The following is a 56,728-nucleotide window of genomic DNA, read 5'->3' as shown; positions in this document are numbered from 1 at the left end:
CCCGTCGACCGTCCGTCGACCCGTCCCTCGACGCGCCCCCGTCCCCGGTGCCCACGCCCCGGGAGCGGGGGCGCGCGCGTGTCGAGGGTTCGTGCCCGGCCCCGTGCGGGCGGCATACTCGGGGGCGATCATGACGACTGAATCCCTCCCCGCCTCCCTCCCCGCCCGCGACGACGCCGACGCCCCGGCCGACGGCGAGCTGCTCTCGGTCGCCATGGTGACCCTGGGCTGCGCCCGCAACGAGGTCGACTCCGAGGAGCTGGCCGGCCGGTTGGAGGCCGGCGGCTTCCGCCTCGTCGAGGACCCCGCCGCCGCCGACACGGTGGTCGTCAACACCTGCGGTTTCGTGGAGGCCGCGAAGAAGGACTCCGTCGACACCCTGCTCCAGGCCGCCGACCTCAAGGCGTCGGCCGGCACGGGCGGCCGGGCCCAGGCCGTCGTCGCCGTCGGCTGCCTGGCCGAGCGCTACGGCAAGGACCTGGCCGAGTCGCTGCCCGAGGCCGACGCGGTGCTGGGCTTCGACGACTACCCCGACATCGCCGCCCGGCTGCGCTCCATCGTCGCCGGCGAGGTGCACCACCCGCACACCCCCCAGGACCGGCGCCTGCTGCTGCCGATCTCGCCGGTCGACCGCGCCGCCTCCACCACCCCGGTGCCCGGCCACGGTGACCAGGTGCCGCCGGCGGCCCCCGTCGCGGGCTCGGCGGCCGACCCGGCCACGGTCGGTGCCGGCGGCCCGGCGACCGGTCCCCGCGCCGTACGCCGCCGCCTCGACTCGGGCCCGATGGCGGCGCTCAAGCTGGCCAGCGGCTGCGACCGGCGCTGCTCCTTCTGCGCGATCCCGGCCTTCCGCGGCTCGTTCGTGAGCCGCCGGCCCTCCGACGTGCTGGCCGAGGCCCGCTGGCTGGCCGAGCAGGGCGCGCGCGAGCTCTTCCTGGTGAGTGAGAACTCCACCTCCTACGGCAAGGACCTCGGCGACCTGCGCCTGCTCGAGACCCTGCTGCCCGAGCTGGCCGCGGTCGACGGCGTCGAGCGGGTCCGGGTGTCCTACCTCCAGCCGGCCGAGACCCGCCCGGGCCTGGTGCAGGCCATCGGCGACACCCCCGGCGTGGTGCCGTACTTCGACCTGTCCTTCCAGCACGCCAGCGCCACGGTGCTGCGCCGGATGCGCCGCTTCGGCGACCCCGAGTCGTTCCTCGGCCTGCTCGAGCAGGTGCGCGCCGCGGCCCCGCTGGCCGGGGTGCGCTCCAACGTGATCGTCGGCTTCCCCGGCGAGACCGAGGACGACCTGCAGACCCTGTGCGACTTCCTCGTCGCCGCCCGCATGGACGTCACGGGCGTGTTCGGCTACTCCGACGAGGACGGCACCGAGGCCGCCTCGTACGACGGCAAGCTCGACGACGACGAGGTCCGCGCCCGCGCCGAGCACGTCAGCGCCCTGGTCGAGGAGCTCAACGCCCAGCGGGCCGAGGAGCGCATCGGCGAGCACGTCGAGGTGCTCGTGGAGTCGCTCGGCGAGGACGGCACCGCCGAGGGCCGCGCCGCCCACCAGGGCCCCGAGGTCGACGGCACCACGACGCTCGAGGCCCCGCGCGAGGGCGCCCACGCCGTGGGCCGTCTGGTCGCGGCAACCGTCGTCGCGACCGATGGCGTCGACCTGCTCGCCGAGCCCACCGGAGGAGTCCGATGACCCAGCCCGAGGTCGAGCCCGTCTCGCCCAAGCCGAGCAACCTGAACCTGCCGAACGTGCTCACCACGCTGCGCATCGTGCTGGTGCCGTTCTTCGGCGCCGCGCTGCTCGTCGACGGCGGCGACTCCGGCACGTGGCGCACCGTGGCCTGGGTGATCTTCTTCGTGGCCATGGCCACCGACAAGATCGACGGCGACATCGCCCGCGCGCGCAACCTGGTCACCGACTTCGGCAAGATCGCCGACCCCATCGCCGACAAGGCGATCACCGGCATGGCCTTCATCGGGCTCTCGATCGTGGGGGAGGTGTGGTGGTGGGTCACGATCCTGGTGCTGCTGCGCGAGTGGAGCGTCACGCTGCTGCGCCTCTCGGTGCTCAAGCGCGTGGTGATCGCGGCCGCCGACCTCGGCAAGCTCAAGACGACCGTGCAGGGCCTGGCCCTCGGCCTGCTCGTGCTGCCCCTGCTCGACCCCGACCTGCCGTCCTGGCTCGAGACGCCCGGCGAGGTGCTGTTCTACCTCGCCCAGGTGCTGCTGGCCGTGGCCGTGGCCCTGACGCTGTGGTCGGGCGCCGAGTTCTACCGCGGCGTGTGGCGCCAGCGCCACGAGCTGCGCGGGAGCGGCAAGTCGTAACCCAGTTGTCACCTGAGGACCCGGTCGCCGAGCGTTGATCCGGGGTTAGGGTCCGGAGGTCAATCGCCCATTGGTGTGAAGGATCTCCCACTCGTGCTATCTCGCTCCTGGTCCGGACGGGCCACCCGTCCGCTCGCCGCGTCGCTGGGCCTCGGCCTCGCCGCCGCCGCCCTCTCGGTCACCACCTCCGCTCCCGCCCAGGCCGTTCCGTCGGCCCCGGCTCCGCGCGCGGACAAGGTCGTCGACCTCACCCTGCTCAACATCAACGACTTCCACGGTCGCATCGACGCCAACACCACGAAGTTCGCCACCACGATCGAGGGGCTCAAGGCCGCCAACGGTCCCAAGCGCACGCTCTTCCTCGGCGCCGGCGACAACATCGGTGCCTCGCTCTTCGCCTCCAGCCAGTTCAAGGACCGCCCGACGCTGAAGGTGCTCGACGCGCTGGGCCTCAAGACGTCGTCGGTGGGCAACCACGAGTTCGACCGCGGCTTCGACGACCTCGACGGCCGCGTGGACGACGTCGCCGACTTCTCCTACCTCGGGGCCAACGTCTACGCCGAGGGCACCCGCACGCCGGTCCTGCCGGCCTACGACACCTTCAGGCGCGCCGGGGTCACCGTCGGCGTCATCGGCGCCGTGACCGAGGAGACCGCGAGCCTGGTCAGCCCCGCCGGCATCGAGGGCATCGAGTTCGGCGACCCGGTCGTCGCGGTCAACCGCGTCGCGCGCCAGCTCTCCGACGGCAGGCCGGGCAACGGCGAGGCCGACGTGCTCGTGGCGGAGTTCCACGAGGGCGCCGGCGAGGGGGCCCCCGCGGGCGCCACGCTGGAGGAGGAGGTCGCCGCGGGCGGCGCCTTCGCCCGCATCGTCACGAGGACCACGCCGAAGGTCGACGCCATCTTCACCGGTCACACCCACAAGCAGTACGCCTGGGACGCCCCCGTGCCCGGCACCGAGCGCACCCGCCCGGTCCTGCAGACCGGGTCCTACGGCGAGAACATCGGCCGGATCACGCTGAGCGTCAACCAGCGCACCGGCCGGGTGAAGGCCTACACGCAGGAGAACGTCGCCCGCGTCGCCGAGGCCGACCTGTCCTACCCCGCGGTGGTCAAGGTGCAGCAGATCACCAACCGCGCGCTGCGGCTGGCCGCCGAGATCGGCAACCAGCCGGTCGCGGAGATCACCGACGACATCACCACCGCCTTCGCCGGCGGCAGCTACGGCCCCGACGGCTACACCGGCGGCACGCGTGACGCCCGTGCGGAGGAGTCGGCCCTGGGCGACCTCGTCGCCAACGCCCTGCGCGACGGTGTGCAGGACTTCGCCGAGCCCGACCTGGGGCTGACCAACCCCGGCGGCCTGCGCGCCGAGCTGCTCTTCGCCGGCGACACGACCAGCAACCCGGCCAACACCGACGGCGTGGTCACCTTCGCCGAGGCCAACGCCGTGCTGCCCTTCAACAACACCGTCGCGATCGTCAGGCTCGCCGGTGCCGACCTGAAGCAGGTGCTGGAGCAGCAGTACCAGACCAACGCCGACGGCTCCGTGCCCTCGCGCCCCTACCTGCAGCTCGGGATGTCCGACAACGTCCAGGTCACCACCGACCCGACGGCCCCCGCCGGCTCGCGCATCACCTCGGTGCTCATCGACGGCGAGCCGCTCGACCCGGCGCGCACCTACACGATCTCGACGCTGTCGTTCCTGGCCACGGGCGGCGACAACTTCCGCGCCTTCACCAACGGCACCTTCACCGACACCGGCCTGCTCGACGCCGAGCTCTGGCGCGACTACCTGGCCGGCAACGACCCGGTCTCGCCCGACTTCGCGCGCCAGCAGGTCACCGAGTCGGGCCTGCCCGACGCGCTCGTCGCCGGCGAGGAGGCGAGCTTCACCCTCTCGAAGCTCAACCTCACCTCGCTGGGCAGCCCGGCCAACACCGAGCTGACCGCGACCTACGTCGACGGCGCGACCACGAGCCCGCTCGGCACCTTCCCGATCACCACCGTCGACGGCGGCAGCGCCACCGTCACGCTCACCGTGCCCGCCGGGTCCTCCGGCGGCGTGGTCGAGCTGGTGGCCGCACCGAGCGGCACCACCGTCACGGTGCCGGTCTCGGGCACCCGCTGATCCCCAGCAGCACACCGTCCTGACCGGGGCCGCCGACGCACGTCGGCGGCCCCGCTCACGGGCGGCCCCCGGGTCGCCCGTCGGGCGCACCCACGAGCACGTCCCGCACGCACCCCTCCCTCGGAAGGTCCGTCATGCCCCTGTCCCCTCGAGCCACCCGCCGGGTGGCTCTGCCCGTCGCCGGCGCGTTCAGCCTCGCGGCGGTCGTCACCGGTCTCGCCGGCGCCCCCGCCCTGGCCGCGCCCGACGGCTCCGGTCTGGTCATCAGCGAGGTCTACGGCGGCGGTGGCAACACCGGCGCCGCCTTCACCCACGACTTCATCGAGCTCTACAACCCCACCGCGGGCGCCATCAGCGTCACCGGGATGTCGGTGCAGTACCGCAGCGCCACCGGCACCAGCGCCCAGGTCACGCCCCTCTCGGGCTCCGTGCCCGCGGGCGGGCACTACCTGGTGCAGCAGGCCGCCGGCACCACGCCGGCCGCCGCCCTGCCGACGCCCGACGCGACCGGCACCATCGCCATGTCCGGCAGCAACGGCGTCGTCCTGCTGGCCTCCTCCGAGACCCCCGTGAGCACCACCGGAGAGCTCGCCGGCGCGGCCGGTGTCCTCGACGCCGTCGGCTACGGCACGACGCCCACCTCCTTCGAGGAGCGCAACACCGGCGTCGCCCTGACCAACAGCACCTCGGCTGCGCGCACCGCCACGGGCACCGACTCCGACGACAACGCCGACGACTTCGTCGAGGGCACCCCGGTGCCGCAGAGCTCCGGCGGCGCCGGCGAGCCCGAGCCCGAGCCCGACCCGGTCGAGGCCACCATCCCCGAGATCCAGGGCTCCGGCACGGCCTCGCCGCTCGACGGCGACCCCGTGACCACCTCGGGTGTCGTGACGGCGGCCCCGCGCTTCCTCTACGGGTTCTACCTGCAGACCCCCGGCACGGGCGGGTCGGTCGACCCGACCACGCGCACGTCCTCCGACGGCGTCTTCGTCTACTACCCCAACGGTGCCGGCAGCGTGGGCGTGGAGCCCGGCGACCACGTCGAGGTCACCGGCGACGTCGACGAGTACGCCGGTCAGACCCAGGTCGTCTCCTCGGCGGCCGAGACCACGGTGCTCGACACCCCGGCCGCGCCCGTCACGGCGACCACCACCACGGCGTGGCCCGCCACGGCGGCGGAGAAGGAGGCGCTGGAGGGGATGCTCTACGACCCCACCGACGACTTCACCGTCACCAACACCTTCTCCACCCACCAGTTCGGCGAGGTCGGCCTGGCCCTGGGCGACAAGCCCCTCATCCAGCCCACCGAGGTCGCCGACGCCCAGGACACCGCGGCGATCCGCGCGGTCGAGGCCGACAACGCCGCTCGGGCCATCGTGCTCGACGACGCCTCCGGCACGACCTACGCCCCGGGCACCAACGGCAAGACGCTGACCCCGCCCTACCTCTCCAACACCGCCCCCGTGCGGGTCGGGGCGGCGGCGACGTTCACCGACGACGTCATCCTCACCCAGGGCGGCTCGCCGAGCGCCCCGACGTACCGCTTCCAGCCGCTGCAGACCGTCAGCGGCCCGGACTACACCGCGACGTCGCCGGCGACCTTCGAGAACACCCGGACCGACGCGCCCGACGAGGCACGCATCGAGGCCGACGGCGAGAGCGACCTCAAGGTCGCCTCCTTCAACGTCCTCAACTACTTCACCACCCTCGGCGACGCCGACGACGACAACGTCGGCGACGGCGGCTGCACGACGTTCCCCGACAAGGACGGCGACGGCAACTCCGTCGGCGGCGGCTGCGAGCAGCGCGGCGCCTGGGACCCCCAGGACCTCGCGCGTCAGCAGGCCAAGATCGTCTCGGCCATCAACGCCCTCGACGCCGACGTCGTGGGCCTCATGGAGATCGAGAACTCGCTGGTCGTCGACGGCGACGCCGACGAGGCCACCGAGACGCTGGTGGCGGCCCTCAACGCCGACGCCGGCGCCGGCACGTGGGCGGCCAACCCGTCGTCGACCGAGCTGCCCCCGGCGGCGGAGATGGACGTCATCAGCAACGCCATCATCTACAAGCCGGCCGCCGTCGAGCGCACCGGCGAGGCCCGTGCCCTCGGCGCGCTGAGCGGCTCGGGCGGGGCCTTCGACAACGCCCGCGAGCCCATCGCCCAGGCCTTCACGCCGAAGGGCGGCGACCAGCCGTTCCTCTTCGTGGTCAACCACTTCAAGTCCAAGGGCTCCGGCGCCGACGACGGCACCGGACAGGGCAACGCCAACCCCGACCGCGTGGCCCAGGCCACCGCGCTGCGCGACTGGGTGCCCGGTGTGCAGCAGGAGAGCGGCGCCGAGGGCGTCCTGCTCGTCGGCGACTTCAACTCCTACTCCCAGGAGGACCCGCTCCAGGTCCTCTACCAGGCCGGCTACACCAACATCGAGGACGGCGAGGGCGCCGACGCGGAGTACTCCTACTCCTTCAGCGGCCTCTCCGGCTCCCTCGACCACGTGCTCGCCAACGACGCCGCGCTCGAGGCGATGACCGGCCACGACATCTGGAACATCAACTCCGGTGAGTCGATCTACATGGAGTACAGCCGCTACAACTACAGCCCGACCGACTTCCACACCGACGGCCCGTTCCGCTCCTCCGACCACGACCCGGTGGTCATGGGTCTCGACCTGGTCGAGGACGTCGTGGAGCCCCCGGCCGCGGAGCTGGCGCTCACGGTCAGCAGCACCCCCAAGAAGGTCAAGGCCGACAAGACCAAGGTGACCCTGCGGGTGAAGGTCACCGCCGACGGCGATCCGGCCCGCGGCGGCACCGTCACCGTGCGGCTGCCCGGCGGCGAGACCCGCACCGCCACGACCAACCGCCAGGGCGTCGCGACGATCCGCCTGGCGCCCTTCGACCGGGTCGGCACCAAGACCCTCCAGGTCGAGTGGAGCAAGAACGGCACGACCGTCGGCGGGACCTCCACGATCAGGGTCGTGAAGTGACCGACTGACCCGCACGACCCGCACCACCCGCACCGACGGGGCCCTGCCGACCGGCAGGGCCCCGTCCTGCGTGGGACCTTCGCAGCGCGAGAGGCCGTCAGCGCCGCTCGGCCGCGGCGAGGTGGAACGCCGCCTGCACGAGGGCCAGGTGGCTGAAGGCCTGGGGGAAGTTGCCGACCATGCGCTCGGCCCCCGGGTCGTACTCCTCGGCGAGGAGGCCGACGTCGGTGGACAGCCCGACCAGCCGCCCGAGCAGGGCCCGCGCGTCGTCGAGGCGGCCGACCACGGCGTAGGCCGAGGCCAGCCAGAACGAGCACGCCAGGAAGGGGTGCTCGTCGCCGGAGAGCCCGTCGACCCCGCTGGCGGTGCGGTAGCGCAGCACGAGCCCGTCACGCAGCAGGTCCTCCTCGACGGCACGGATGGTGCCGGCCAGGCGCGGGTCGTCGCCGGGCAGCAGCCCGATCGTGGCCAGCACCAGCAGCGAGGCGTCGACCTCGCGGGTGCCGGGGTGCTGCACGAAGGTGCCCCGCTCGGGGTCCCACCCCTCACCGAGCACCAGGTCGCGGGCGGCGTCGCGCTCGTGGCGCCACCGGTCGACGTCGCCGGGCAGCCCCCGCTCCTCGACCGCCCGCACGGCGCGGTCGAAGGCGACCCAGACCATGGCCCGCGAGTGGGTGAAGTGGCGCGGCTCGCCTCGGATCTCCCAGATGCCGTGGTCGGGCTCGCGCCAGCGGGTGACCAGGTCGTCGACCAGGGCCCGCTGCAGCGCCCAGGCGTTGGGGTCGTCGTCGCCGAGGTGCTCGCGCACCAGCGCGAGGGCGTCCATCACCTCGCCCAGCACGTCGTGCTGGCGCTGCCCGACGGCGCCGTTGCCGATCCTCACGGGGCGGGAGCCGGCGTAGCCCGGCAGGTGGTCGAGCTCCGACTCGGGCAGCCGGCGGGAGCCGTCCACGGCGTACATCACCTGCAGGTCCTCGGGGTCGCCGGCCACCGCGCGCAGCAGCCAGTCGCGCCACGCCGCGGCCTCGTCGGTGTAGCCGGCCTGCAGCAGCGAGGCGAGCGTGAGCGCGGCGTCGCGCAGCCAGCAGAAGCGGTAGTCCCAGTTGCGCTCGCCGCCGAACTCCTCGGGCAGCGAGGTCGTGGGCGCCGCGACGATGCCCCCCGTCACCTCGTGGGTCATCAGCCGCAGCGTGAGCAGCGAGCGGCGCACGGCCTCGGGGTGGGGGAGGTCCTGGCGGCAGACCTGCGCCCACGCCTCGTCCTCGGCCACCGTCTCGGCCACCCGCGCGTCGAGGTCGCCCAGGTGACCGGGCTCGACGTGCGAGGGCAGCCACACCATCGCGAAGGACAGCTCCTCCCCGGCGGCGAGGCTGAACTCGTCGGCGTGGGTGTGGTCGATCGCCACCGGGAGCCGGGGCCCGCGCAGCACGAGCTTGTCGGGGCCGGCCACCGCGGTGATGACGTCCTCGCCGCCGAGGCACTCGCGACGCACCCACGGCCGGATCCGGCCGTAGTCGGGGCGCAGCCGCCACTCGTGGCGCATCGGCACCGTGCCACTCACGCAGGCCAGGCGGCGCACCAGGTCGGCCCGCTCGTCGCCGCGGGGCATCACGTCGGTCAGGGTCACCACGCCCGCGGCCGTGGTGAAGGTCGTCTCCAGCATCGCCGAGGAGCCGAGGTAGCGCCGCTCGGTGGCGTAGGGCACCGTCGGCACCAGCTGCCAGTGGCCGTGCTCCGGCGTGCCGAGCAGGGCGGCCAGGCAGGCGGGGGAGTCGAAGCGGGGCAGGCAGAGCCAGTCGACCGAGCCGTCGGTCCCGACCAGCGCCGCGGTGCGCCGGTCGCCGATCAGGGCGTAGTCCTCGATGGGCAGCGGCATGCCGGGGAGCCTACGGGCGGTGCCCTCGCCCGGCCCTCGCCCGACCGGCACGACGCCGCACCCGCTGTGGCAGGGTCGGGGCATGCTGCGACGCCCCGCCTCCGACGACCTCACCGCGGTCGCCACCCGTCTGGTCGACCGGCTGCGCGCCGAGGGAGCGACCGTCGCCACCGCCGAGTCGCTCACCGGCGGCCGGCTGGCGGCGGCGCTCACCGCCGTGCCGGGTGCGTCGGCGGTCTACCGCGGCGGGGTGGTCACCTACGCCACCGACCTCAAGGTCTCGCTGCTGGGCGTGCCCCAGGAGCTGGTCGACGAGCACGGCGTCGTCTCGGCCGACTGCGCCGCCGCGATGGCCGGGGGCGCCCGCCGGGTCGCAGGCGCGACGTACGCCCTGGCCACGACGGGGGTGGCGGGGCCCGACCCGCAGGAGGGGCGCCCGGTGGGCACGGTCTTCGTCGGCGTGGCCGGCCCCGAGGTCACCTCGGTGCTGTCGCTGGAGCTCGCGGGCACGCGCGCGCAGATCCAGGAGAGCACGTGTCGCGAGGCGCTGCTCGGCCTGCTGGTGCACCTCGACCAGGAGGCCGGCGGCCCCGGGGAGCCCCACGACGACACCGACCCCGGGGACCTCCGGGTGGAACAGAACCCTCTCCGGTAGCGTTGGCATCCTTGATCGACCCGGAGATCGACCCGGACAACCCACGGAGGCTCGCATGGTGCTCTTCCGCCGCCTGCTCGGCGACGTGCTCCGCGCGCAGCGGATGCAACGGGGCATGACCCTGCGCGAGGTCTCCGAGCAGGCCAGGGTCAGCCTGGGCTACATCTCCGAGATCGAGCGCGGCCAGAAGGAAGCCTCCTCCGAGCTGCTGTTCTCGCTGTGCCAGGCCCTCGACGTGCCGCTCTCGCTGGTGCTCCGCTCGGTCTCCGACGCCGTCGCCCTGGAGGAGGCCGCCACCGCGGCCACACCGCTCCCGGTGCCGCGCGCCGCCGGCCCCGTCGTCGCCTCCGCCGCCTGACCCGACGCGGCCTCGTAGCGCGTCGGGCCGTCGCTCAGGGCCGGCCGGGTCCCGCGGGCTCGGGCTGGCACGACGGGCAGAAGTAGATCGCGCGCTCGCGGCCGGCCGGGCCCTGCACGTCGACCTCCACCCTCGTGCCGCAGCGCCGGCACGGCGCGTGGTCCTGCCGGTAGACCCACGTGCGCCGGCGCTCGCGCAGGTCGCCGGTGGTGGACTGGACCGCCCGCTCCTTGTTGAGGTCGAGCATCTGGCGCCCACGGCGCACCATGCGCGGCAGGTCGCGCACCTCGCCGACCGGCACGCGGGGGTGCACGCCGGAGACGAAGCACAGCTCGGCGACGTACATGTTGCCCAGGCCCGCCAGCCTGGTCTGGTCGCGCAGCGCGTCGCCGACCTCGCGGGCGTCGTCCTCGTGCAGGCGGCGCAGCGCCTCGTCCTCGTCCCAGTCGGGGCCGAGCAGGTCGGGTCCGAGGTGGCCCACGACGGAGTCCTCGTCAGCGGTGGGGAGCAGCTCCACGATCCCCAGGGAGAAGCCGACCGCGTGACGCGGACCCACGTCGAGCACGACGCGTGCCTGGTGGGCCGGGCGGGGCCAGCGCGCCCCGGAGTCTAGCACCCGCCAGGCGCCCTCCATCTTGAGGTGGGTGTGGAGGGTCCAGCGGCCGGTCGGGTGCTCGATGCGCGTGAGCAGGTGCTTGCCGCGCGAGACCGTCGCCCGCACGCTGCCCCCGGACAGGTCGGTGGTGGCGTGCTGCGGCACCCGGAAGTCGGTGCGCACGAGCACCCGGCCCGAGAGCGAGCGGTCGAGCAGCCGGGCGGCGCGGAAGACGGTGTCGCCCTCAGGCACCCCGGCTCCTCAGCTGCAGCCCGCGCGGGGTGGCCAGGAAGCCGGCCGACTGCAGCGCCTCGCGCAGCGGGGTCGTGCCGCCGCCCAGCAGCGGGGCACCGTCGGCCTTTTCCACCGTCATCCGGCCCAGAGCCCCGGCCCGGGCGGCGTCGGCGAGCGACTGGGCGCCGAGGGTGAGCCGGTCGACGTCGTCGGTCCAGGTGAGCAGGGTGCGGCCGCCGCGCTCGACGTAGAGGGTGAGCTCCCCGTCGACGAGCACCACCAGGCCGCCGGCCTTGCGGCCGGGGCGGTGGCCCTTCTCGCCCTCGGCGGCCTCGCTGGTCGAGGGTCGCGCGGGCCAGGGCAGGGCCGCGCCGTAGGGGTTGGCGGGATCGGTGGCGGCGAGGGCGACCGCGAGGGGCTTGGCGTCGCCGGATCCCTCGGCGGCCTCGGAGAAGGTCCGCAGCCGGTCGATGGAGCCCGCGGTGCCGAACTGCGCTGCGCCCAGGCCGCTGACGAAGTAGCCCCGCCGGCAGCGACCGGAGTCCTCGAAGGCCGAGAGCACCTTGTAGACCGCGGCGAAGCCGCCGGCGACGCGCTCGCTCATCACGGCACCGCGGATCACCACGCCGTGACGCTCCAGCAGGTGCTCGGCGCTGGCGTGGGCGCGGCGGGTCGGGTCGGCGTCGACGTCGGGCAGCAGCGCCCAGCGGCCGGCGGTCTCGGGAGGGCCGGTGCGGGGCGCGGGTCGGGCGCCGCCGCGCCCGCCGGTGGTCGACGACATCCGCAGCCGCGGCGGCGGGCGCTTGCTGCGGTGGGCCGAGGAGCCACCGCGGGTCAGCGCGCGCAGCGGGGTGAGGGTGTCGTTGCTGACCCGCCCCGACCAGACCAGGTCCCACAGCGCCGCCGAGACGGCCTGGTCGGTGGCGCTCTGGCCGGTGGCCTGCACCTGCTGCACGAGCTGGCGGAAGAACCACGCGCCGCCGCCCTCGAGGGAGTCGAGGAGGGCCTGGTGCAGCTCGCTGTGGTCGAAGGGCTCGTGGGCGGGCAGCGTCAGCGGGGCCTGGTCGGCGAGGTGGAGCGACACCCAGCCGTCGGAGCCCGGCAGCGCGCCATGACCCGACCAGACGACCTCCCCGGAGGCGGTGAGCTCGTCGAGGTAGGAGGGCTCGTAGTCGCGCACCCGCGCCGAGAGCACCAGCGGCTCCAGCGCCGAGGCGGGCACGGCACAGCCGGCGAGCTGGTCGACGGCGGCCAGCACCCCGTCGACGCCGCGCAGGCCGCCGCGACCGCTGGTGGAGGCGGCCCACACGTGCTGCCAGGCCGGCAGGAAGCGGCCCAGCGCCTCGGGGTCGACGGGCTCGACCTCCTTGCGCAGCCGGGCCAGCGAGCGGCGGCGCAGGCGGCGCAGCACCTCGGCCTCGCACCACTCGCTGCCCGAGCCGTGCGGTCGGAACTCGCCCTCCAGCACCCGGCCCGAGGCGGCGAGGCGCTGCAGGGTGTGGCGCACGACCGCCGTGCCGAGGCCCAGGCGCGCGGCGACGTCGTCGGTGGTGAAGGGTCCGTGGGTGCGCGCGAAGCGTGCGACCAGGTCGCCCAGCGGGTCGTCGACGGGGTCGGTGAAGGCCTCGGGCGTGCCCGGGGGCACGGGGGTGCCCAGACCGTCGCGCAGGCGGCCGACGTCCTCGATCGCCGACCAGCGCTCGTCGCCGGCCATCCGCAGCTCGACCACGCGACGGCTCTGCGCGAGCGCGGCAAGCCACCCGGTGACGTCGGCGTCGGGCACGCTGCGCGCGGTGATCTCGTCGGTGCTCAGCGGCCCGAGGAGGCGCAGCAGGTCGGCCACGCCCTCGGCGTCGCGGGCCCGTCGCTCCTCGGTCAGCCGCTGGAGCTCGGCGGCGACCTCCTCGAGCACCTCGGGGTCGAGCAGCTCGCGCAGCTCGGCGCGGCCCAGCAGCTCGGCGAGCAGGCCCTGGTCGAGCGAGAGGGCTGCGGCGCGGCGCTCGGCGATGGGGGAGTCGCCCTCGTAGACGAACTGCGCGACGTAGCCGAAGAGGAGGCTGCGGGCGAAGGGCGAGGGTGACGGGGTGGCGACGTCGACCACCTGCACCTCGCGCTGCTCCACCCGTCGCATGAGGCCGATCAGGGACGGGAGGTCGTAGACGTCCTGGAGGCACTCGCGCACGGCCTCGAGCACGATCGGGAACGACGGGTACTTGGAGGCGACCTCCAGCAGCGCCGCCGAGCGCTGCCGCTGCTGCCACAGCGGGGAGCGGCGACCGGGGTCGCGCCGGGGCAGCAGCAGGGCCCGGGCGGCGCACTCGCGGAAGCGGGAGGCGAAGAGCGCCGAGCCGCCGACCTCCTGGGTGACCAGGTCGTCGACCTCGTCGGGCTCGAAGACCACCAGCTCCGCGCCGGGCGGCTCGGCGTCGGTGTCGGGGATGCGGATGACGATGCCGTCGTCGGAGGCCACGGCCTGGCCGTCGACGCCGTAGCGCTCGCGCAGGCGTGCGTTGAGCGCGAGGGCCCACGGGGCGTGCACGGGGGTGCCGTAGGGCGAGTGGAGCACCAGGCGCCAGTCACCGAGCTCGTCGCGGAAGCGCTCGACCAGCAGGGTGCGGTCGCTGGGCAGGGTGTTGGTGGCCTCCAGCTGCTCCTGGAGGTAGGAGACGAGGTTGCCCGCGGCCCACTCGTCGAGCCCCTCCTCGCGCACCTTGGCCTCGGCCGCGGGGCGGGGCAGGGCGGCCAGCTCCCGGGTGAAGGCACCGATGGCCTGGCCCAGCTCGGCGGGGCGGCCCAGGCTGTCGCCCTTCCAGAAGGGCAGCCGGCCCGGGATGCCGGGAGCCGGGGTGACGAGGACCCGGTCGTGGGTGATGTCCTCGATGCGCCAGCTGGTGGCGCCGAGGGCGAAGACGTCGCCGACGCGCGACTCGTAGACCATCTCCTCGTCGAGCTCGCCGACGCGCCGCCCCGGGCCCTCGCCGCCCACCAGGAAGACCCCGAAGAGGCCGCGGTCGGGGATGGTGCCGCCGCTGGTCACCGCGAGGCGTTGCGCGCCGGGCCGGCCGGTGAGCTCTCCGGTGACGCGGTCCCAGACGATGCGCGGGCGCAGCTCGGCGAACTCGTCGGAGGGGTAGCGGCCGCTGAGCAGGTCGAGGGTGGCGTCGTAGGCCGAGCGGGGCAGGGCGGTGAACGGCGCCGAGCGGCGCACCAGGGCGAAGAGCTCGTCGGCGTCCCATGCCTCGAGCGCGGTGATGGCCACGACCTGCTGGGCCAGCACGTCGAGGGGGTTGGTCGGCACCCGCAGCGACTCGATGGCGCCGGCGCGCATGCGCTGCACGGCCACAGCGGTCTGGGCGAGGTCGCCACGGTGCTTGGGGAAGAGCACCCCCCGCGACACCTCGCCGACCTGGTGGCCCGCACGGCCCACGCGCTGCAGGGCGCTGGCGACCGAGGGAGGCGACTCGATCTGCACGACCAGATCGACCGCCCCCATGTCGATGCCGAGCTCGAGGCTGCTGGTGGCGACCACGGCGGGCAGGCGGCCGCGCTTCAGGTCGTCCTCGATCAGCGCGCGCTGCTCCTTCGAGACCGACCCGTGGTGGGCCTTGGCGATGACGACCGCGCCCTCGGGGCTGCCGCCGGAGGACCCGGACTGGGCCATGACCTGGGCCGGCGGGCGCGACGGGACGGCCCGTCCGCTGTCGGGCAGGTCGTCGGGCTGGTCGTCGGCCAGGTCGTCGGGCTGGTCGTCCCCGTGACCGGCGCCGTCACCCAGGGGGTCGCCGTCGTGGTCGTGGGCGCCGGCGGGCACGGGCACGAGGTCCCCGGCCTCGGGCTCGACGCCGGCGCGCTCGTTGGCGATCTCGTTGAGCCGCGAGGTGAGGCGCTCGGAGAGCCGCCGGGAGTTGGCGAAGACGATGGTCGAGCGGTGCGACTCGATGAGGTCGACGACGCGCTCCTCGACATGGGGCCAGATCGAGGCCGCCCGGGTGGCCGAGCCCTCGCCGTCGGCGTCCTCCTCGTCGTAGCCACCCGGGGCGGTCATGTCCTCCACGGGCACGACGACGCTCAGCTCCCACTGCTTGCGCGAGGGCGGCGCCACGATCTCGACGGGGGCGGAGCCGCCGAGGTAGCGCGCGACCTCCTCCAGCGGCCGCACGGTGGCCGACAGCCCGACCCGCTGGGCCGGCCGCTCCAGCAGGGCGTCGAGGCGCTCGAGGGTGAGGGCGAGGTGGGCGCCGCGCTTGCCGCCGGCCACGGCGTGGACCTCGTCGACGATGACCGTCTCCACGCCGCGCAGCGACTCGCGGGCCTGGGAGGTGAGCATCAGGAAGAGCGACTCGGGCGTCGTGATCATGATGTCGGGCGGAGCGGTGGTGAGCTTGCGGCGGTCGGCCGCGCTCGTGTCGCCGGAGCGCACGCCGACCCGCACGTCGGCCACCTCGGCCCCGAGCCGGTCGGCGGTGTGTCGGATGCCCGTGAGCGGGGAGCGCAGGTTGCGCTCGACGTCCACGGCCAGCGCCTTCAGCGGGGAGACGTAGAGCACCCGGCAGCGGCGCTGCCTGTCCTCCGGCGGAGGGGTCGACAGCAGCCGGTCGAGCGACCACAGGAAGGCCGACAGGGTCTTGCCCGACCCGGTGGGCGCCACCACCAGGGCGTGCCGGCCCGCGCCGATCGCCTCCCACGCGCCGGCCTGCGCCGGGGTGGGCTCCGCGAACGCCGCGGCGAACCACGTGCGCGTCGGCTCGCTGAAGCGCGCCAGCGCGTCGGCGGGCGGCGGCGCGGCAGCGGGGGTGGGAGGGGTCACCGGGCCAGTGTCGCCGACGCCGCCGACAGCCGGGCTCCCCCCGACGGCTGGGCCCGCTCGGGCCACTCGCTGCGCGCCGCGGAGATGTCCGGCACGGCCCCTCCGGCGCGGCGGCGGGTGGGGCGGGAAAGCGGAGGCGTGCTGTCGGCGGTCGGGCCTAGGGTGCTCGGGTGACGGCGACCGACTCGATGATCTGGGCCCAGGGCCTGCGCAAGGGGTTCGGCGACGTCGAGGCCGTGCGCGGCATCGACGTCGACGTGCGCCGGGGTGAGGCCTTCGGCTTCCTGGGGCCCAACGGCGCCGGCAAGTCCTCGACCATGCGCATGGTGGCCGCCGTGTCGCCCATCAGCGGCGGTGAGCTGCGCATCCTCGGTCTCGACCCGGCCGTCGACGGTCCTGAGATCCGCGCCCGCATCGGTGTCTGCCCGCAGGAGGACACCCTCGACACCGAGCTGACGGTGCGGGAGAACCTCTTCGTCTACGGCCGCTACTTCGGCCTGCCGCGCAAGGACGTCCGTGCCCGCGTCGACGAGCTGCTGGAGTTCGTGCAGCTGACCGAGAAGGCCGGCTCGATGGTCGAGGACCTCTCCGGGGGCATGAAGCGACGCCTGACCATCGCCCGCTCGCTGATCAACCGGCCCGAGGTCCTGCTGCTCGACGAGCCGACCACCGGCCTGGACCCCCAGGCCCGCCACGTCGTGTGGGACCGGCTGTTCCGCCTCAAGCAGCAGGGGGTCACCCTGGTCCTCACCACCCACTACATGGACGAGGCCGAGCAGCTGACCGACCGGCTCGTGGTGATGGACAAGGGGCTCATCGTCGCCGAGGGCTCCCCGCTCGACCTGATCGCCGAGCACTCGACCCGCGAGGTGGCCGAGCTCCGCTTCGGCGTGGCCCAGGAGGGCGACACCCACGAGGTCGTCGCCCGCCAGGTCGAGGACCTCGCCGACCGGGTCGAGGTGCTGCCCGACCGGCTCCTGCTCTACTCCCACGACGGCGAGGAGACCGTGGCCAAGGTGCACGAGCGCGGGCTGGTGCCGGTCGCCACGCTGGTGCGCCGCTCCACGCTGGAGGACGTCTTCCTCCGCCTCACCGGCCGGACCCTGGTCGACTGATGGCCGCCACCTCCTCCGGGGCCCCCGACCCGACCCGGGCCACCGCGCCCGCCAGCACCCTGGCCGGCGCGCTGCGGCTGCTCGACTACTGGCTGACGGTCTACCGCCGCACCTGGAAGGGCACGATCGTCTCCTCCTTCGTCACCCCGCTGCTCTACGTCGTGGCCATGGGCGTGCTGCTCGGCGGCTTCATCGAGGGCGACCCCGCCGAGCTCGAGGGCGCCACCAGCTATCTCGCCTTCGTGGCGCCCGGCCTGGTGGCGGCCCAGGCGATGACCACGGTGATCGGGGAGACCACCTACCCCGTCATGGACATGGTCAAGTGGCACAAGGTCTACTTCGGCATGATCGCGGCGCCGCTGCGCGTGGGCGACATCATGCTGGCGCACCTGGCCTTCGTGCTCTTCCGCGTGGCGCTCACCTCCGCGGTGTTCCTCGCGGTGATGGCGCCCTTCGGGGTCTTCAGCAGCGTCGGGGGAGTGCTGCTGGCCTTCCTGGTGCAGCTGCTGGTGGGCCTGGCCTTCGCCACCCCGGTCTACGCCTACGCCGCGGGCGCCAAGGACGAGAGCGCCTTCAACCTCATCTTCCGCCTCGGCATGATCCCGCTCTTCCTGTTCTCCGGGGCCTTCTTCCCGGTGGCCAACCTCGACGCGCCGCTCGAGCTGCTGGCCACCATCACCCCCTTGTGGCACGGCGTCGACCTGACGCGGATGCTCACGCTGGGCCGGGTCGACGTCTCCGCCGCGCTGGTCCACGTCGCCTACCTGGTGGTCCTGGCCGCGCTCGGCTGGCGCTGGGCCGCCCGGCGCCTGCAGCGGAGGCTGATCTCCTGATGAGCGCCGTCACCGCCGCCGTCGCGCGCCAGGCCGCCTCGCCCCTCGGGGCCCGCGAGGCCACCGCCCTGCTGCTCTACCGCAACTTCCTCGCCTACCGCCGCGCCTGGTACATCTTCCTCACCGGGTTCCTGGAGCCGGTCTTCTACCTGTTCTCGATCGGCGTGGGCGTCGGCCAGCTCGTCACGGGCTTCGAGGTCGACGGCCGCACGATCGAGTACGCCGCCTTCGTCGCCCCCGGCATGCTCGCGGCCTCGGCCATGAACGGCACGATCCTCGACGCCACCTTCAACTTCTTCTTCAAGCTCAAGTACAACAAGCTCTTCGACCAGATGCTCGCCACGCCGCTGACCACCATGGACATCGCCCGCGGCGAGCTGAGCTGGTCGCTGCTGCGCGGCGGCATCTACTCCGCGGGCTTCCTGGTCGTCATGCTGCTGATGGGCCTGGTGTCGTCGTGGTGGGCGGTGCTCGTCGTGCCCGCCGCGCTGCTCATCGGGCTGGCCTTCGGCGGGGTGTGCATGGCGCTGACCACCTTCATGCGCTCCTGGCAGGACTTCGAGCTGGTCACCCTGGCGACGCTGCCGATGTTCCTGTTCTCCGCGACCTTCTTCCCGGTCACGGCCTTCCCCACCTGGCTGCGCTGGGTCGTGGAGTGCACCCCGCTCTACCGCGGCGTCGTCCTGTGCCGCGAGCTGACCACGGGCACGGTCTCCTGGGCCTCGGCGGTCTCGGTGGTCTACCTCGTGGTCATGGGGGTCGCCGGACTCCTCGTCGTGCGCCGCCGCCTCGACCGGCTGCTCCTCACCTGACCGCGGGGGCTCGTCCTCGGGCCACCCTCGGTCGGGCGCCGTCGGCGGCGCGAGGCATCATGGGCGCCATGCGGCACACCGAGTTCTGGGAGCGCCTCGACCACGCCCTGGGCACGGCGTCGTCGCGGTCGTGGGCGAGCTTCTTCGTCATGAGCGAGCTGGGCGACCGGACGGCCCAGGAGGCCCTCGACGCCGGGGTGCCGCCCAAGCAGGTCTGGGCCGCGGTGTGGAGCGCGCTGGCCCTGCCGGCCTCCGAGCGCTGACCCGGGCACCGACACAGAGCAGCGACCCCGAGCAGCGACCCCGAGCAGCGACCCCGAGCAGCGACCCCGAGCAGCGAGCTCGAGCACGTCGACCAGCACCCCCGGCGAGGGCCGGGGTGAGGGCTGGCACAGTTGCGGCCATGAACGCGACCGCAGACGTCGCCGTGATCGGCGGCACCGGCTTCTACTCCTTCCTCGACGACCCCGAGCAGGTCAGCGTCGAGACCCCCTACGGCCTGCCCTCGGCGACCATCTCGGTCGGCACCGTGGCCGGGCGCCGGGTGGCCTTCCTGCCGCGCCACGGCGACCACCACGACTACCCGCCCCACGCCATCCCCTACCGCGCCAACCTCTGGGCGCTGCGCTCGCTGGGCGTGCGCCAGGTGCTCGCGCCCTGCGCCGTCGGTGGGCTGCGCGAGGAGGTCGCGCCCGGCGACATCGTCGTGCCCGACCAGCTGGTCGACCGCACCTATCGCCGCATCCCGTCCTACGTCGAGAGCGGGGCGGTCCACCTGCCCTACGCCGACCCCTACTGCGAGCGCCTCGGCGCGGCCGTGGCCGGTGCCGACCCGGAGATCAAGGCCGGCGGTACGATGGTGGTCATCGAGGGTCCCCGCTTCTCCACCCGCGCCGAGTCGCAGCACTACGCCGCCCAGGGCTGGTCGCTCATCAACATGACCGGCCACCCCGAGGCGCCGCTGGCCCGTGAGATGCAGCAGTGCTACACCGCCATCGCGCTGGTCACCGACATGGACGCCGGCGTCGAGGCCGGCCAGGGCGTCGGCCAGGAGGAGGTCTTCGCGCTCTTCCAGGCCAACCTCGAGCGGCTCAAGGGCGTGCTCACCCGCACCATCGAGAGCCTCCCCGACCCCGACGGGTGCACCTGCTCCACCTGGGCCGAGGGCATGGAGCTGTCCTACGGCATCCCGACCCCCGCCGGCGCGGGCGAGCAGGGCGAGGAGGCGGGCGCGTGAAGGTCCTGCTGACCGGCTCGGCCGGCTTCATCGGCGCCGCGGTGGCCGAGGCCCTGGAGGCCGACGGCGACGAGGTCGTGCGCGTCGACTGGATGCTCGACATGGCCCACGGCGAGGCCCGCCCGCCCGCGGGCACCCACCACGTCGACGTGCGCGACGCCGACGCGGTGAGCGCGCTGCTCGACGGCGTCGACGCGGTCTGCCACCAGGCGGCCGTCGTGGGGGCCGGGGTGAAGGTGGCCGACCTGCCGGCCTACGCCTCGCACAACGACTACGGCACGGCCGTCCTGCTCGCGGCCATGCACGAGGCGCGCGTCGACCGGATGGTGCTCGCCTCGAGCATGGTCGTCTACGGCGAGGGCCGCTACACCTGCCCCGAGCACGGCGACCAGGCCCCGGGGCCGCGCACCGTCGCGGCGCTGGAGTCCGGCGACTTCGACAACCACTGCCCCGTGTGCGGCGTACCGCTGGGCTGGGCCCTGGTCGACGAGGACGCCCGCCTCGACCCGCGCTCCAGCTACGCCGCCAGCAAGCTGGCCCAGGAGCACTACACCTCGGCGTGGGTGCGCCAGGCCGACGCCGCCGCGGTGGCGCTGCGCTACCACAACGTCTACGGCCCGGGCATGCCGCGCGACACGCCGTACTCGGGGGTGGCGGCGATGTTCCGGTCCTCCCTCGAGCGCGGGGAGGCACCGAAGGTCTACGAGGACGGCGCGCAGATGCGCGACTTCGTGCACGTCAGCGACGTCGCGCAGGCCAACGTCGCCGCGCTGCGCGCCGTCGTGGCCGCCCCGACGGGTCACTACGCCGCCTACAACGTCGCCTCCGGGCGACCGGTGGGCATCAAGCAGGTCGCCGAGCTCGTCGCCACCGGCACGGGCGCCGACGGCGGCGCGGAGATCGCCCCCGAGGTCACCGGCGGGTTCCGCCTCGGCGACGTGCGCCACATCGTCGCCTCGCCCGAGCGCGCCCGCGCCGAGCTCGGCTTCGCCGCGGCCATCGCCCCCGAGGAGGGCCTGCCCGCCTTCGCCACCGCGCCGCTGCGCGCCTGAGGCACGGGTCGGGGCGGCCGGGTGCCGGCCGCCCCGACCGGGCTGGGCTACCAGCTGGTGTACATGAGGTGCTGCAGCAACAGCGCCGCGACCAGCTGCAGACCCAGCCCCCAGCGCCGCCAGCGCTCGGGGAGGAAGGCCGCGCCGATCATCATCCACGGCACGAACGGCACCCAGATCCGCTCGACCTCGGCCTTGCTCATCCGTGAGGCGTCGGCGACGGCCACGGCCAGGGCGGCGCTGAGCACGAGCAGCAGCGGCGAGGCGAGCACGTCGCGCCCCAGCCGGCGCGCCCTGAGGCCGGCCACGGCCAGCGCCGAGCCGAGCAGGGGGCCCGCGCTGAGCACGAGGGCCGCGAGGTTGCCCCACAGCCAGTACGACGCCGGCCGGTCGGCGGCGATGCCCTCCCAGTAGCGGTCGTGGAGCACGGGGTAGGCCTCCCACCACGCGAAGCCGCCCGCGGCGAAGCCGAGCACCACCACGAGCGCGGCGCCCGCGGCGACCGGCAGCGGCAGCCAGGAGCGGGCCAGGGCCAGCACCGCCAGCGCGGTGAGGCCGAGCAGCGGCAGGCCGTAGGAGGTCATCACCATGGCGCCGAGCAGCAGGCCCGCCAGGGTCGACCACGCCAGCAGTCCGCGGCGCGAGGCGTGGCTGGCCCCGAGCGCCAGGCACGCCAGGCCCCAGGCCCCCAGGGCGCCGAAGAGGGCGTCGGCGGAGACGGCCATGAAGACCGCCGCCGGGGCGAGCACGAGGAAGGGAGCGGCCCGCCGGGCGAGGGCCTCGTGACCCAGCGCGCGCAGCGTGGTCATCACCGCCAGCGCCGTGGTCGCGGCGAGCACGGTCACCACGATCCCGGCCGCCAGGTCGCCGCCCAGACCGACCCGCACCAGCCCGACGAAGAACAGCAGCGCCAGCGGCGGGTGGCCGGCGACGTGGGTGGGCCAGTTGTCGGGGGAGGAGTAGGAGATGCGTCCGACGTACTCCTGGAGCAGGGTGCCGATCCCGTCGACCTCCCGGGCGGTGGGGAGGTACTCCACGTCGCTGCCCAGCACCCGGGAGAGACCCGAGCTGCCGTCGACCACGGCCAGCGAGACCATCCAGGCCAGCGCCACGACGTACGACACGAGCAGCAGCCGCCGCCACGGGAGGGTCTCCGCCCACCCGGCGAACCAGCGCCATCCCACGAGCGCGACCAGCAGCGCCGGCACCGTGCCGGGGCCGAGCAGCTTGGGGTCCCAGAACCCGTGCAGCGGTGGCACCGCGAGGTCGGTGTAGGAGCGCGGCGCGCGCGTCCAGGTCTCCCAGTCGAGGACGCGGGGCACGACGATCGCGAGCGCCACCAGCACGACGGCGACGCCGAGGCCCCAGGCGGCGGCGCGGGCGCCGGAGCGGTCCTCGACCGGCGCCGCTCCCGCCGGGGCCGGGGGCGGGTCGGTCAGAGGGGGGCTGGTCGCCATGCCCAGACCCTAGCCAGCCCACCGGTGGCGCCCGACAGCGACGACCCGGGCCCGCGCGGTGCCGCAGCCACGCGCGCGCTCGCGCACGACACGCGGCGCACGCTGCGGGAACGCCGGGGGAACGACACGCGAACGTCTGGCCTCCCGGGTGAACACCCCCGAGCACCCCGTGCGGTTCGATGGGGCGGCCGGACCGACCGGCGTCACCTCTTCGTAAGGGTTCACCGCCACGATGCCACCTACCGTTGACGACGTGCCCGTCTGCGACCTCGTCCTCCCCTGCAAGGACGAGGCGCCTGCCCTGGGCGACCTGATCCCGCGGGTGCCCGCCCGCTTCTCGGTGATCGTCGTCGACAACGGATCGGTCGACGGCACGGCCGCGGTCGCCGAGCGGCTCGGCGCCCGGGTCGTGCGCGAGAGCGTGCCCGGCTACGGCTCGGCCGTGCACGCCGGGCTCCTCGCCGCCACCCACGACTACGTCGCCTTCATGGACGGCGACGGCTCCTTCGACCCCGCCGAGCTGCTGCCGCTGCTCGACGACGTCGCCTCGGGCCGCGCCGACTTCGCCGTGGGCCGGCGCCGCCCCGTGCAGCGCGGTGTGTGGCCGTGGCACGCCCGCGCCGGCAACGCGCTGATCGTGGCCTGGCTGCGCCGGCGGATCGCGATGCAGGCCCACGACATCGCCCCGATGCGGGTCTCGCGGCGCCAGGACCTGCTCGACCTCGGTGTCGAGGACCGCCGCTTCGGCTACCCCGTCGAGCTGCTGCAGAAGGTCACCGTCGCCGGGTGGCGGGTCTCCGAGCGCGACGTCGGCTACCACCCCCGCGCCGCCGGCACCCGCTCGAAGGTCTCGGGGTCGGTCAAGGGCACCGTCCGCACGGCGCGCGACTTCTGGAAGGCCCTCGCATGAGCACCCCCACCCCCCGCCCCACCCCCGCCCCGTACGCCGCGGGCGCCGGCCCGGCCGCGGCGCCGCGGATGCTGGTCGTGGCCAAGGCACCGGTCGCGGGGCGGGTCAAGACCCGCCTCGGCGCCGACATCGGCATGGACCTGGCCGCGGAGATCGCCGCCGCCTCCCTCCTCGACACCCTGGTGGCCTGCACCGACGCGGTGGGCCCCGACCGCTGCCACCTCTCCCTCGACGGCGAGCTGCTCGACGCCGTGCACGGTGAGCGCATCCGCCGCCACCTGCACGGCTGGCAGGTCACCCCGCAGGTCGGCGACGGCTTCGACGAGCGGCTCGTGCGCGCCCACGCCGACGTGGCCGCCACGGGCCCCGGCCCGGTCGTGCAGGTCGGCATGGACACCCCGCAGGTGACCCCGGACCTGCTGCTCGCGGCGGCTGCGCCCCTGGCCGACCACGACGGCGTGCTCGGCCCGGCCGAGGACGGTGGCTGGTGGGTGCTCGCCCTGCGCGACCCCCTCGCCGCCGCGGCCCTGCGCGGCGTGCCGATGTCGACGCCCACCACCCACGACGACACCCGCGCGGCGCTCGTGGCGGCCGGCCTGAGCATCGCCACGACCGCGGTGCTGCGCGACATCGACACCGTGGCCGACGCCGACGCGGTCGTCGCCCTCGTGCCCGGTGGCCGCTTCGCCGCGGCCTGGAGCCCGGAGGTGGCCTCGTGAGCGTGCGCGACGAGTCCTTCTCCGCCGTCTTCACCCACGCCCTGCGGGGCATGCCGTGCCGCGTGGTGGGCCTGGGCCCCGAGCCCTCGCCGCTCCCGGTGGCGGACTGGACCCGCGAGGCCGACGAGGCCGACCACGCGCTGCTCGCGTGGTGCGTGGGCCCCACCATCGACATCGGCTGCGGACCGGGCCGGCTCTCCGCGGGCCTGGCCGCGCGCGGCCACGTCGTGCTCGGCATCGACGTGGTCCACGAGGCCGTCGAGCAGACCCGCCAGCGCGGCGCCTCGGCGATCCTGCGCGACGTCTTCGAGTCGATCCCCGGCGAGGGGCGCTGGGAGTCGGCGCTGCTCGCCGACGGCAACGTCGGCATCGGGGGAGACCCCGTGCGGCTGCTGCGGCGCGTGCGCGAGGTGCTCGACCCGCGCGGTCGGGTCGTGGTCGAGCTGGCGCCGCCGGGGGTCCCGATGACGACCACGTGGGCCAGCATCGAGGGCGACGACGTGCGCAGCCGGCCCTTCCGCTGGTCGGTGCTCGGCGTCGACGACATCGCCCACGTGGCCGAGGCCGCGGGCTGGGGCGTCAGCGCGTGCGAGCCCTTCGCCGGGCGCTGGTGCGCCGTGCTCGAGGAGCAGCTCGCCCCCGTCGCGGCGCTCCCCGTCGCACCCGCGGGTGCGGCACGCCACCTGCAGGACGTCTCTCGGGACCCCCACCACCCCGAGGAGCCGACGACCTGATGACGAGCCCCAGCGCAGGACCCCCCGCCCGCACCCGGACGGGGACGTGACGAGGTGGCGGTGATGAGCCGGCTGGCCGAGCGCCTGCCGAGCGAGGACAGCTTCCGCTCCGAGCTGCGCAGTCCCACCGTCGCCGCCCGCGTCGGCCTGTGGCTGGGCGTCTGCTTCACCGTCTGCTTCCTCACCGGGCTGGTCAGCCACTACGCGCAGAACGTCGACCACCCGGTGCCGTTCCCGGCCTCGCCCTCCTGGGGCTACCGCGTCACCCAGGGCCTCCACGTCGTCACCGGCACCGCCGCCGTGCCGCTGTTGCTGGTGAAGCTGTGGACTGTCTTCCCGCGGCTCTTCGCCCGGCCGGGCCGCGGGGTGCGCGCGCTGGCCGTCACCGCCCTCGAGCGGGCCTCGATCCTCGCGCTCGTCGGCTCGGCGGTCTTCCTGCTCGTCACCGGCCTCATGAACTCCGCCCAGTGGTACCCCTGGGCCTTCTCCTTCCGCTCCACCCACTACGCCGTGGCGTGGGTCGCGATCGGCTCGCTGGTCGTGCACGTCGCGGTCAAGCTGCCGGTCATCCGTGCCGCGCTGGGCGCCGACGTCGACGACACCACCCTCGACCGGTCCCGCACCGACCGGCCCCGCACCGACGGGCCGGGGACCGACCGGCCGACCGAGCGCGGCGGCGGGCTCTCCCGGCGCGGCCTGCTGCGCACGACCTGGGCGGCGGCCGGCCTGGCCGTGCTCGCCACCGCGGGCAGCACGGTGCCGCTGCTGCGCACGGTCTCCGTGCTCGCCGTGCGCACCGGTGACGGCCCGCAGGGGCTGCCGGTCAACCGCTCCGCCGCGGCCGCGCAGGTCACCACCGACGACGTCGGCGACTCCTTCCGCCTCACGGTGGCCCACGGCTCGCGCACCGTCGAGCTCACCCGCGAGGACCTGCTGGCGATGACCCAGCACACCGTCGACCTCCCGATCGCCTGCGTCGAGGGCTGGTCGGCCGACGCCACCTGGACCGGGGTGCGGGTCGCCGACCTGCTCGCCGTGGTCGAGGCCCCCGCCGACAGCGACCTGCGGGTGACCTCGCTGCAGCGGGCCGGCGCCTTCGGCACCACCGCGCTCCAGGCCTCCTTCGCCGAGGACGACCGCACGCTGCTGGCCCTGCAGGTCAACGGCGAGACGCTGAGCCTCGACCACGGCTTCCCCTGCCGGATCATCGCCCCCAACCGCCCCGGCGTGCTCCAGACCAAGTGGGTCACGTCGCTGGAGGTGCTCGCGTGAGCGCCCCGACCGGGGGAGCACCGACCCCGCTCGGCCTGCGCCTGGCGCTCGGCGCCGTCGGCGTGGCCTTGGGTCTGTACGGCGCGTGGCTGCTGTGGTCGCGCGCCGAGCCCGCCCAGGTGCTCGACGCGCTGCTGTGGGCCGCCTCCGGCGTGGTCCTCCACGACGCCGTGCTGGCCCCGCTCGTCCTCGTGCTCGTCGCCGTGGGCGTGCGCGTCGTGCCACGCCCCTTCCGCGCCCCCACCACGGTGGGTCTCGTCCTGCTGGGCAGCCTGACCCTGCTCGCCGTGCCCGTGCTGGGCCGCTTCGGCGAGCGCGCCGACAACCCCACGCTGCTCGACCGCGACTACACCGCCGGCTGGCTCGCCGTGGCCGGGCTCGTGCTGCTCGGGGTCGTCGTGGCCGGCTTGCTGCGGCGCCGCGCGCAGCACGCCGCCGGCCCGGTCACGGCCGACCCGTCCCGCCCGTCCGACCCGCCCGACCGCCCCGGCCCCACCGGTCGCTGAGCGTGGCCCTCGTGCTCGTCGTCGACGACGACCTCACCGTACGCGAGGTCGTCGTGTCCTACCTGCGCGCCCACGGCCACGAGGTCGTCGAGGCCGGCGACGGCGAGGCGGCGCTGGAGCTGATGGGCTCCCGCCCGGCCGACCTCGTGGTGCTCGACCTGATGCTGCCCGGGATCGACGGGCTCGAGGTGTGCCGTCGGCTGCGGCGCAGCGGTGACGTGCCGGTGGTGATGCTCACCGCCCTCGGCGAGGAGGGCGACCGTGTCGCCGGCCTCGAGCACGGCGCCGACGACTACGTCAGCAAGCCCTTCAGCCCGCGCGAGCTGGCCCTGCGGGTCGACTCGGTGCTCCGGCGTACGTCGGAGCCGGCCGAGGTCGTCGGTCCGCGGGTCGTGGTCGACGGCGACCTCGAGGTCGACGCCGCACGTCACACGGTCACCCGGGCGGGCCGCGAGCTGGCCCTGACCACCCGGGAGTTCGACCTGCTGTGGTGGTTCCTCAGCCACCCCGGCGTCGCGGTCAACCGCGACGACCTGCTGCAGGAGGTGTGGGGCTGGTCGGTCGGCGACCGCTCCACCGTGACCGTGCACGTGCGCCGCCTGCGCGAGAAGGTCGAGCAGGACCCCACCCACCCACGGCGGCTGCTGACGGTGTGGGGCGTGGGCTACCGGTGGGAGGCGTCGTGAACGGCGAGCAGGCGCAGGTCGTCCTCGTGGCGGCGGTCGCGGCCGTCGTCGTGGGCGTCGTCGGGCTGCTGCTGGCCTGGCTCGTGCGCCGGCTGTCGATCCGCTGGCAGCTCGGCCTCGCCGCGGTCGTGCCGGTGGCCGCGGTGCTCGCCGGGGTGCTCGCGGCCTCCCAGCGCATGTTCATCAGCGACGACGACGTCGAGGTCGTCACGCTCGTGGCCGGCGCCGCCACGGTGGTCGCGCTGGCGGTCGCGCTCGCCCTCTCGCGGGCGATCACCCGCTGGTCGCTGTCGCTGCGCGAGGAGGTGCGGCGGGTGGGCTCCGGCTCGCCGTACGTCGGCGGGGCCCGCGGGCCCTCGGAGTTCCGCGCGCTGTCCGAGGAGCTCGCCACCGCGCACGCCCGCCTCGAGGAGGCCCGTGGGCGCGAGGCGCGCCTGGAGGACTCGCGCCGCGAGCTGGTCTCCTGGGTCTCCCACGACCTGCGCACCCCGTTGGCCGGCATGCGGGCGATGACCGAGGCGCTCGAGGACGGCATGACCCCCGACCCCGAGCGCTACCACCGCCAGATCCGGGTCGAGGTCGACCGCATGGTCCGCATGGTCGACGACCTCTTCGAGCTCTCCCGCATCCACGCCGGCGTGCTGCGGCTGGCCCCCGAGGCCGTGGTGCTCGGCGACGTCGTCAGCGACGCGATCGCCGCCGCCGACCCGGTGGCACGGGCCCGCGGGGTCAGGCTCGGGGGAGCGGTGCCCGGCGGTCTCGAGCTCGTCGCCGACCCCTCGGGGCTCTCGCGCGTGGTCTCCAACCTGGTGATGAACGCCGTGCGCCACACCCCGCCCGGGGGCACGGTGCACGTCGAGGGCGCGGGCCTCGCCGCCGGGGTGCGCGCTGCCGCGGGGGGCGACTGCGTGGAGCTCGTCGTGACCGACGGCTGCGGCGGCATCGGGGCCGTCGACCTCGCCCGGGTGTTCGACGTGGCCTGGCAGGCCGAGCCCTCGCGCACCCCTGACGACGTCACCGGTCGCGGGGCCGGGCTCGGCCTGGCCATCGTCAAGGGCATCGTAGAGGCCCACCGCGGCACCGTGCACGCCGAGGACGTCACCGAGCAGGGAGTCGACCAGGGGGGCCGGCCGACCGGCTGCCGCTTCCGGGTCGTGCTGCCCGTCGACGGCCCCGGGCCGCTCGACGCGGTGCTCCCGGCCCCCGCCCCGCTCTCCTGACCGTCGGTCCGACGAGCACGGCGTCGACCGGGCGCCGCCGCGGCGCGGCGTGTCGACTGGGGTCGAACACGTGTTCGGGCTACCGTGCAGGGGACGGCGCGCAGATCGGCGTTCTCCACAGTCCCGGGTCACCGTTCCCCGACTGTCGGCGGGCTCCTCTAGCGTTCCCGGCACAGACGTTGCACGACACCACAGACCACACCGTGGAGGGCCGAGCGCCCTCCGCCCCAGGACGGAGACATCATGGCTGGAGACCGCGACAAGGCCCTCGACGTAGCGCTCGCCTCGATCGAGAAGCAGTTCGGCAAGGGCTCGGTGATGCGCCTCGGCGACGAGACACGCGCGCCCCTCGAGGTGATCCCCACCGGGTCGATCGCCCTCGACGTCGCCCTCGGCCTCGGCGGCCTGCCGCGCGGTCGCGTGGTGGAGATCTACGGCCCGGAGTCCTCCGGAAAGACGACGGTCGCCCTCCACGCGGTGGCCAGCGCCCAGCGCAACGGCGGCATCGTCGCCTTCATCGACGCCGAGCACGCCCTCGACCCCGACTACGCCAAGGCCCTCGGCGTCGACACCGACGCCCTGCTGGTCTCCCAGCCCGACTCCGGTGAGCAGGCCCTCGAGATCGCCGACATGCTGATCCGCTCGGGCGCGCTCGACCTGATCGTCATCGACTCCGTGGCCGCGCTCGTGCCCCGCGCCGAGATCGAGGGCGAGATGGGCGACAGCCACGTCGGCCTCCAGGCCCGCCTGATGAGCCAGGCGCTGCGCAAGATGACCGGTGCGCTCAACAACTCCAAGACCACCGCGATCTTCATCAACCAGCTGCGCGAGAAGATCGGCGTCATGTTCGGCTCGCCGGAGACCACGACCGGTGGTCGCGCGCTGAAGTTCTACTCCTCGGTGCGCCTCGACGTGCGCCGCATCGAGACGCTGAAGGACGGCACCGACATGGTCGGCAACCGCACCCGCGTCAAGGTCGTCAAGAACAAGGTCGCCCCGCCCTTCAAGCAGGCCGAGTTCGACATCATGTACGGCAAGGGCATCAGCCGCGAGGGTGGCCTGATCGACGTCGGCGTCGAGGCGGGCCTGGTCCGCAAGGCCGGCGCCTGGTACACCTACGACGGCGACCAGCTGGGCCAGGGCAAGGAGAACGCCCGCACCTTCCTGCGCGACAACCCCGACCTGGCCAACGAGCTGGAGAAGAAGATCCTCGAGAAGCTCGGGGTCGGCCCCACCGTCGACGCCGAGGTCTCGCTGCCCGGTGACCCGGTCGGCGTCGACGACTTCTGATCGTGACCCGGTCGCAGCGACCGGTCGACCGCGACGTCGACCCCCGGCCCGCCCCGTCGTGGGCCGGGGTCGACGCGACCGAGTCCGACCTGGGTGAGGCCGCTGCGACCCCGTCCTGGCGCGGCGACGTCTCGGCGGGCGTCGACGCCTGGACCCAGCGCGCCGAGCGGACCGCGCGGTCCGGCGGGCCCGACGACGCGGCCGGGGCCGACGGGGCCTCGCGTCCGTTCGGGGAGGCGAGGTCCTCGGGTCGCAGGGGCTCCCGGGCCCGTGGCGGGTCCGAGGGCCGGCGGCAGGGTCGCAGCCGCTCGTCGGCGGGCCAGCCGCCCCCCGACCGCGCCGCGCTGGGGCCCGAGGCCGACCCGGAGTCGGTGGCCCGCACGATCCTGCTCGACCAGCTCACGGGCCGTGCCCGCAGCCGCAAGGAGCTCGGCGACAAGCTCGCGCAGCGCGAGGTGCCCGACGAGATCGCCACCGCGCTCCTCGACCGCTTCGAGGAGGTCGGCCTCATCGACGACGAGGCCTTCGCGCGGCTCTGGGTCTCCTCCCGCGGCGCCGGCGGGGGTGGCAGCAAGTCCCTGGCACGCCGCGCGCTGAGCCAGGAGCTGCGACGCAAGGGCGTCGACGACGAGGTCGCCCGCACGGTCCTCGACGAGATCGACCCCGACGACGAGGAGCAGGCCGCGCGAGAGCTGGTGCGCAAGAAGCTGCGCTCGCTCTCGCGCGTCGACGACGTCACCGCGACCCGCCGTCTCGTCGGCATGCTGGCGCGCAAGGGCTACGGCTCGGGCCTGGCCTTCTCCGTGGTCAAGCAGGAGCTCGCCGCCTCCGGTCGCGACGAGCCCGACCCCCTCGACTGACGCGACGGTGGTTGAGGAGCGAGCGCCAGCGAGCGTCTCGACACCGCCTACTCGCCGCACCGTGGTCGAGGAACGCGCCCCGCCCGCCCTCGCCCCGCCCCCCGCTCGACGCTGCGGCCGGCCTCCCGCCACAATGACCGGGTGGCCGACGAGCGCGAGATCCTGACCTACGACCTCTTCGGCACCGCGGTGCGCGACCTGGCCCAGCAGGTGGTCGACGACGGCTACGAGCCCGACCTCGTGCTGGCCATCGCCCGGGGCGGTCTGGGCCTGGCCATGGGGTTGGGCTACGCCCTCGACGTCAAGAACCTCTCGGCGGTCAACGTCGAGTTCTACACCGGCGTCGACCAGCGCCTCGACGTGCCGATCATGCTGCCCCCCACGCCTGCGGCCGTCGACCTGTCGGGCCTCAAGGTGCTCATCGCCGACGACGTCGCCGACAGCGGACGGACCCTGGAGTCGGTGCTGGCCTTCTGCGCCGACCACGTGGCCGAGGCCCGCTCGGCGGTGGTCTACGAGAAGCCGCAGAGCGTGGTGAAGCCCGACTACGCCTGGCGCCGCACGACGCGCTGGATCAACTTCCCGTGGTCCACGCAGCCGCCGCTGGTGACCCGCTCCACCGTGGTCGACGCGTGAGCGCCTCGCTGCTGCGGCTGCCGACGGGCCCGGTGGACCTGCGCAGCCTGCCCACCGACGCCACGCCCGACTTCGCGCACGGCAAGACCGCCGGCAAGGTCGCGCTGGCCGAGCTCGGCCCGCGGCTGGGCGAGCTGCAGGAGCGGCTCTTCTCCGAGCACACCACGGAGCACCCCCGCAGCGTCCTGCTGGTGCTGCAGGGCATGGACACCTCGGGCAAGGGCGGGGTCCTGCGGCACACCCTGGGGCTCGTCGACCCCCAGGGGCTGCGGATCACGTCCTTCAAGGCCCCCACGGCGCAAGAGCGGGAGCACGACTTCCTGTGGCGCATCCGTCGCGCGCTGCCCGGCCCCGGGCTGATCGGTGTCTTCGACCGTTCCCACTACGAGGACGTCCTCGCCGCACGGGTCAGGGGCCTGGCCCCCCTCGAGGAGATCGAGCGTCGCTACGCCGCCATCAACGACTTCGAGGCCGAGCTGCTGGCCGCTGGCACGACCGTGGTCAAGTGCATGCTCCACATCAGCGCCGACACCCAGCGCGAGCGGCTGCTGGAGCGCCTCGACCGACCCGACAAGCACTGGAAGTTCACCCCCGGGGACATCGACGACCGCCAGCTCTGGCCGGCCTACCGCGCTGCCTACGAGACGGCCCTGGAGCGCACCAACACCGAGGTCGCCCCGTGGCACGTCGTGCCCAGCGACCGCAAGTGGTATCGCAACCTCGCGGTCGGGCGCCTGCTCCTCGACGCCCTGGAGGGCCTCGCGCCCACCTGGCCCCCGGCGCGCTACGACGTCGCGGAGCAGCGACGGCGCCTGCTGCACGAGGCCGACCCGGATCCCGACCCCGGCCCGGAGGGGAGCGCGGCGTGAGCCCCGACCACCCATCCGGTGCCGCCGACCGCGCCGTCGACGACGGCCCGCTGCCCACCGTGGCCGTCACGCGCTACGTCACCCCGCTGCGCGAGGGAGGCAGCCTGCCGGGGATCGTCGAGGCCGACGACCTGGGCACCTACGTGTGCAAGTTCCGCGGCGCGGGCCAGGGCGTGCGCGTCCTGGTCGCCGAGGTCGTGGTCGCCGAGCTGGCCCGTCTGGTCGGGCTGCGCACCCCGCGGCTGGTCGCCCTCGAGCTCGACGTGGAGATCGCGCGCTACGAGGCCGACGAGGAGGTCCAGGACCTGCTGGTCGCGTCGGTGGGGCTCAACCTGGGCGTCGACTTCCTGCCCGGCTCCTTCGGATACGACGGCGAGCGGGCGGCCACGACGCCGGGCGGCGGCGCGGCGGCGGTGGCCGAGGAGGCCGCCCGGGTGCTGTGGCTCGACGCGTTCTGCGCCAACGTCGACCGCAGCTGGCGCAACCCCAACCTCCTGGTCTGGCACGACGACCTCTGGGTCATCGACCACGGCGCCTCGCTGTACTTCCACCACGCCTGGAGCGGCGGCGTCACCGACCCGGCCCGCTTCGCCGCCCAGCGCTGGGACGTCTCCGACCACGTGCTCGGCGCCCACGTCGGCGGCCTCGGCGCCGTCGACGCGGCGATCAGCGAGGTGCTGACGCCCGAGGTCCTGCCCGGCGTGCTCGAGCGCGTGCCCGACGCCTGGCTCCAGCCCGTGCCCGGCGCCGAGACACCCGCGGCGCTGCGCGCGGCGTACGTCGCCTTCCTCACCGCCCGGCTCGGCACCCGCCAGTGGCTGCCGGGGGCCGACGCGTGAGCGGCGTGCCGGCCGGATCCGCCGGCGCCCCGACGCGCCCGCTGATGGCCTACCAGTACGTCGTGCTGCGCTGCGTGCCGCGCGCCGACCGCGAGGAGTTCCTCAACGTGGGCGTGGTGCTCTACTGCCAGGCCGGCGACTTCCTGGGCACGGCGTGGCACTGCGACCGCGAGCGCCTGACCGCCTTCAGCGCCGGGCTCGACGTCGACCAGGTCTGCGCCTCGCTGCGCTTCGCCGAGGCCGTCAGCGCCGGGGACGAGCGCGGGGGAGCGGCCTCGCGACACCCGGTGGGACAGCGCTTCGGGTTCCTCAAGGCACCCAAGAGCACGGTGGTGCAGCCCGGTCCGGTGCACGGCGGACTGACCGCCGACCTGAGCCCCGGTGTGCTGAGCCCCGGTGTGCTGAGCCCCGGTGTGCTGAGCCCCGGTGTGCTGAGCCCCGGTGTGCTGAGCCCCGGTGTGCTGAGCGCCCCGGGGCGCCGAGGCCCGGGCCCCACCACGGTGACGGCCCGGGATCAGACCGGGACGAGCTCGACGGCGCCGACGGCGTAGCGGGCCAGCACCGTGCGGGCGACCTCGGGGTGCGCGCCCAGCGGCTCGGAGACCGCCACCGCGCCGGCCTCGAGGGCCAGCTCGGCGGAGCGGTCGGTGGCGCAGCCGGGGGAGAGGAAGAGCGAGGCCACCGCGATGTGGCGACGGCCCTCGCCGCGGAAGGCGCGCACGGCCTCGCCGGTGGCCGGCGGGGAGACCGAGGCGAAGGCCGCGGTGACGGGCAGGCGGTGGTGGGCCCCCCACAGCCGGGCGAGGCGGGCGACGGCCTGGTTGGCCAGCGGGTCGGTGGAGCCCGACGCGGCCAGCACGAGGGCGTCGAGCTCGCGCACCCGCGACTGGCGCAACGCCTCGCGCAGCCGCACGTCGAGCACCTCGAGGAAGCACGGCTCCAGGCCCAGGATGGCCGTCGAGCGGATCTGCAGCCCCGGGTGCCGCGCGGCGGCCGCGGCCACGGCGGAGGGCACGTCGGCGGCGAGGAGCTGGCCCTCGGTCAGCAGCAGCGGCACGACCACGATCTCCTCGTGCCCGGCCTTGACGAGCCGGTCGACGACGGTCTGGAACGCGGGCCGGGCCGACTCGAGGAACGCGCGCTCGACCTTGAGGTCGGGGCGCATCGCGCGCACCTCGTCGACCAGTGCGGTGATGGTCGCGGAGGAGCGCGCGTCACGGGTGCCGTGGGCCAGGGCGATCAGTGCCGGAGCTGCCATCGGAGGTGGCCTCCCTTGTCGTGGTGATCTCGGTGGGGCGGGGGTCCCGGGCCCAGCGGCGCTGCTGGTGGGTGTGGTGCTGCTGTCGTGCGGTGGGTGTGGAGCGGTCCTCGGGTGGTGCGGGTGGGGCCGGGGGCGGAGGTCACATGTGGATGCCGCACTCGGTCTTGTTGGTGCCGGCCCAGCGGCCGCTGCGGGCGTCCTCGCCGGGGGCGACGCGACGGGTGCAGGGGGCGCAGCCGATCGAGGGGTAGCCGTCGTAGACGAGCGGGTTCACGAGGATCCCGTTGTCGGCGATGTAGGTCTCGACCTGCTCGTCGCTCCAGCGGGCGATGGGGGAGACCTTGACCTTGCCCTTCTTGGCGTCCCAGCCGATGACCGGCGCGATGACCCGGTTGCGGGTCTCGGCGCGGCGCAGGCCGGTGGCCCAGGCGTCGTAGCCCGCGAGCGAGCGGGCCAGCGGCTCGACCTTGCGCAGCTTGCAGCACAGGTCGGGGTCGGTCTTGTAGAGGTCCTTGCCGTACTCCGCGTCCTGCTCGGCCACGCTCTGGACGGGGGTGATGGTCAGCAGGTTGACCGGCATCGTCGCCTCGACGGCGTCGCGGGTGCCGATGGTCTCGGCGAAGTGGTAGCCGGTGTCGAGGAAGACCACGTCGATGCCGGGCACGACCTTGGAGGCCAGGTGCGACAGCACGGCGTCGCCCATCGAGGAGGTCACGCAGAAGCGCTCCCCGAAGGTGGCGGCGGCCCACTCGATGATGTCCTCGGCCGGGGCGAGCTCGAGCTCGGCGCCCCAGTGGGACACGAGGTCGCGCAGCTCCTCGGGCGAGCGGCCCGCGGTCTCGATGGCTCGGTTCGCGCGCGCCGTGAGGGTGGTGGCGGCGGTCATGTGGCGGCTCCCTGGGTCGTGGCGTCCGGCCGGATCAGGCCGAGCATCCTCAGGGAGAAGGCGCGCAGGCAGGAGCGGCATTCCCAGCTGCCGTGGGGGGAGCTGATCTGACCGTCCTGCGAGACGACCTCGTGCGGACGCAGGTCCTCGTCACCGCAGTAGGGGCAGTGGAAGGGGATGCCGCGCCCGCTCATGAGGCCGGCTCGAGGGTCTTGTCGCCCTTGAGGAGCTCCTCGTCGGCGCGGGCGACCCACGTCGTGAAGGACTCCTCGGTGCCCGTGCGGTCGGCGAGGTAGTTGACGACCAGGGTGGCGACGTAGTCGCCGAGCCCGGCGCTGGTGACCTTGTGGGCGCGCAGCTTGCGGCCGAAGTTGGCCTGCAGCCCGGTGGCGCCGCCGAGGTGGACCTGGAAGCCCTCGACCTGCTGGCCCTCGTGCATGACCAGCTGGCCCTTGAGCCCGATGTCGGCGACCTGGGTGCGGGCGCAGGCGTTGGGGCAGCCGTTGACGTTGACGGTGATGCCGTCGGGCACCAGTGCGTCGAGGTCGGGGAAGCGCTGCTCCAGCTCGGCGACCAGGTCGCGGGCGCGGTCCTTGGTGTCGACGATGGCGAGCTTGCAGAACTCGATGCCGGTGCAGGCCATCGTGTTGCGCCGCCAGCCCGAGGGCCGGCCCGAGAGCCCGAGCTCGTCGAGGTCGTCGAGCAGGGCGTCGACGGCGTCGGCGGGCACGCCGATCAGCACGATCTTCTGGTACGGCGTGAGCCGCGCACCCTCCACGCCGTGGCGCTCCATCGCGTCGGCCAGGCCGACCAGCAGCGTGCCCGACACCCGGCCGGCGGTCGGCGCGACGCCGACGTACTTGCGCCCGTCGGCCTGGTCGTGCACGCCGATGTGGTCGCGGTGGCCCACCGGCGAGGCCGGGGACTCGCAGGAGACGAGCTCGCGCCCCAGGTACTCGGTCTCGAGGACCTCGCGGAAGCGCTCGACGCCCCAGTCGGCGACGAGGAACTTCAGCCGCGCCCGCGAGCGCAGCCGGCGGTAGCCGTAGTCGCGGAAGATCGAGGCGACGCCCTCCCAGACGTCGGGCACCTCGTCGAGGGGCACCCACACGCCGAGCTTCTGGGCGAGCATGGGGTTGGTCGAGAGCCCGCCGCCGACCCAGACGTCGAAGCCGGGGCCGTGCTCGGGGTGCACCGTGCCGACGAAGGCGATGTCGTTGGTCTCGGGGGAGACGTCGTGGGAGGGGTGGCCGGTCAGGGCGGTCTTGAACTTGCGGGGGAAGTTCGAGAAGGCCGGGTCGCCGATGTAGCGGCGCTTGATCTCCTCCAGCGCCGAGGTGCCGTCGATGATCTCGTCGGCGGCCACGCCGGCGACGGGCGAGCCGAGGAAGGGGCGCGGGGAGTCGCCGCAGGCCTCGAGGGTGCTGAGCCCGGCCTCCTCGAGGCGCTCCCAGATGGTGGGGACGTCCTCGACGCGGATCCAGTGGTACTGGATGTTCTCGCGGTCGGTCACGTCGGCGGTGTCGCGGGCGAAGTCCTGCCCGATCGTGCCGAGCGCCCGCACCGTGGCCGGGGGCAGCAGGGCGCCGTCGGAGCGCACGCGCATCATGAAGAACTCGTCGTCGAGCTCCTCCTCGGCCAGGGTGGCGGTCTTGCCGCCGTCGAAGCCCGGCGCGCGCTGGGTGTAGAGGCCCATCCAGCGGAAGCGGCCGCGCAGGTCGGCGGGGTCGATGGAGGCGAAGCCGCGCTTGGAGTAGATGTTGAGGATGCGCGCCCGCACGTTGAGCGGGTTGTCGTCCTTCTTGGACTGCTCGTTCTTGTTCAGCGGTTCCATGTAGCCCAGGGCCCACTGACCCTCACCGCGCTTGGGGCGCGGACGGGCGGGGCGGGGGGCGGCCTGCTCGGTGGAGAGCTGCTCAGTCATGGGGTGGGGTTCCTCGGGTGCGTGTCTCGGCGGTGAGCGCGCGACTCTTCACGGGTCGGAACCACGTCGTCGGGGTTCGCTGCGACCTCGGAAGACCGGGCGCCCGCGGTCGGTTCGTGCGGGCGGTGCGTCGGGTGTCGCCGGGTGGGCGCGACGCGGGTCAGTGAGGTCGACACATGGAGCTGCGGGTGCGCCCGAGGTCCACGTGGCGTCGGACCACGAGGAAGGCGGACGTGGCAGCGGAGATCATGTCAAGGAGTCTCAGTCCTCGGACCGTCCGCCCACAAGGCGAAATCCCATGATGTGAGATCTTGATCCGCATGGTGAGACGACCCACCGCGGGACCGCGGCCCGCCACGGGGTCGTGCGTCCCATGTCACACCACCGTGACCTGTTCGCGACCATCCGCCCGACCGTGCCGGCCGCGTAGGCTGAGGGTCATGTCGTCCACGCCCGACCTCACCAGCAGCGTCTACTCCCAAGCCCTCGAGCTGATCGCCTCGGTGGAGCCCCGCATCGCGGAGGCGACGCGGCAGGAGCTCGCCGACCAGCGCGCCTCGCTCAAGCTCATCGCGAGCGAGAACTACGCCTCGCCCGCCGTGCTGATGACGATGGGCACCTGGTTCAGCGACAAGTACGCCGAGGGCACGGTCGGGCACCGCTTCTACGCCGGATGCCAGAACGTCGACACCGTCGAGACGCTGGCCGCCGAGCACGCCCGCGAGCTGTTCGGCGCCGAGTACGCCTACGTGCAGCCGCACTCCGGGATCGACGCCAACCTCGTGGCCTTCTGGTCGATCCTGGCCCACCGCGTGGAGTCGCCGGCCCTGGCCGAGCTGGGTGCGCGCAACGTCAACGACCTGACCGACGAGCAGTGGGAGACCCTGCGCCGCCGGCTGGGCGACCAGCGCCTGCTGGGCATGTCGCTCGACGCCGGCGGCCACCTGACCCACGGCTTCCGGCCCAACATCAGCGGCAAGATGTTCCACCAGCAGCAGTACGGCACCGACCCCGAGACCGGCCTGCTCGACTACGACGCGCTGGCCGCCAAGGCGCGCGAGTTCAAGCCGCTCGTGCTCGTCGCGGGGTACTCCGCCTACCCGCGCCGGGTGAACTTCGCCAAGGTCCGCGAGATCGCCGACGAGGTCGGCGCCACCCTCATGGTCGACATGGCCCACTTCGCCGGGCTCGTGGCCGGCAAGGTCTTCACCGGCGACGAGGACCCGGTGCCGCACGCCCACGTCGTCACCAGCACCACCCACAAGTCGCTGCGCGGCCCGCGCGGCGGCATCGTGCTGGCCACCGAGGAGTACGCCCCCTCGGTGGACCGCGGCTGCCCGATGGTGCTCGGTGGCCCGCTCTCGCACGTGATGGCGGCCAAGGCCGTCGCGTTCGCCGAGGCCCGCCAGCCGGCGTTCCGCACCTACGCCCAGCAGGTCGCCGACAACGCCCAGTCGCTCGCCGAGGGCTTCCTGGGCCGCGGCGCCACCCTGGTCACCGGCGGCACCGACAACCACCTCGTGCTGCTCGACGTCTCCTCCTACGGCCTCACCGGCCGTCAGGCCGAGTCGGCGCTGCTCGACGCCGGCGTCGTCACCAACCGCAACTCGGTGCCCGGCGACCCCAACGGAGCCTGGTACACCTCCGGCATCCGCCTGGGCACCCCGGCGCTGACCACCCGCGGCTTCGGTCACGACGAGTTCGACACCGTCGCGGAGCTGATCACGATGGTCCTGGAGAACACCCAGCCCGGCACGACCAAGGCCGGCGGCCCCTCCAAGGCCTCCTACGTCCTGGCCGACGGCGTCGCCGCCAAGGTCAAGGACGCCTCGGCCGAGCTGCTCGACAAGCACCCGCTCTACCCCGGCCTCGAGCTCTCCTGAGACCTCCCACCCGCACCTGACCACGGCCGGCACCCCGCGAGGGGTGCCGGCCGTCGTCGTACGCCGGGGCCGTGGCAGCCTGGAGCGGTGACGGAGCCGACCCACCCCGAGCAGCCCCACCCCGACCAGCCGGCGCCCACCTACCAGTGGGCGGTGACCAGCGACCCCGACGTGCTGCACGTGCAGCTGCCGCCGGTCGCGGTGGTCGACGGCGACCGGGTGCGTGACGCGCTGCGGGCCCTCTTCGCCCGCCGCGGCTTCGCCGCGCTGCGCGACCCCGAGGACCTGCGCGCCCGCGCCGCCAACGGGTGCGTGCTGCGCCTGGTCGACGACCGGAGCGCCGAGCTGGTCGTGACGATCAGCGAGGGCGTCGGCGTCACGCGGGTGCCGGTGCCGCACCACGACCCGGCCTGGTCGGCGCGCGTGCTGGCGGCCGGCGAGGTCACCGTGCTGGTCACCGAGGCCGCGATCGACCCCAGCGGTGCCCTGACCCCGGAGCGCCTCGCCGCCGACGTCGCCGCCGGCGGCGTCAGCCTGGCCCGCGTGCCCGCCGGGGAGCTCTGACCCGACCCCTCGCGGCGAGCCCGGCCCGGCGCGTGCCACGGCGGGGGCGCCGCGGCGTCTAGTGTCCTGCCGTGGACCCCACCTCCCCGGCCGCGACGGACGCCGTCGACGACGACCCGGAGCGCCCGCGCAGCACGCTCCTGGGCCGTGGCCTCGTGCCCCAGCGGTGGCAGGCCTGGCGCGTGCTCCTCGGTGCGGCCTGGGTCGGGGTGCTGGCCACCGTCGTCCTGACCGGCGTGCGCGACACCGGGTGGGCCGAGCTGACCCAGGCGGTGCGCGCGGGCGAGGTCGACCGCGTGGAGGTGGTCGGCGGTCTGCCCGCGGGTGCACGCGGCACCGCGACCGTGGAGGTCCTCTGGCGCGACGGGCTCCTGCGCCGCTCGACCGAGGTCGTGGAGCGCCGACCCCTGCGCGCCTCGCCCGACGGCACCCCGCTGGGTCCTCGGAGCTCGGCCGGGCGCGGCCTGCGCGCCGGCGACGGGTCGCCCCCGGTGGTCCCGGACGTCGGCGCGGCCCTGACCGGCCTCGGCGCCGGCTCCGCCCCTGGGCTGGTCGTGGAGCGTGTCGAGGCGTCGCAGGCGACGTGGCACACGCAGGTGCGCCTGGCGGGCTTCCGCACCGGGGGCACCCTGGCCGGCGGCGCTCTCGTGCTGCTCGTGCTGACGGTGCTGCTCCTGGCCTGCGGCCCCGAGCCGCGTCGGGCGACCCGGTGGGCGTGGTGGTGGATCCTGCTCACCCTGCCGCCGCTGGGGCTGGCGGCGTACCTGCTGCTGGGCGGTCCCGGGCGGTCCGCGACCGGTGACCAGCCCGTGGGGTCCGGGCGCGACGGGCGGTTCACCGGAGGGTGGGCCTTCCTGCTCACCGTGCTGCTCGGGTCGGCGTCCTCGAGCCTGCTCTGAGGTCGGGGCGGCGGGCTCAGCGCCGCCAGCGGTACTCCAGCTCGGGGCGGCCCCCGCGCCCGTAGCGGGGCTGGCGCTCGGCGAGCTCGGAGTCGGCGAGGTGCTCGAGGTAGCGCCGCACGGTGACGCGGGAGGCCCCGACGGCCTCGGCCACCTCCGAGGCCGACCGGGGGCTCTCGGCGTCGCGCAGCGCCGCGGTCACCTCGCGCAGGGTCTCCGCGCTCATCCCCTTGGGCAGCACGGTCGCGGCGGCGGGGGAGCGCAGGCTGCCCAGCATCCGGTCGACCTCGTCCTGGGCCATCTCCGCCGAGGAGGCCGCGAGCCGGTCGCGGTAGGCGGCGTACTGCTCGAGCTTGGCGCGGAAGGTGGGGAAGGTGAAGGGCTTGAGCAGGTAGAGCACGACGCCCTGCGCCACGGCGTGCCGCACGACCTCGGTGTCGCGCGCCGAGGTGACCGCGATGACGTCGCACAGGTGGCCCGAGGCGCGCATGCGCTGCAGCAGGCCCAGCCCGTGGCCGTCGGGCAGGTGCAGGTCGAGCAGCACCAGGTCGACCGGCCGGCCCTCGGTGCGCGCCTGCTCCAGCAGCCGGGCGGCGTCGCCGGCCGAGCGCGCGGTGCCGGCCACGGCGAAGCCCGGCACGCGCCCGACGTACGCCGTGTGCGCCTCGGCCGCCCGCGCCTCGTCCTCGACCACCAGCACGCGCACCTCGGCCGCGGGGCCGCTCACGGGGTCGCCTCCGCGGTGCCGGGAGCGGTGCCGGGAGCGGTGCCGGGAGCGGCGGCGGGAGCAGAGCCGGGAGCAGCCCCGGCCGGCGGCGGGGCGGTGGAGCCCAGGCGCAGCACGACCTCGAACTCCGCCCCGCCGAGGGCGGAGACGCCCACGGTGACCTCGCCGTGGTGGCGGCGGGCCACCTGGGAGACCAGGGCGAGACCGAGACCGCGGCCGTGCCCGGCGCTGGCCTTGGTCGACCAGCCGCGCTCGAGCACCCGGGCCGCGGAGTCGGGGTCGAGCCCGGGCCCGGAGTCGCCGACGGTGACCAGCAGCCGGCCGCCGTCGGGCTCCCGCTCCCGCCCGCCCAGGCCGGTGCTGGGGTCGGTGCTGGGGTCGGTGCGCAGGTCGACGTGCACCCGGCGCTCGGGGCGCGAGGTCACGGCGTCGAAGGCGTTGTCGACGAGGTTGCCGAGCACCGTGACGAGGTCGCGGGCCGGCACCTCGGAGCCGTCGCGGACCTCGCCGGTGATGACCAGCTCGATGCCGCGCTCGACGGCCTCGGAGGTCTTGCCGAGCAGGAGGGCGGCCACCACGGGGTCGCCGGTGGCGCCCACGACCCGGTCGGCCAGCAGCTGGGCGACCTGGAGCTCCTCGGTGGCGAAGTCGACGGCCTCCTCGGGGCGACCCATCTCGATGAGCGACACCACGGTGTGCAGCCGGTTGGCGGCCTCGTGGTTCTGCGAGCGCAGCGACTCGGTGAGCCCGCGCACGGCGTCGAGCTCGCCGGTGACCGAGCGCAGCTCGGTGTGGTCGCGCAGGGAGACCACCGAGCCGACCTCGTGGCCGTCCCACGACGCGGGGGCCGAGGAGACCACGAGCATGCGGTCACCGGCGAGGTAGAGGTCGTCGGACTCCGCGGTGCGCCCCAGGGCGGCCGCGACGAGGCCGGGGGCCAGCCCGAGGTCGTGCACCGAGCGCCCCACGACCTCGTCGCGCTCGCGGCGGCCCTCGGCGACCGGCTCGGGCAGGCCGAGCAGCCGTCGGGCCTCGTCGTTGACCAGCTGGACCCGCCCGTCGGCGTCGATGAGCAGCAGCCCCTCCCGCACGGCGTGCAGCACCGCGGAGTAGTACTCGTACATCCGGGTGATCTCGCGCTCGCCCAGGCCGTGGGTCTGGCGGCGCAGCCTGCGGCTCACCAGCCACGCGCCGAGCAGGCCCACCGCGAGCACGGCCGCGGCGGAGACCGCGATCAGCACGAGGTCGTCGCCCAGGGCCTGGTCGATGGCCTGCACGGTGATGCCGACCGAGACCAGCGCGACCACCGTGCCAGCCTCGTCGAGCACCGGCACCACGGCGCGCATCGAGGGCCCGAGGGTCCCGGTGTACTGCTGGGTGAGGATCCCGCCCTGCGGCGCGTCGCCCAGGTCGCCCACGAAGGGCCGGCCGATGAGCGCGGGGTCGGGATGGCTGTAGCGGGTCCGGTCGAGGGCCATCACGGTGACGAAGTCGACGTCGGTGTCGCGGCGGACCTCCTCGGCGTAGGGCTGGATGCGCACCGCGGGGTCCTCGGTGCGCAGCGCCGCGACCAGCGCGGGGGAGTCGGCCACGGCGCGGGCCACGCCGACCGCGCGGTCGGTGGCGGCCACCCGGGCGTCGCGCCGGGCGTCGTACGTCGCGAGCGCCAGCGACGCCACCACCAGGACCACGACCACCAGCACCTGGAGCAGCAGCACCTGGCGGGCGACCGACCCGTCCCGCCGCTCCGACCTCCGCACCTGCGCATTGTGCCCCACCGGCGCGCCGCCGCCCGTCCAGCGCCCGTCGGCCGCCGGTGCCCGCGGAGCGGACGTCGGCGTCCGCGAACTCAACGACCACAACGGTGACCACGGTCACAAGCGGTGCGAGCGTGCTCGGGTCGGGCACGGGCCCGGACGAGACACGGAGGAACCCATGAGCAGCAGCACCACCGCGAAGCCGGGCCGCACGGCACCGCGCAACCGCACGCACTACCTCTACATCGCCGTCATCGTGGCGGTCGCCCTCGGCATCCTGGTCGGCATCGTCGCGCCCGACTTCGCCAAGGAGCTCAAGCCGCTCGGCACCGGCTTCGTCGCCCTGATCAAGATGATGATCCAGCCGGTCATCTTCTGCACGATCGTGCTCGGCGTCGGCTCGGTGGCCAGCGCCGCCCGCGTCGGCAAGGTCGGCGGCCTCGCGCTCGGCTACTTCATCACGATGTCGACCTTCGCCCTGGCCATCGGCATGGTCGTCGGCAACATCCTCAAGCCCGGCGACGGCCTCCAGCTCGACGAGTCGGCCGCCTCGGCCGGCCAGGAGCAGGCCGCCGGCGCCCACAGCAGCACCGCCGACTTCCTCGTCGGGATCATCCCCGACTCGATGCTGTCCTCGCTGACCTCCGGCGAGGTGCTCCAGACCCTGCTCGTCGCGCTGCTCATCGGCTTCGCCCTGCAGCGCATGGGCCGCAGCGGCGCCCCGATCCTGCGCGGCATCGAGCACGTGCAGCGCCTGGTGTTCCGCGTGCTGGCCATGATTATGTGGGCCGCCCCCGTGGGCGCCTTCGGGGCCATCGCCGCCGTCGTCGGCGAGACCGGTGTCGGTGCGCTCAAGTCGCTGGCGGTGCTGATGATCGGCTTCTACATCACCTGCGCGCTCTTCGTCTTCCTGGTGCTCGGCACGCTGCTCAAGGTCGCCACCGGCGTCAGCGTGTTCAGCCTCTTCAAGTACCTCGGCCGCGAGTTCCTGCTCATCGTGTCGACCTCCTCCTCCGAGTCGGCCCTGCCGCGCCTGATCGCCAAGATGGAGCACGCCGGCGTCGACAAGCCCACCGTCGGCGTGGTCGTGCCCACCGGCTACTCCTTCAACCTCGACGGCACCGCCATCTACCTCACGATGGCCTCGCTCTTCATCGCCGAGGCCCTCGGCGACCCGCTGTCGATCGGCGAGCAGATCTCGCTGCTGTTCTTCATGATGATCGCCTCCAAGGGCGCCGCCGGCGTCACCGGCGCCGGCATGGCCACGCTGGCCGGCGGCCTGTCCTCGCACCGCCCCGAGCTCGTCGACGGCGTCGGCCTCATCGTGGGCATCGACCGCTTCATGTCGGAGGCCCGCGCGGTCACCAACTTCTCGGGCAACGCCATCGCCACGATCCTCATCGGCCACTGGACCGGCGGCCTCGACCGGCCCCAGCTCGACCGCGTGCTGAGCGGGCAGGACCCCTTCGACGAGACCACGATGATCGACGACCACGGCGACGACGCCCACCTCGACCAGGCCGAGGTGGCCCCCGCCGGGCCCGCCGGCCCGGTGCGCCCCACGCAGTCGGTCTGACCCGCACCTCCGCTCGACCACCGCTCGACCACCGGACCCCCGTCGCACCCGCGACGGGGGTCCGCTGCGTCGTGGGCCACCCACCGCGACCGCTCCCGCAGCGCGCGCTCGGGGTGCCCGGATCGGGGTCCGGCGGGCGATACCGTACCGACCATGGCCACCCCCACCCCCCAGTCCGCCGAGGGGTCGCCGCTCCTCGCGTGGGGGCGGCGCGCGGCCGAGACGCTGTGGCGGCTGGTGGTCGCCACCGTGGGCGCCTGCCTGCGCTTCCGGGTGACCGGCCTGGCCGCCGAGGCGGCGTTCTTCGCCGTCGTCTCCGTGCCGCCCCTGGTCTTCGCCCTGGCGGGGGCGATCGGCTACGTCTCCGAGCAGTTCTCCGCCGCCCAGGTGGCCGACGTGCGCGCGGCCATCCTCGAGATCTCCTCGCGCGCGCTGACCGAGGGCGCGGTGCGCGACGTCATCGAGCCCACCATCGACGACGTCCTGGGCGGCGGTCGCTTCGACGTGGTCTCGCTGGGCTTCGTGCTCGCGCTCTGGTCCGGCTCGCGCGCGCTCAACGTCTTCGTCGACACCATCACGATCATGCACGGCCTGGGCGGCCACCGCGGGATCGTCAAGACCCGCGCGCTGTCCTTCGTGCTCTACGTCCTGGCCATGATCACCGGCGTCGTCTCGCTCCCGCTGGTCGTCGCCGGGCCGAGCCTGGTCGGTCGCTGGCTGCCCGAGCGCGCCGAGGTGCTCATGCACTTCTACTGGCCGCTGGTGCTGGTGCTGTGCATCTGCTTCCTGGCCACGCTCTACCACGTCTCGGTGCCCGTGCGGACCAACTGGAGCTTCAACCTGCCCGGCGCCGTCTTCTCCCTCGTGGCCTGGATCGCCGGGTCCTACGCCCTGCGGTGGGTGCTGACCGTCACGGCGTCGGACTCCCGCTCGATCTATGGCCCGCTCGCCGCACCGATCGCGGTGCTGCTGTGGCTCTACCTCGTCGCCATCGCCGTGCTCATCGGGGCCGCGGTCAACGCCGCCTTCGACACCGTCTTCCCCCAGTCGACCACCTCCCGGGCCCGCACCGAGCTGGTCGCCCGCCTGCGCCAGCGGCTGACCCGCGAGCGCGCCGACGACGAGCCGGACGCACCCCCCGCCACCGAGCCGACCACCAGTCCTGCCGTCGGTCCGGCGCCACCCGCGGCGCCACCCGCGGCGCCACCCGCGGCGCGACCCGCGGCACGACCCCCGGCCGCGTCCCCGGCCGCCTCCGCGGCCCCGTCCCCGGCTCGGCCGGCGGACCACGAGCCGCCTCCCACCCAGCCGCTGCGTGCGGTGCGGCGCGGGTCGGCGGTCCCCGAGCCGGGGCGGGTCGGCGGCGGCGCGGGCCGGGTCGACTAGATTCGGCGCGTGCCCGACGTACCCGAGCCCACCGCGGGCGGCAAGCGCGGGATGATCTCGCTGCCCGACCGCCAGCGCAGCCCGCTGTGGGAGCTGGGGCGGCGCCTGCTGCTGGCCACCGCGATCCTGGTCGGCACGGTGCTGCTGGTCTACTTCGACCGCGAGGGCTACCGCGACGGCAACGACCCGGGGTCGAACTACGCCGTCGACTTCAAGGACGCGATCTACTACACGACCGTCACCCTCAGCACGACCGGCTACGGCGACATCGCGCCGGTCTCGGAGACCGCGCGCATGGTCAACGCGTTCGTCATCACCCCGGCCCGCATCGCCTTCCTGGTGCTGCTGATCGGCACCACCCTCGAGGTCCTCGCCTCGCAGGGCCGCGAGCTGTTCCGGGTCTCCCGGTGGAGGAAGCGCATGCTCAAGCACGTCGTCGTCATCGGATACGGCACGAAGGGCCGCAGCGCGGTGGACACGCTGATCAACAACGGCCTCGACCGCGAGAGCGTGGTGGTGGTCGACCCCAGCCCCGCGGCGCTCCAGGACGCCCACGCCGACGGGCTCGCGGTCGTCACCGGGGACGCCACGCGTCGCGAGGTGCTGCGCCGCGCCGGCTGCGCCACCGCCGAGCAGGTCATCATCACCACCGACCGCGACGACTCCAACGTGCTGGCCACCCTCACCGTGCGCCAGCTCAACCCCGACGCCTGGATCGTCGCGGCCGTGCGCGAGCAGGAGAACGCACCGCTGATGAAGCAGTCGGGCGCCGACTCCGTCATCACCTCCTCCGACGCCGTGGGCCGCCTGCTGGGCCTGTCGTCGATGTCGCCGACGCTCGGCTCGGTGATGGAGGACCTGCTGACCTACGGCGACGGCCTCGAGGTCGCCGAGCGCGACCTGCTGGTCAACGAGGTCGGCAAGCAGCCGCAGTCGCTGCCCGACCAGGTCATCGCCGTGGTGCGCGACGAGAAGGTCTACCGCTACTTCGACCCGGTGGTGACCCGGCTGGCCCGCGGCGACCGGCTCGTGGTGGTGCGTCCGGCCAAGGAGCTGCCGTGGGCGCCGCGCCCCGGCACCCACAACGAGGAGTTCGCCACCGAGGACTGACCCGTCCCCGGCCACCCGACCCCTCCCGTACGTCGAACAGGTGTTCGATCGTGTGGGACGATGGGGCGGTGAGCAGCGGAGCGCGGCAACGGCGGGGCGAGGCGCCCCCGGGGCGCCCCGGCCGACGTCCGCCCGGGTCCTCCGGCGGCCCGAGCCAGCCCTCGCTGGGCGTCTCGGCGCTGCACGGCACGGCCGGGGGAGTCGAGGACTGTCCCGTGCGCCACTGCTGGGTCTCCGGAGCCGTCGACGTCGACGGTGTCACCCGGCCCGGGATGCTCGTGGAGTGGCGGCGCGGCGCGGCCGGCTGGGAGGGGCTCGTCGTACGCCCCGAGCGCCGGGCGCCCGGGGTGTGGGTGCTGGTGCAGCAGTGGGTGCCCGCGCGCCTGCTCAGCCCCCGCTGAGGCTTCCGGGCCCCTCCGTGGCGTGCCGGGCCCCTCCGTGGCGTGCCGGGCCCCTCCGTGGCGTGCCGGGCCCCTCCGTGGCGTGCCGGGCCCCCTGCGTGGTGTCGTCGCCGTCTGCCAGGCTGCAGTCTGCCCGCGCCTCCCGAGCCGTCGTGCCTGCCCGCGCCGCGCGTGCCCCTCGTGGAGGCCTACCCTCGCGTCTGGCTGGTCAGTCCCTCCGTCACGCTGCGCGCCACCTCCGCCGCCGTCGTCTGCGGGCTGCTCACGGTGCTCCAGCTGACCGTCGTGGTCCTGGCCGACAACCGGTGGGCGCTGCTCGGCCTCGTGCTGCCCGTGGCCGGCGGGCTGCTCCTGCTCGGCTGGGTCCGTCAGAGACAGGGATGGCGGGCCCTGGGCCTCCTGCTGGCTGTCGTCGGCGCGTTCCTGCCGTTCTGGCTCGACGCAGCGACCCGGTGAGCGGCGTCGCGCGTCCTCGCGGGCCGCGCCGGTCCGAGGACCCCGGGGGGCATGGCGAAGGCCCCGTCTCCCTGGCGGGAAACTGGGCCTGATCTGCTGCTGTGCTGTGGTGGGCGATACTGGGTTTGAACCAGTGACCTCTTCCGTGTCAAGGAAGCGCGCTACCGCTGCGCCAATCGCCCGAGGTGGAGACGGGATTTGAACCCGTGTAGACGGATTTGCAGTCCGTTGCCTCGCCTCTCGGCCACTCCACCGCTGGAGGTCAAACCAAGAGAGAGACCTCTCCGAGCGGACAACGAGACTCGAACTCGCGACCTCAACCTTGGCAAGGTTGCGCTCTACCAACTGAGCTATGTCCGCTTGCTTCCGACGTTCCCGTCGGCGTGCGGTGAAACAGTAACCCAACGCCTGAGGCGTGCCAAATCCGGGTGTCGGGCGTGTTGCGGGGGCATGTCCGGCGGTCGTCACGGGGCCCCGGGAGTCCCCGCCGGCCCCTCGTCGGCCCCTCGTCGGCCCGTGTCGCGGGGTGCCCGCGCCCTCCTAGAGTGGCGGCCATGCGCGCCTGGATCGACGGTCACCTCCTGCCCGACCCCACCGCCCCCGCCGTCGGGGTCACCGACCACGGCCTCACCGTGGGCGACGGGGTCTTCGAGGCGGTCAAGGTCGTGGACGGGCGTCCCTTCGCGCTGACGCGCCACCTCGAGCGCCTGCGCACGAGCGCCGCCGGCCTCGGGCTGCCGCCGGTCGACCTCGACCTGGTGCGCCGGGGTGTCGCGGCGGTCCTGGCTGAGGAGGACCTCGCGCTGGGTCGCCTGCGCATCACCGTCACCGGGGGACCGGCCCCGCTGGGGTCGGGCCGCGGCGACGCGGCGCCCACCGTCGTCGTCGTGGCGGCGCCGATGCCGCCGGCGGCCGCGCAGGTGGCCGTGGCGACCGTGCCGTGGCCGCGCAACGAGCGGGGCGCGCTGGCCGGGCTGAAGACCACGTCGTACGCCGAGAACGTGGTGGCCCTCGCCGAGGCGCACCGGCGCGGCGCCGACGAGGCCGTGGTGGCCAACCTGGCCGGCCACCTGTGCGAGGGCACGGGCTCCAACGTCTTCTACGTCGTCGACGGCGAGCTGCGCACCCCGACGCTGGGCAGCGGCTGCCTCGCCGGGGTGACGCGGGCGCTGGTGCTGGAGTGGTTCGGAGGGCGGGAGGTGGACGAGCCGATCGACGTCGTGCGCGGGGCCAGTGAGGTGTTCCTCGTGTCGACCACCCGCGACGTGCAGCCGGTCGTGCGCTGGGACGACGTCGACCTGCCCGCCCCGGGGCCGGTGACCCGCGCGGCGCAGGCGGCCTGGAGCGAGCGCGAGACGAGCATGCTCGAGGAGGCCCGCACACCGGGCGACTGAGCGGTCGCAAGGCCCCAGGGGCGGGCCCGCATGGGCCCCGATGTGTGGGTCGGCGCGGGATGGGTTATCGTTTCCGCCGCATCACCGCGGGCGATTGGCGCAGTGGTAGCGCGCTTCGTTCACACCGAAGAGGTCACTGGTTCGAACCCAGTATCGCCCACCAGATCACGCACGAGGCCGGTCCCCACGGGGCCGGCCTCGCGGCGTTCCTGGACCTCTCGCGGTCAGGCCCGTCCGGCGCCGCGTGGGCCGGAGCGGCGAGGTGTGTCCCGCCGCTCCGGCCGCTGGTGAGTCCCCCCCGGTCACCGGCACGGGTCCAACGAGGCGCCGCGCAAGCGGTTACGCCCCGGCGTCCCCGGTGCGTGCGTGCCGTCGACAGCGCGACGTGCTCCGGGCGGGGGAGGACGTCCACCCCGGGCGGGCGTTCGGGTCGGCCGCCGGGACGGGCCGCGTCCGGGTCGCCCGGGTGCGGTCCCACCAGCCCCACGCGTCGCACCGGTCGGCCCGGACCCGCACCTGTCGCCCCGTGCGTGGGCCGACAGGTGCGGGTTTCGCCAGCCGGCTGGCGAAACCCGCGGGGCCGGCCACCGACCTCAGTGGGTGAGCTTGAGGCCGGCGACGCAGCCGACGATGCCGAGCAGGAGCAGCACGCGCACGACGGAGACCGGCTCGGCGCCGGTGGCCATGGCCCAGCCGGCGGTGGTGGCGGCGCCGATGCCGACCCACACGGCGTAGGCGGTGCCGACGGGCAGCTCGCGCAGGGCCCAGGAGAGGCCGGCCATGCTGGCGGCGGCGGCCACGAGGAAGACGGCCGCGGGGCCGAGGCGGGTGAACCCCTCGCTGCGGTCGAGGGCGGTGGCCCACACGGCCTCCAGGACACCGGAGACGACGAGGACGATCCAGGACATGGGGAGCTCCTTGGGCATCGTCTTGTCGCTGGCCGGGTACGACGCGCCTCGTCCGGGTGCCGGTCTGGCGCGGCCATCGTGGCACGCCCGCGCCGCTGGCCCAAGGCGGTCCGCCCCCGCGCCCGCCACGTCCCCGCCCACTGCCCCGCCCACGCCCCGTCCACGCCTCCGTCCACGCGTCGGCAGAGCGTCGGCACCGCGTCGGCACGGCATCGGCGTGGCGACGGCCACGGAATCAGCGCCGGGCGGGCGGGGTTGGAGCCAGCATGACCACCATCGGACTCATCGGAGCAGGCAACATCGGCAGCACCGTCGCGCGACTCGCGGTGCGTGCCGGACACGACGTCGTCGTCAGCAACAGCCGCGGGCCGGAGACGCTCTCCGACCTCGTGGCCGAGCTGGGCGAGCACGCCCGCGCGGCGACCGCGACCGAGGCGGCGGAGGCCGGCGACGTCGTCGTCGTGACCATCCCGCTCAAGAACTACCGCGAGGTGCCGGTCGAGCCGCTGCGCGGCAAGGTCGTCATCGACACCAACAACTACTACCCCGAGCGCGACGGCCACATCGCCGAGCTCGACGACGAGTCGACCACGACCGCCGAGATGCTCCAGGCCCACCTGCCGGAGTCGCAGGTCGTGAAGACCTTCAACAACATCTACTTCGAGCACCTGCTGCGCCTCGCCCGCCCCTCGGGCGACCCTGAGCGCAGCGTGCTGGCCATCGCCGGCGACGACGCCGCGGCCAAGCGGACGGTGACCGAGGTGCTCGACAGCCTCGGCTACGACGCCCACGACGCCGGCCCGCTCAGCGAGGGGTGGCGCTTCCAGCGCGACACCGCGGCCTACGCCGACCTCTACGCCGGCGAGCGCGGCTTCGACCCCGAGGGCGGTCGCCGCGTCGACGAGGCGTTCCTCGTCCAGCAGCTCGACGCGGCGAAGCGCTACCGCGACATGGCCTGACCCTCCCGCACCACGCGCGCCACCCGCCACGCCCCGACGCCGGCCGGTGCGCGGGCGGAGGCGGCGTACGACGAGCGCGGCCCGCACGGCCCCGGACAAACCCGGGAGCCGTGCGGGCCGCGCTGTCGTTACCCTTGACCCGGCTCGTCCGAGCCGCCCGCCGGCCCGTGGCCGGTGGCGCCGCCCCACCGTCAGGAGACCCCCGTGCCCGACCTCAAGATCGCCCTCGTCCACGCCGGTGAGCGTGAGGTGCGGGAGGTCACTGCGGGCACCAAGGCCTGGGAGCTGTTCACCGACGACACCTCGGTCATCGCCGCCCGGGTCGGGGGCGAGCTCAAGGACCTCTCCCACCCGCTGAGCGAGGGCGACGAGGTCGAGGGCGTGGCCATCGACTCCGCCGACGGCCGCGACATCCTGCGCCACTCCACCGCGCACGTCATGGCCCAGGCCGTGCAGCAGCTCTTCCCCGAGGCCAAGCTCGGCATCGGCCCGCCGGTCACCGACGGCTTCTACTACGACTTCGACGTCGAGACCCCCTTCGTGCCCGAGGACCTCGCCAAGATCGAGACCGCGATGCGCAAGATCGTGAAGGAGGGCCAGCGCTTCGACCGCCGCGTCACCACCGACGCCGAAGCGATCAGCGAGCTGGCCGAGGAGCCCTACAAGATCGAGCTGATCGGGCTCAAGGGCTCCGGGCGCAGCGACGACGCCGCCGAGGGCGCCAGCGTCGAGGTCGGCGCCGGCGAGCTGACGATCTACGACAACGTGCGCCGCAACGGCGACGTGGCGTGGTCGGACCTGTGCCGCGGCCCGCACCTGCCGACCACCAAGCGCATCCCCGCCTTCAAGCTGATGCGCTCGGCGGCCGCCTACTGGCGCGGCGACGAGAAGAACAAGCAGCTCCAGCGCATCTACGGCACCGCCTGGGAGACCAAGGAGGCCCTCGAGGAGCACCTGCACCGCCTCGAGGAGGCCGAGCGCCGCGACCACCGCAAGCTCGGCCGCGAGCTCGACCTCTTCTCGTTCCCCGACGAGATCGGCTCGGGCCTGCCCGTCTTCCACCCGCGCGGCGGCGTGATCAAGCGCGAGATGGAGGACTACGTCCGCCTGCGCCACATCGAGGAGGGCTTCGAGTACGTCGGCACCCCCCACATCGCCAAGGAGGGGCTCTTCCACACCTCGGGCCACCTGCCCTACTACGGCGAGGGCATGTTCCCCGCGCTCGACGTCGACGGCATGGACTACCGCCTCAAGGCGATGAACTGCCCGATGCACAACCTGATCTTCGACGCCCGCCAGCGCTCCTACCGCGAGCTGCCGCTGCGGCTCTTCGAGTTCGGCTCGGTCTACCGCCACGAGAAGTCCGGCGTCGTGCACGGCCTGACCCGCGTGCGCGGCTTCGCCCAGGACGACTCCCACTCCTACTGCACCCCCGAGCAGGCGCCGGGCGAGGTCAAGCACCTGCTCGACTTCATGCTCAGCGTGCTGCGCGACTTCGGCCTCGACGACTTCTACCTCGAGCTGTCGACGCGCGACGACTCGAAGCCCGACAAGTTCGTCGGCTCCGACGAGGACTGGGCCGCGGCCACCGCCGTGCTCGAGCAGGTCGCCACCGAGTCGGGCCTCGAGCTCGTGCCCGACCCGGGCGGCGCCGCGTTCTACGGCCCCAAGGTCTCGGTGCAGGCCAAGGACGCCATCGGCCGCACCTGGCAGATGGGCACGGTGCAGTACGACTTCAACCAGCCCTCGCCCGACCGCTTCAACCTCACCTACGTCGCCCCCGACGGCTCGCGCCAGCAGCCGGTGATGATCCACTCCGCGAAGTTCGGCTCCATCGAGCGCTTCCTCGGCGTGCTCGTCGAGCACTACGCCGGCGCCTTCCCCCCGTGGCTGGCCCCCGTGCAGGTGCAGGCCATCCCGATCGCGGAGCGCCACGCCGACTACCTGCACGACGTGGCCCGCCGCATGCGCACCCAGGGCCTGCGCGTCGAGGTCGACGACTCCGACGACCGGATGCAGAAGAAGATCCGCAACGCCCAGCTGCAGAAGGTGCCGTTCATGATGATCGCCGGCGACGACGACCTCGCCGCGGGCGCCGTGTCCTTCCGCTACCGCGACGGCCGTCAGGACAACGGCGTGCCGCTCGAGGAGGCGATCGCGCGCGTCGCGGCCGCCGTGGAGTCGCGCGAGCAGGTCTGAGGCGGGCGTCGTGGCGCGCGTCGGGGGCCGGGTCGTGGGGGAGCGGGCCGCCCGGGGCCGGCGTACGTCGGGCCGCACGGCCGTCCGGTGGGCCGCGGCGCCCACGGCGCTGGCCGCGCTCCTGGCGCTGAGCGCCTGCGCGGGCGGGGCCGGTGGCTCGGGCGGCGACGTCGCACCGCGCGAGCAGGCCGAGCAACGCGTGGCCGCGGGCGAGCCACCGCTGGTGGAGCCACCGCGCTCGGCCTCGCCGCAGGACCCCGGCGCCGCCGGCGGCCGCGTCGACCCCGACGCGCCCGACCCGCAGGACCTCGAGGACCTCGCGGCGCTCGCCGAGGGTGAGGCCCGGGCGCAGGAGGGCCGCATCCCGGCCTTCGACGGGCCGGTGCTCGGCGGCGACATCAGCTGGCCGCAGTGCCCCCGGGGCCTCGGCATCCCCGAGAAGCGCACGCTGGGGCTGCCCCCGCCGCTGCCGGAGGCGCGCTACGTCGTGATCGGGCTGACCAACGGCCCCGGCTTCGTGGCCAACCCGTGCCTGGCCGACCAGGTGGCCGAGTCGCGCGAGCGCGACCTGCTGGTCTCGGCCTACGCCGTGTCGTCCTTCCCCAGCGCCGCCGAGCAGGGGACCCACGGCGCCGACGGCCCCTACCCGGCCGGCTCGCGGCTGGGGCGGCTGGCCAACACCGGCTACCAGCAGGCGCGCTACAACGTCGCGTCGATGCGCGCCGCCGGCCTGGAGACCCCGGTGGTCTGGATCGACGTCGAGCCGGTGCCCGACTTCGAGTGGAGCAGCGACCCCACCGCCAACGCCGCGGTGGTGCAGGGCGTCGCCCGCGGCTACACCGACGCCGGCTACCGGATCGGGGTGTACTCCACCCCGCTGCTGTGGGAGCAGGTCGTCGGCCCCCTGGAGCTCGGCCTGCCCGAGTGGCGCGCCGCCGGCCAGACCTCGCGCGCCGAGGCCGCCTCGCGCTGCGGCGACGACTGGGTGATCCAGGGCGGTGAGCCGGTGATGGGCCAGTGGGTGGAGGCCTCCCGCGACCAGAACGTCACCTGCGGCGACGTGCACCTCGACCTGGGTCGCTGGTTCCACCGCTACTGACGCGCCGGCGCCCGACGCGACGACGTGGCGCCCTCACCCCTCCGGTGGTTACCGACGGGTAAGTGTGACGTGGTGTCGCGCTCACCATTTACACCGACACGGTGTCGCACTAACGTCCGTGGGACTGCCGCACGAGCCCCCGCAGGCAGCGGGGCTCCGGCCACGACGACAACGCCACGACGAGGTGCGAGATGACCGCGACCCCCACGCTCCACGACACCGCCGCCCCGGTCCGTGCGACGGCCTCCGCCGACGACGCGGCGGTGCGCGCCGAGCGCACCCGGGCCTACGAGCAGCGGCTCCGCACGCTCTCCGAGGCCTCGGTGCACCAGCACTTCGACGCCTTCCTCGACATCGCCTGGGACGACCCCGACCACGCCATCCGTCTCGACGACCCGCGCTGGGTGCTGCCCCGCGTCGACGTGCTCGGTGGCACCGACTGGTACCGCTCGCTGCCGCTGGAGGAGCAGATCCGCGTCGGCCTCTACCGCCAGGCCAACATCTGCAAGGTGGGCCTGCAGTTCGAGCAGATCCTCATCAGCGGCCTGATGAACTTCGCCTTCAACCTCCCGAACCGCTCGGCGGAGTTCCGCTACTCCACCCACGAGGCGACCGAGGAGTGCCACCACACCCAGATGTTCCAGGAGTTCGTCAACCGCTCGGGCCAGGACGTCCCCGGCGGGCGCCTGCTCTTCCGGATGGCCGGCCCCTTCCTGCCGCTGGCCGCGCGCTGGGTGCCGTTCGGCTTCTTCTACGGCGTGCTCGCCGGCGAGGAGCCGATCGACCACGTGCAGAAGTCGGTGCTGCGCGCGGGCGACGACATGCACCCGCTGCTCCAGCGGATCATGCAGATCCACGTCGCCGAGGAGGCCCGCCACATCGGCTTCGCCCACCAGTACCTCGAGCACCAGGCGCCCAAGCTCACCCGCCGCCAGCGCGCGGTGCTGTCGGTGCTGGTGCCGGTCGTGATGCGGGTGCTGTGCGACGAGATCCTCGTGCCCAGTCGCCGGATGCAGCGCGACCTCGGCATCCCGCGCCAGGTGGTCAAGGACCTCTACTGGCGCGAGCCGGAGTCGCGGAAGTTCCTGCGCGACCTCTTCGGCGACGTGCGCATGCTCGCCGAGGAGACCGGGATGATGAACCGCGTCTCGCGCCTGGTCTGGCGCTGGATGGGGATCGACGGCCGCCCCAGCCGCTTCCGCAGCGAGGTCGCCTCGGCTGCCGCCTGAGCCGCCACCGAGCCCCGCCCCAGCCCAGCCGACCCCGGCCGACCCCGGCCGGCACCCGACCGAGCGGACCCCTCCCGTGCCCTACGTCGTCACCCAGTCGTGCTGCAGCGACGCCTCGTGCGTCGTGGCCTGCCCGGTCAACTGCATCCACCCCGCCCCGGGCGAGCCCGGCTTCGCGACGGCCGAGATGCTCTACGTCGACGCCGACTCCTGCGTCGACTGCGGGGCGTGCGCGACGGCCTGCCCCGTCGACGCGATCAAGCCGCACACCAGGCTGAGCGAGGCGGAGCTGCCGTTCCTCGACATCAACGCCGCCTACTTCGACGTCTTCCCCCACGCCGACCGCACGCCCCTGGCCGTGGTGGCCGAGCAGCGCCGGATGAAGCGGCCGCGGCCGGTGCGCGTGGCCGTCGTCGGCGCGGGGCCCGCGGGGCTCTACGTCGCCGACGAGCTGCTGCGCCACCCGGAGACGCGCGTCGACGTGCTCGACCGGCTGCCCACCCCCTACGGCCTCGTGCGCGCCGGCGTCGCGCCCGACCACCAGCACACCAAGCGGGCCACCACCCTCTTCGCCGCCATCGAGGCCGAGCCCGGTTTCCGGTACCTGCTGGGCGTGGAGGTCGGTGAGGGCCCGGGGGCCGCGGTCACCCACGCCGAGCTGGTGGCGCACTACGACGCCGTCGTCTACGCCGTCGGCGCGGCCAGCGACAAGGCGCTGGGCGTGCCGGGGGAGGACCTGCCCGGATCGCTGTCGGCCACCGACCTCGTCGGCTGGTACAACGGCCACCCCGACAAGCAGGACCTCGCGGTCGACCTCGGCCACGAGCGCGCGGTGGTGGTGGGCAACGGCAACGTCGCCCTCGACGTCGCCCGGGTGCTGACCGCCGATCCCGACGAGCTGGCCGGCACCGACCTCGCCCGGGTGCCGTGGGCGGTGCTCGCCGGCAGCGGGGTGCGCGAGGTGGTCGTGCTCGGGCGCCGCGGCCCCGACCAGGCGGCCTTCACCCTGCCCGAGCTGGTCGGCCTGGCCGCGCTGCGCGGCGTCAACGTCGTGGTCGACACCCGGGGTGCGGCCCTGAGCCAGGGCGACGCGCCAGGG

General features: G+C 74.3%; 49 protein-coding genes, 4 tRNA genes, 1 pseudogene and 1 riboswitch (1 of these 55 cut by a window edge). Of the genes and pseudogenes, 40 read left to right on the top strand and 14 right to left on the bottom strand.

The features are described from left to right. The first annotated feature begins 130 nt into the window (after nucleotides 1–130). The 4 genes from rimO (at nucleotide 131) to ASF50_RS10100 (ending at nucleotide 7,439) form a co-directional block, all read left to right on the top strand. On the top strand, nucleotides 131–1,690 hold the full coding sequence (gene rimO / locus ASF50_RS10115; RefSeq protein WP_082503091.1) for a 30S ribosomal protein S12 methylthiotransferase RimO: 1,560 nt from the start codon (nucleotides 131–133) through the stop codon (nucleotides 1,688–1,690). After that, complete coding sequence (gene pgsA / locus ASF50_RS10110) at nucleotides 1,687–2,322, top strand: CDP-diacylglycerol--glycerol-3-phosphate 3-phosphatidyltransferase (protein ID WP_056904409.1); 636 nt, start codon at nucleotides 1,687–1,689, stop codon at nucleotides 2,320–2,322. The genes rimO and pgsA overlap by 4 nt, the downstream gene beginning before the upstream one ends. A 93-nt stretch (nucleotides 2,323–2,415) precedes the next feature. Then, nucleotides 2,416–4,452, top strand: coding sequence for a bifunctional metallophosphatase/5'-nucleotidase (locus ASF50_RS10105; RefSeq protein WP_056904408.1), 2,037 nt, complete (start codon nucleotides 2,416–2,418; stop codon nucleotides 4,450–4,452). A gap of 164 nt (nucleotides 4,453–4,616) precedes the next feature. Then, nucleotides 4,617–7,439 carry an ExeM/NucH family extracellular endonuclease gene (locus tag ASF50_RS10100; RefSeq protein ID WP_056904407.1) on the top strand — a complete coding sequence of 941 codons (2,823 nt, stop codon included), beginning with the start codon at nucleotides 4,617–4,619 and terminating at the stop codon, nucleotides 7,437–7,439. Between the two features lie 97 nt (nucleotides 7,440–7,536). Here ASF50_RS10100 and ASF50_RS10095 read toward each other — a convergent pair whose 3' ends face one another. Then, nucleotides 7,537–9,315 (bottom strand): glycoside hydrolase family 15 protein, encoded by a 1,779-nt coding sequence (locus ASF50_RS10095; RefSeq protein ID WP_056904406.1) that lies wholly within the window; start codon nucleotides 9,313–9,315, stop codon nucleotides 7,537–7,539. Between the two features lie 82 nt (nucleotides 9,316–9,397). On the opposite strand from ASF50_RS10095, the gene ASF50_RS10090 reads away from it, so the two are divergent. Then, a complete protein-coding gene (locus tag ASF50_RS10090; RefSeq protein WP_082503088.1) occupies nucleotides 9,398–9,970 on the top strand; it encodes a CinA family protein in 573 nt (190 codons plus the stop codon). Between the two features lie 55 nt (nucleotides 9,971–10,025). Further along, nucleotides 10,026–10,325: pseudogene (locus ASF50_RS10085) on the top strand (helix-turn-helix domain-containing protein); the annotation flags it as partial. A 37-nt stretch (nucleotides 10,326–10,362) separates the two neighbouring features. Here ASF50_RS10085 and ASF50_RS10080 read toward each other — a convergent pair. Both ASF50_RS10080 and ASF50_RS10075 read right to left on the bottom strand, forming a co-directional pair. Next, nucleotides 10,363–11,175, bottom strand: a complete 813-nt coding sequence (locus ASF50_RS10080) for a DNA-formamidopyrimidine glycosylase family protein (protein ID WP_056904405.1) — start codon at nucleotides 11,173–11,175, stop codon at nucleotides 10,363–10,365. Beyond that, nucleotides 11,168–15,964 (bottom strand): DEAD/DEAH box helicase, encoded by a 4,797-nt coding sequence (locus tag ASF50_RS10075; RefSeq protein ID WP_056904404.1) that lies wholly within the window; start codon nucleotides 15,962–15,964, stop codon nucleotides 11,168–11,170. Before ASF50_RS10075 ends, ASF50_RS10080 begins: the two co-directional genes overlap by 8 nt. A gap of 188 nt (nucleotides 15,965–16,152) precedes the next feature. Between ASF50_RS10075 and ASF50_RS10070 the strand changes: the two genes are divergently transcribed. The 6 genes from ASF50_RS10070 to ASF50_RS10045 all read left to right on the top strand — a co-directional run bounded on the left by ASF50_RS10070 (nucleotide 16,153) and on the right by ASF50_RS10045 (nucleotide 21,013). Beyond that, nucleotides 16,153–17,079, top strand: coding sequence for an ABC transporter ATP-binding protein (locus ASF50_RS10070; protein WP_056904935.1), 927 nt, complete (start codon nucleotides 16,153–16,155; stop codon nucleotides 17,077–17,079). Then, nucleotides 17,079–17,912, top strand: a complete 834-nt coding sequence (locus ASF50_RS10065) for an ABC transporter permease (RefSeq protein ID WP_082503087.1) — start codon at nucleotides 17,079–17,081, stop codon at nucleotides 17,910–17,912. The genes ASF50_RS10070 and ASF50_RS10065 overlap by 1 nt, the downstream gene beginning before the upstream one ends. Next, nucleotides 17,912–18,724 (top strand): ABC transporter permease, encoded by an 813-nt coding sequence (locus ASF50_RS10060; RefSeq protein ID WP_056862713.1) that lies wholly within the window; start codon nucleotides 17,912–17,914, stop codon nucleotides 18,722–18,724. Before ASF50_RS10065 ends, ASF50_RS10060 begins: the two co-directional genes overlap by 1 nt. Nucleotides 18,725–18,792: 68 nt before the next feature. Continuing rightward, nucleotides 18,793–18,987, top strand: a complete 195-nt coding sequence (locus ASF50_RS10055) for a DUF3046 domain-containing protein (protein WP_056862982.1) — start codon at nucleotides 18,793–18,795, stop codon at nucleotides 18,985–18,987. A 140-nt stretch (nucleotides 18,988–19,127) separates the two neighbouring features. Further along, entirely contained in the window at nucleotides 19,128–19,961 is an 834-nt protein-coding gene (locus ASF50_RS10050) for an S-methyl-5'-thioadenosine phosphorylase (RefSeq protein ID WP_056904403.1), read from the top strand. Continuing rightward, nucleotides 19,958–21,013 carry an NAD-dependent epimerase/dehydratase family protein gene (locus ASF50_RS10045; protein ID WP_056904402.1) on the top strand — a complete coding sequence of 352 codons (1,056 nt, stop codon included), beginning with the start codon at nucleotides 19,958–19,960 and terminating at the stop codon, nucleotides 21,011–21,013. Before ASF50_RS10050 ends, ASF50_RS10045 begins: the two co-directional genes overlap by 4 nt. A 47-nt stretch (nucleotides 21,014–21,060) precedes the next feature. On the opposite strand, the gene ASF50_RS10040 is transcribed toward ASF50_RS10045, so the two are convergent. Further along, nucleotides 21,061–22,470 (bottom strand): hypothetical protein, encoded by a 1,410-nt coding sequence (locus tag ASF50_RS10040; RefSeq protein WP_235557633.1) that lies wholly within the window; start codon nucleotides 22,468–22,470, stop codon nucleotides 21,061–21,063. Nucleotides 22,471–22,723: 253 nt separating this feature from the next. Here ASF50_RS10040 and ASF50_RS10035 point away from each other — a divergent pair, with 253 nt between their 5' ends. From ASF50_RS10035 to ASF50_RS19905, 13 genes are all read left to right on the top strand, one after another. Further along, entirely contained in the window at nucleotides 22,724–23,380 is a 657-nt protein-coding gene (locus ASF50_RS10035) for a glycosyltransferase family 2 protein (protein ID WP_228942047.1), read from the top strand. Further along, complete coding sequence (locus ASF50_RS10030; RefSeq protein ID WP_235557632.1) at nucleotides 23,377–24,099, top strand: DUF2064 domain-containing protein; 723 nt, start codon at nucleotides 23,377–23,379, stop codon at nucleotides 24,097–24,099. The genes ASF50_RS10035 and ASF50_RS10030 overlap by 4 nt, the downstream gene beginning before the upstream one ends. After that, a complete protein-coding gene (locus ASF50_RS10025; protein WP_056904400.1) occupies nucleotides 24,096–24,833 on the top strand; it encodes a class I SAM-dependent methyltransferase in 738 nt (245 codons plus the stop codon). The genes ASF50_RS10030 and ASF50_RS10025 overlap by 4 nt, the downstream gene beginning before the upstream one ends. 63 nt (nucleotides 24,834–24,896) lie before the next feature. After that, entirely contained in the window at nucleotides 24,897–26,105 is a 1,209-nt protein-coding gene (locus ASF50_RS10020) for a molybdopterin-dependent oxidoreductase (protein ID WP_056904399.1), read from the top strand. After that, nucleotides 26,102–26,611, top strand: coding sequence for a hypothetical protein (locus tag ASF50_RS10015; protein ID WP_056904398.1), 510 nt, complete (start codon nucleotides 26,102–26,104; stop codon nucleotides 26,609–26,611). The genes ASF50_RS10020 and ASF50_RS10015 overlap by 4 nt, the downstream gene beginning before the upstream one ends. A 2-nt stretch (nucleotides 26,612–26,613) precedes the next feature. Next, nucleotides 26,614–27,297, top strand: a complete 684-nt coding sequence (locus ASF50_RS10010; protein WP_056904397.1) for a response regulator transcription factor — start codon at nucleotides 26,614–26,616, stop codon at nucleotides 27,295–27,297. Further along, nucleotides 27,294–28,517: a sensor histidine kinase gene (locus ASF50_RS10005; RefSeq protein WP_235557631.1), complete on the top strand. Its 1,224-nt coding sequence runs from the start codon at nucleotides 27,294–27,296 to the stop codon at nucleotides 28,515–28,517. The genes ASF50_RS10010 and ASF50_RS10005 overlap by 4 nt, the downstream gene beginning before the upstream one ends. Nucleotides 28,518–28,760: 243 nt before the next feature. Further along, nucleotides 28,761–29,807: a recombinase RecA gene (gene recA, locus ASF50_RS10000; protein WP_056862721.1), complete on the top strand. Its 1,047-nt coding sequence runs from the start codon at nucleotides 28,761–28,763 to the stop codon at nucleotides 29,805–29,807. Between the two features lie 2 nt (nucleotides 29,808–29,809). Beyond that, nucleotides 29,810–30,667 (top strand): regulatory protein RecX, encoded by an 858-nt coding sequence (locus ASF50_RS09995; protein WP_235557630.1) that lies wholly within the window; start codon nucleotides 29,810–29,812, stop codon nucleotides 30,665–30,667. 141 nt (nucleotides 30,668–30,808) lie between these two features. Beyond that, entirely contained in the window at nucleotides 30,809–31,303 is a 495-nt protein-coding gene (locus ASF50_RS09990) for a phosphoribosyltransferase (RefSeq protein ID WP_056862722.1), read from the top strand. Next, nucleotides 31,300–32,172: a PPK2 family polyphosphate kinase gene (locus tag ASF50_RS09985; protein ID WP_056904396.1), complete on the top strand. Its 873-nt coding sequence runs from the start codon at nucleotides 31,300–31,302 to the stop codon at nucleotides 32,170–32,172. The genes ASF50_RS09990 and ASF50_RS09985 overlap by 4 nt, the downstream gene beginning before the upstream one ends. Continuing rightward, a complete protein-coding gene (locus tag ASF50_RS09980) occupies nucleotides 32,169–33,011 on the top strand; it encodes a HipA family kinase (RefSeq protein WP_235557629.1) in 843 nt (280 codons plus the stop codon). The genes ASF50_RS09985 and ASF50_RS09980 overlap by 4 nt, the downstream gene beginning before the upstream one ends. Next, nucleotides 33,008–33,562, top strand: a complete 555-nt coding sequence (locus ASF50_RS19905; RefSeq protein ID WP_268778355.1) for a DUF3037 domain-containing protein — start codon at nucleotides 33,008–33,010, stop codon at nucleotides 33,560–33,562. Before ASF50_RS09980 ends, ASF50_RS19905 begins: the two co-directional genes overlap by 4 nt. Here ASF50_RS19905 and ASF50_RS09970 read toward each other — a convergent pair. From ASF50_RS09970 to ASF50_RS09955, 4 genes are all read right to left on the bottom strand, one after another. After that, complete coding sequence (locus tag ASF50_RS09970) at nucleotides 33,526–34,269, bottom strand: sirohydrochlorin chelatase (protein ID WP_056862724.1); 744 nt, start codon at nucleotides 34,267–34,269, stop codon at nucleotides 33,526–33,528. The genes ASF50_RS19905 and ASF50_RS09970 overlap by 37 nt on opposite strands. 142 nt (nucleotides 34,270–34,411) lie before the next feature. After that, nucleotides 34,412–35,158: a phosphoadenylyl-sulfate reductase gene (locus ASF50_RS09965; RefSeq protein ID WP_056862725.1), complete on the bottom strand. Its 747-nt coding sequence runs from the start codon at nucleotides 35,156–35,158 to the stop codon at nucleotides 34,412–34,414. Next, nucleotides 35,155–35,352, bottom strand: coding sequence for a hypothetical protein (locus tag ASF50_RS09960; RefSeq protein ID WP_056862726.1), 198 nt, complete (start codon nucleotides 35,350–35,352; stop codon nucleotides 35,155–35,157). Before ASF50_RS09960 ends, ASF50_RS09965 begins: the two co-directional genes overlap by 4 nt. Continuing rightward, entirely contained in the window at nucleotides 35,349–37,082 is a 1,734-nt protein-coding gene (locus ASF50_RS09955; protein ID WP_056904395.1) for a nitrite/sulfite reductase, read from the bottom strand. Before ASF50_RS09955 ends, ASF50_RS09960 begins: the two co-directional genes overlap by 4 nt. A 440-nt stretch (nucleotides 37,083–37,522) precedes the next feature. Here ASF50_RS09955 and ASF50_RS09950 point away from each other — a divergent pair, with 440 nt between their 5' ends. The 3 genes from ASF50_RS09950 (at nucleotide 37,523) to ASF50_RS09940 (ending at nucleotide 40,428) form a co-directional block, all read left to right on the top strand. Further along, on the top strand, nucleotides 37,523–38,965 hold the full coding sequence (locus tag ASF50_RS09950) for a glycine hydroxymethyltransferase (protein ID WP_056862728.1): 1,443 nt from the start codon (nucleotides 37,523–37,525) through the stop codon (nucleotides 38,963–38,965). 87 nt (nucleotides 38,966–39,052) lie between these two features. Further along, nucleotides 39,053–39,529: a hypothetical protein gene (locus ASF50_RS09945; RefSeq protein WP_056862729.1), complete on the top strand. Its 477-nt coding sequence runs from the start codon at nucleotides 39,053–39,055 to the stop codon at nucleotides 39,527–39,529. Between the two features lie 71 nt (nucleotides 39,530–39,600). Then, nucleotides 39,601–40,428 (top strand): hypothetical protein, encoded by an 828-nt coding sequence (locus tag ASF50_RS09940; RefSeq protein ID WP_056904394.1) that lies wholly within the window; start codon nucleotides 39,601–39,603, stop codon nucleotides 40,426–40,428. Nucleotides 40,429–40,444: 16 nt separating this feature from the next. Here ASF50_RS09940 and ASF50_RS09935 read toward each other — a convergent pair whose 3' ends face one another. After that, on the bottom strand, nucleotides 40,445–41,155 hold the full coding sequence (locus tag ASF50_RS09935) for a response regulator (protein ID WP_056904393.1): 711 nt from the start codon (nucleotides 41,153–41,155) through the stop codon (nucleotides 40,445–40,447). Continuing rightward, on the bottom strand, nucleotides 41,152–42,915 hold the full coding sequence (locus ASF50_RS09930; protein WP_082503084.1) for a sensor histidine kinase: 1,764 nt from the start codon (nucleotides 42,913–42,915) through the stop codon (nucleotides 41,152–41,154). Before ASF50_RS09930 ends, ASF50_RS09935 begins: the two co-directional genes overlap by 4 nt. Before the next feature lie 175 nt (nucleotides 42,916–43,090). Between ASF50_RS09930 and ASF50_RS09925 the strand changes: the two genes are divergently transcribed. From ASF50_RS09925 to ASF50_RS09905, 5 genes are all read left to right on the top strand, one after another. Further along, entirely contained in the window at nucleotides 43,091–44,488 is a 1,398-nt protein-coding gene (locus ASF50_RS09925) for a cation:dicarboxylate symporter family transporter (protein WP_056862732.1), read from the top strand. A gap of 153 nt (nucleotides 44,489–44,641) precedes the next feature. Then, complete coding sequence (locus ASF50_RS09920; protein WP_235557628.1) at nucleotides 44,642–45,874, top strand: YihY/virulence factor BrkB family protein; 1,233 nt, start codon at nucleotides 44,642–44,644, stop codon at nucleotides 45,872–45,874. Nucleotides 45,875–45,925: 51 nt separating this feature from the next. Further along, on the top strand, nucleotides 45,926–46,984 hold the full coding sequence (locus tag ASF50_RS09915) for a potassium channel family protein (protein ID WP_056862988.1): 1,059 nt from the start codon (nucleotides 45,926–45,928) through the stop codon (nucleotides 46,982–46,984). 68 nt (nucleotides 46,985–47,052) lie between these two features. Further along, nucleotides 47,053–47,385: a hypothetical protein gene (locus ASF50_RS19005; protein ID WP_156697722.1), complete on the top strand. Its 333-nt coding sequence runs from the start codon at nucleotides 47,053–47,055 to the stop codon at nucleotides 47,383–47,385. 180 nt (nucleotides 47,386–47,565) lie between these two features. Next, on the top strand, nucleotides 47,566–47,841 hold the full coding sequence (locus ASF50_RS09905) for a hypothetical protein (RefSeq protein WP_156718235.1): 276 nt from the start codon (nucleotides 47,566–47,568) through the stop codon (nucleotides 47,839–47,841). Nucleotides 47,842–47,948: 107 nt separating this feature from the next. Here ASF50_RS09905 and ASF50_RS09900 read toward each other — a convergent pair. From ASF50_RS09900 to ASF50_RS09890, 3 genes are all read right to left on the bottom strand, one after another. Continuing rightward, a tRNA-Val gene (locus tag ASF50_RS09900) sits at nucleotides 47,949–48,023 on the bottom strand. A gap of 1 nt (nucleotide 48,024) precedes the next feature. Next, nucleotides 48,025–48,095, bottom strand: a tRNA-Cys gene (locus ASF50_RS09895). A 33-nt stretch (nucleotides 48,096–48,128) separates the two neighbouring features. Then, a tRNA-Gly gene (locus ASF50_RS09890) sits at nucleotides 48,129–48,201 on the bottom strand. A gap of 194 nt (nucleotides 48,202–48,395) precedes the next feature. On the opposite strand from ASF50_RS09890, the gene ASF50_RS09885 reads away from it, so the two are divergent. Then, nucleotides 48,396–49,235 (top strand): aminotransferase class IV, encoded by an 840-nt coding sequence (locus tag ASF50_RS09885; RefSeq protein WP_056904929.1) that lies wholly within the window; start codon nucleotides 48,396–48,398, stop codon nucleotides 49,233–49,235. Between the two features lie 88 nt (nucleotides 49,236–49,323). Beyond that, a tRNA-Val gene (locus ASF50_RS09880) sits at nucleotides 49,324–49,398 on the top strand. Nucleotides 49,399–49,828: 430 nt separating this feature from the next. On the opposite strand, the gene ASF50_RS09875 is transcribed toward ASF50_RS09880, so the two are convergent. Then, nucleotides 49,829–50,143: a DMT family transporter gene (locus tag ASF50_RS09875; protein WP_056862736.1), complete on the bottom strand. Its 315-nt coding sequence runs from the start codon at nucleotides 50,141–50,143 to the stop codon at nucleotides 49,829–49,831. 11 nt (nucleotides 50,144–50,154) lie between these two features. Further along, nucleotides 50,155–50,222: riboswitch (guanidine-III (ykkC-III) riboswitch) on the bottom strand. Between ASF50_RS09875 and ASF50_RS09870 the strand changes: the two genes are divergently transcribed. The 5 genes from ASF50_RS09870 to ASF50_RS09850 form a co-directional block, all read left to right on the top strand. After that, nucleotides 50,200–51,102 carry an NADPH-dependent F420 reductase gene (locus ASF50_RS09870; RefSeq protein WP_268778354.1) on the top strand — a complete coding sequence of 301 codons (903 nt, stop codon included), beginning with the start codon at nucleotides 50,200–50,202 and terminating at the stop codon, nucleotides 51,100–51,102. Its footprint overlaps the riboswitch before it by 23 nt. A gap of 204 nt (nucleotides 51,103–51,306) precedes the next feature. Then, on the top strand, nucleotides 51,307–53,301 hold the full coding sequence (gene thrS / locus ASF50_RS09865; protein ID WP_056904390.1) for a threonine--tRNA ligase: 1,995 nt from the start codon (nucleotides 51,307–51,309) through the stop codon (nucleotides 53,299–53,301). Between the two features lie 10 nt (nucleotides 53,302–53,311). Then, complete coding sequence (locus ASF50_RS09860; RefSeq protein ID WP_056904389.1) at nucleotides 53,312–54,400, top strand: hypothetical protein; 1,089 nt, start codon at nucleotides 53,312–53,314, stop codon at nucleotides 54,398–54,400. Between the two features lie 191 nt (nucleotides 54,401–54,591). Further along, nucleotides 54,592–55,629 carry an AurF N-oxygenase family protein gene (locus ASF50_RS09855; RefSeq protein WP_056904388.1) on the top strand — a complete coding sequence of 346 codons (1,038 nt, stop codon included), beginning with the start codon at nucleotides 54,592–54,594 and terminating at the stop codon, nucleotides 55,627–55,629. A 76-nt stretch (nucleotides 55,630–55,705) separates the two neighbouring features. Beyond that, nucleotides 55,706–56,728, top strand: partial view of an FAD-dependent oxidoreductase gene (locus tag ASF50_RS09850; RefSeq protein ID WP_056904387.1) — the 5' portion only. It continues 711 nt past the right edge of the window; the window shows 1,023 of its 1,734 coding nt (coding positions 1–1,023); it begins with the start codon at nucleotides 55,706–55,708; its stop codon lies off the right edge, out of view.

Source organism: Nocardioides sp. Leaf307 (assembly GCF_001423135.1).
In the GTDB taxonomy this organism is placed as follows: domain Bacteria; phylum Actinomycetota; class Actinomycetes; order Propionibacteriales; family Nocardioidaceae; genus Nocardioides; species Nocardioides kribbensis.
The sequence above is the reverse complement of the archived record's forward strand: the minus strand, read 5'-3'. Positions and strand labels throughout refer to the sequence as shown.

Excerpts from the sequence above, each read along its gene's own strand:
- ASF50_RS10030 (WP_235557632.1), top strand. The coding sequence starts at position 23,377 with ATGAGCACCCCCACCCCCCGCCCCACCCCCGCCCCGTACGCCGCGGGC.
- ASF50_RS10050 (WP_056904403.1), top strand. The coding sequence starts at position 19,128 with ATGAACGCGACCGCAGACGTCGCCGTGATCGGCGGCACCGGCTTCTAC.
- ASF50_RS10060 (WP_056862713.1), top strand. The coding sequence starts at position 17,912 with ATGAGCGCCGTCACCGCCGCCGTCGCGCGCCAGGCCGCCTCGCCCCTC.
- ASF50_RS10065 (WP_082503087.1), top strand. The coding sequence starts at position 17,079 with ATGGCCGCCACCTCCTCCGGGGCCCCCGACCCGACCCGGGCCACCGCG.
- ASF50_RS09970 (WP_056862724.1), bottom strand. The coding sequence starts at position 34,269 with ATGGCAGCTCCGGCACTGATCGCCCTGGCCCACGGCACCCGTGACGCG.
- recA (WP_056862721.1), top strand. The coding sequence starts at position 28,761 with ATGGCTGGAGACCGCGACAAGGCCCTCGACGTAGCGCTCGCCTCGATC.
- ASF50_RS10040 (WP_235557633.1), bottom strand. The coding sequence starts at position 22,470 with ATGGCGACCAGCCCCCCTCTGACCGACCCGCCCCCGGCCCCGGCGGGA.
- ASF50_RS09885 (WP_056904929.1), top strand. The coding sequence starts at position 48,396 with ATGCGCGCCTGGATCGACGGTCACCTCCTGCCCGACCCCACCGCCCCC.
- ASF50_RS10055 (WP_056862982.1), top strand. The coding sequence starts at position 18,793 with ATGCGGCACACCGAGTTCTGGGAGCGCCTCGACCACGCCCTGGGCACG.
- ASF50_RS10095 (WP_056904406.1), bottom strand. The coding sequence starts at position 9,315 with ATGCCGCTGCCCATCGAGGACTACGCCCTGATCGGCGACCGGCGCACC.
- ASF50_RS10070 (WP_056904935.1), top strand. The coding sequence starts at position 16,153 with ATGATCTGGGCCCAGGGCCTGCGCAAGGGGTTCGGCGACGTCGAGGCC.
- ASF50_RS09855 (WP_056904388.1), top strand. The coding sequence starts at position 54,592 with ATGACCGCGACCCCCACGCTCCACGACACCGCCGCCCCGGTCCGTGCG.
- pgsA (WP_056904409.1), top strand. The coding sequence starts at position 1,687 with ATGACCCAGCCCGAGGTCGAGCCCGTCTCGCCCAAGCCGAGCAACCTG.
- ASF50_RS10090 (WP_082503088.1), top strand. The coding sequence starts at position 9,398 with ATGCTGCGACGCCCCGCCTCCGACGACCTCACCGCGGTCGCCACCCGT.
- ASF50_RS09925 (WP_056862732.1), top strand. The coding sequence starts at position 43,091 with ATGAGCAGCAGCACCACCGCGAAGCCGGGCCGCACGGCACCGCGCAAC.
- rimO (WP_082503091.1), top strand. The coding sequence starts at position 131 with ATGACGACTGAATCCCTCCCCGCCTCCCTCCCCGCCCGCGACGACGCC.
- ASF50_RS09960 (WP_056862726.1), bottom strand. The coding sequence starts at position 35,352 with ATGAGCGGGCGCGGCATCCCCTTCCACTGCCCCTACTGCGGTGACGAG.
- ASF50_RS09955 (WP_056904395.1), bottom strand. The coding sequence starts at position 37,082 with ATGACTGAGCAGCTCTCCACCGAGCAGGCCGCCCCCCGCCCCGCCCGT.
- ASF50_RS09950 (WP_056862728.1), top strand. The coding sequence starts at position 37,523 with ATGTCGTCCACGCCCGACCTCACCAGCAGCGTCTACTCCCAAGCCCTC.
- ASF50_RS09875 (WP_056862736.1), bottom strand. The coding sequence starts at position 50,143 with ATGTCCTGGATCGTCCTCGTCGTCTCCGGTGTCCTGGAGGCCGTGTGG.
- ASF50_RS09915 (WP_056862988.1), top strand. The coding sequence starts at position 45,926 with ATGATCTCGCTGCCCGACCGCCAGCGCAGCCCGCTGTGGGAGCTGGGG.
- ASF50_RS10020 (WP_056904399.1), top strand. The coding sequence starts at position 24,897 with ATGAGCCGGCTGGCCGAGCGCCTGCCGAGCGAGGACAGCTTCCGCTCC.
- ASF50_RS09965 (WP_056862725.1), bottom strand. The coding sequence starts at position 35,158 with ATGACCGCCGCCACCACCCTCACGGCGCGCGCGAACCGAGCCATCGAG.
- ASF50_RS09920 (WP_235557628.1), top strand. The coding sequence starts at position 44,642 with ATGGCCACCCCCACCCCCCAGTCCGCCGAGGGGTCGCCGCTCCTCGCG.